The 57671-nt window shown below is 51.5% G+C and carries 57 protein-coding genes, 1 riboswitch and 1 other annotated feature (1 of these 59 running past the window's edge); of the genes, 11 read left to right on the top strand and 46 right to left on the bottom strand.

Features of this window, described 5'->3' with window-relative positions; all coding sequences use genetic code 11:
• The 12 genes from KIH86_RS04615 to KIH86_RS04560 form a co-directional block, all read right to left on the bottom strand.
• Positions 1–306, bottom strand: the 5' portion of a protein-coding gene (locus KIH86_RS04615; protein WP_223086539.1) for an NAD(P)H-dependent glycerol-3-phosphate dehydrogenase. The gene continues 735 nt to the left of window position 1, outside the view; the window shows 306 of its 1041 coding nt (coding positions 1–306); it begins with the start codon at positions 304–306; the stop codon falls past the left edge of the window.
• On the bottom strand, positions 299–916 hold the full coding sequence (plsY, locus tag KIH86_RS04610) for a glycerol-3-phosphate 1-O-acyltransferase PlsY (RefSeq protein WP_223086537.1): 618 nt from the start codon (positions 914–916) through the stop codon (positions 299–301). The genes KIH86_RS04615 and plsY overlap by 8 nt, the downstream gene beginning before the upstream one ends.
• 11 nt (positions 917–927) lie before the next feature.
• Positions 928–2250, bottom strand: a complete 1323-nt coding sequence (gene der, locus KIH86_RS04605; RefSeq protein ID WP_223086534.1) for a ribosome biogenesis GTPase Der — start codon at positions 2248–2250, stop codon at positions 928–930.
• Positions 2251–2410: 160 nt separating this feature from the next.
• The gene (gene rpsA / locus KIH86_RS04600; protein ID WP_223086532.1) at positions 2411–3691 is read right to left on the bottom strand and encodes a 30S ribosomal protein S1; all 1281 of its coding nucleotides are present in this window, start codon (positions 3689–3691) and stop codon (positions 2411–2413) included.
• Positions 3692–3868: 177 nt separating this feature from the next.
• Positions 3869–4453: a lysophospholipid acyltransferase family protein gene (locus tag KIH86_RS04595; protein ID WP_223086529.1), complete on the bottom strand. Its 585-nt coding sequence runs from the start codon at positions 4451–4453 to the stop codon at positions 3869–3871.
• Entirely contained in the window at positions 4450–5160 is a 711-nt protein-coding gene (gene cmk / locus KIH86_RS04590; protein WP_223086527.1) for a (d)CMP kinase, read from the bottom strand. Before cmk ends, KIH86_RS04595 begins: the two co-directional genes overlap by 4 nt.
• A gap of 262 nt (positions 5161–5422) precedes the next feature.
• Complete coding sequence (locus tag KIH86_RS04585; RefSeq protein WP_223087682.1) at positions 5423–6076, bottom strand: flagellar brake protein; 654 nt, start codon at positions 6074–6076, stop codon at positions 5423–5425.
• 288 nt (positions 6077–6364) lie between these two features.
• Positions 6365–7720, bottom strand: a complete 1356-nt coding sequence (ypeB, locus tag KIH86_RS04580) for a germination protein YpeB (RefSeq protein ID WP_223086524.1) — start codon at positions 7718–7720, stop codon at positions 6365–6367.
• A gap of 131 nt (positions 7721–7851) precedes the next feature.
• Positions 7852–7998 (bottom strand): hypothetical protein, encoded by a 147-nt coding sequence (locus KIH86_RS04575; protein ID WP_223086522.1) that lies wholly within the window; start codon positions 7996–7998, stop codon positions 7852–7854.
• A gap of 72 nt (positions 7999–8070) precedes the next feature.
• The gene (gene prsW, locus KIH86_RS04570; protein ID WP_223086519.1) at positions 8071–8766 is read right to left on the bottom strand and encodes a glutamic-type intramembrane protease PrsW; all 696 of its coding nucleotides are present in this window, start codon (positions 8764–8766) and stop codon (positions 8071–8073) included.
• A 121-nt stretch (positions 8767–8887) separates the two neighbouring features.
• Positions 8888–9499: a genetic competence negative regulator gene (locus tag KIH86_RS04565; RefSeq protein WP_223086517.1), complete on the bottom strand. Its 612-nt coding sequence runs from the start codon at positions 9497–9499 to the stop codon at positions 8888–8890.
• A 209-nt stretch (positions 9500–9708) separates the two neighbouring features.
• Complete coding sequence (locus KIH86_RS04560; RefSeq protein ID WP_223086515.1) at positions 9709–10059, bottom strand: hypothetical protein; 351 nt, start codon at positions 10057–10059, stop codon at positions 9709–9711.
• 94 nt (positions 10060–10153) lie between these two features.
• Between KIH86_RS04560 and KIH86_RS04555 the strand changes: the two genes are divergently transcribed.
• Entirely contained in the window at positions 10154–11101 is a 948-nt protein-coding gene (locus KIH86_RS04555) for a polysaccharide deacetylase family protein (RefSeq protein ID WP_235775255.1), read from the top strand.
• Positions 11102–11174: 73 nt separating this feature from the next.
• Here the strand turns inward: KIH86_RS04555 and KIH86_RS04550 are convergent, their stop codons facing one another.
• From KIH86_RS04550 to KIH86_RS04540, 3 genes are read right to left on the bottom strand one after another with little or no spacing between them, the layout of a single operon-like run.
• A complete protein-coding gene (locus tag KIH86_RS04550) occupies positions 11175–11969 on the bottom strand; it encodes a metallophosphoesterase (RefSeq protein ID WP_223086511.1) in 795 nt (264 codons plus the stop codon).
• 35 nt (positions 11970–12004) lie between these two features.
• Positions 12005–12415 (bottom strand): hypothetical protein, encoded by a 411-nt coding sequence (locus KIH86_RS04545; RefSeq protein ID WP_223086508.1) that lies wholly within the window; start codon positions 12413–12415, stop codon positions 12005–12007.
• Positions 12412–13005: a CPBP family intramembrane glutamic endopeptidase gene (locus KIH86_RS04540; protein WP_223086505.1), complete on the bottom strand. Its 594-nt coding sequence runs from the start codon at positions 13003–13005 to the stop codon at positions 12412–12414. Before KIH86_RS04540 ends, KIH86_RS04545 begins: the two co-directional genes overlap by 4 nt.
• Positions 13006–13087: 82 nt before the next feature.
• Between KIH86_RS04540 and KIH86_RS04535 the strand changes: the two genes are divergently transcribed.
• Both KIH86_RS04535 and serA read left to right on the top strand, forming a co-directional pair.
• The gene (locus KIH86_RS04535; protein ID WP_223086502.1) at positions 13088–13984 is read left to right on the top strand and encodes a hypothetical protein; all 897 of its coding nucleotides are present in this window, start codon (positions 13088–13090) and stop codon (positions 13982–13984) included.
• 89 nt (positions 13985–14073) lie between these two features.
• Positions 14074–14308, top strand: a binding site (T-box leader).
• 224 nt (positions 14309–14532) lie between these two features.
• Positions 14533–16125, top strand: a complete 1593-nt coding sequence (gene serA, locus KIH86_RS04530) for a phosphoglycerate dehydrogenase (RefSeq protein ID WP_223086500.1) — start codon at positions 14533–14535, stop codon at positions 16123–16125.
• Positions 16126–16256: 131 nt separating this feature from the next.
• On the opposite strand, the gene KIH86_RS04525 is transcribed toward serA, so the two are convergent.
• On the bottom strand, positions 16257–17096 hold the full coding sequence (locus tag KIH86_RS04525) for an SDR family oxidoreductase (protein ID WP_223086498.1): 840 nt from the start codon (positions 17094–17096) through the stop codon (positions 16257–16259).
• Between the two features lie 128 nt (positions 17097–17224).
• On the opposite strand from KIH86_RS04525, the gene KIH86_RS04520 reads away from it, so the two are divergent.
• Positions 17225–18190 carry a helix-turn-helix transcriptional regulator gene (locus KIH86_RS04520; protein WP_223086496.1) on the top strand — a complete coding sequence of 322 codons (966 nt, stop codon included), beginning with the start codon at positions 17225–17227 and terminating at the stop codon, positions 18188–18190.
• Between the two features lie 150 nt (positions 18191–18340).
• Positions 18341–19591, top strand: coding sequence for a methyl-accepting chemotaxis protein (locus tag KIH86_RS04515; protein WP_223086493.1), 1251 nt, complete (start codon positions 18341–18343; stop codon positions 19589–19591).
• A 256-nt stretch (positions 19592–19847) separates the two neighbouring features.
• Here KIH86_RS04515 and glpK read toward each other — a convergent pair whose 3' ends face one another.
• The 10 genes from glpK to KIH86_RS04465 all read right to left on the bottom strand — a co-directional run bounded on the left by glpK (position 19848) and on the right by KIH86_RS04465 (position 28899).
• Positions 19848–21356 carry a glycerol kinase GlpK gene (gene glpK / locus KIH86_RS04510; protein WP_223086490.1) on the bottom strand — a complete coding sequence of 503 codons (1509 nt, stop codon included), beginning with the start codon at positions 21354–21356 and terminating at the stop codon, positions 19848–19850.
• Positions 21357–21575: 219 nt separating this feature from the next.
• On the bottom strand, positions 21576–23015 hold the full coding sequence (locus tag KIH86_RS04505) for a HAMP domain-containing sensor histidine kinase (protein ID WP_223086487.1): 1440 nt from the start codon (positions 23013–23015) through the stop codon (positions 21576–21578).
• Complete coding sequence (locus KIH86_RS04500) at positions 23016–23732, bottom strand: response regulator transcription factor (RefSeq protein WP_179036272.1); 717 nt, start codon at positions 23730–23732, stop codon at positions 23016–23018. It abuts the gene before it with no gap.
• 74 nt (positions 23733–23806) lie between these two features.
• Positions 23807–24001 carry a hypothetical protein gene (locus tag KIH86_RS04495; RefSeq protein ID WP_223086485.1) on the bottom strand — a complete coding sequence of 65 codons (195 nt, stop codon included), beginning with the start codon at positions 23999–24001 and terminating at the stop codon, positions 23807–23809.
• Between the two features lie 520 nt (positions 24002–24521).
• Positions 24522–25046, bottom strand: coding sequence for a redoxin domain-containing protein (locus KIH86_RS04490; RefSeq protein ID WP_223086483.1), 525 nt, complete (start codon positions 25044–25046; stop codon positions 24522–24524).
• A gap of 125 nt (positions 25047–25171) precedes the next feature.
• Positions 25172–25930 (bottom strand): pseudouridine synthase, encoded by a 759-nt coding sequence (locus tag KIH86_RS04485; protein ID WP_223086480.1) that lies wholly within the window; start codon positions 25928–25930, stop codon positions 25172–25174.
• Positions 25931–25951: 21 nt separating this feature from the next.
• On the bottom strand, positions 25952–26287 hold the full coding sequence (locus KIH86_RS04480) for a peptidoglycan recognition protein family protein (protein ID WP_223086477.1): 336 nt from the start codon (positions 26285–26287) through the stop codon (positions 25952–25954).
• 127 nt (positions 26288–26414) lie between these two features.
• A complete protein-coding gene (locus tag KIH86_RS04475; protein ID WP_223086475.1) occupies positions 26415–26948 on the bottom strand; it encodes a spore maturation protein in 534 nt (177 codons plus the stop codon).
• A 57-nt stretch (positions 26949–27005) separates the two neighbouring features.
• Positions 27006–27710 (bottom strand): nucleoside recognition domain-containing protein, encoded by a 705-nt coding sequence (locus KIH86_RS04470; RefSeq protein WP_223086472.1) that lies wholly within the window; start codon positions 27708–27710, stop codon positions 27006–27008.
• Positions 27703–28899, bottom strand: coding sequence for a D-alanyl-D-alanine carboxypeptidase family protein (locus tag KIH86_RS04465; RefSeq protein WP_223086470.1), 1197 nt, complete (start codon positions 28897–28899; stop codon positions 27703–27705). The genes KIH86_RS04470 and KIH86_RS04465 overlap by 8 nt, the downstream gene beginning before the upstream one ends.
• A gap of 196 nt (positions 28900–29095) precedes the next feature.
• On the opposite strand from KIH86_RS04465, the gene KIH86_RS04460 reads away from it, so the two are divergent.
• From KIH86_RS04460 to KIH86_RS04440, 5 genes are all read left to right on the top strand, one after another.
• Positions 29096–30262: an acyltransferase gene (locus tag KIH86_RS04460; protein WP_223086468.1), complete on the top strand. Its 1167-nt coding sequence runs from the start codon at positions 29096–29098 to the stop codon at positions 30260–30262.
• Positions 30263–30355: 93 nt separating this feature from the next.
• Positions 30356–31066: a response regulator transcription factor gene (locus KIH86_RS04455; protein ID WP_223086466.1), complete on the top strand. Its 711-nt coding sequence runs from the start codon at positions 30356–30358 to the stop codon at positions 31064–31066.
• Positions 31063–32190 carry a sensor histidine kinase gene (locus tag KIH86_RS04450; protein WP_235775254.1) on the top strand — a complete coding sequence of 376 codons (1128 nt, stop codon included), beginning with the start codon at positions 31063–31065 and terminating at the stop codon, positions 32188–32190. Before KIH86_RS04455 ends, KIH86_RS04450 begins: the two co-directional genes overlap by 4 nt.
• Before the next feature lie 179 nt (positions 32191–32369).
• A complete protein-coding gene (locus tag KIH86_RS04445; RefSeq protein WP_223086464.1) occupies positions 32370–33752 on the top strand; it encodes an MBOAT family O-acyltransferase in 1383 nt (460 codons plus the stop codon).
• 26 nt (positions 33753–33778) lie between these two features.
• A complete protein-coding gene (locus KIH86_RS04440; protein ID WP_223086460.1) occupies positions 33779–35257 on the top strand; it encodes a copper amine oxidase N-terminal domain-containing protein in 1479 nt (492 codons plus the stop codon).
• 145 nt (positions 35258–35402) lie between these two features.
• On the opposite strand, the gene ytfJ is transcribed toward KIH86_RS04440, so the two are convergent.
• The 17 genes from ytfJ to KIH86_RS04355 all read right to left on the bottom strand — a co-directional run bounded on the left by ytfJ (position 35403) and on the right by KIH86_RS04355 (position 51238).
• Positions 35403–35906, bottom strand: coding sequence for a GerW family sporulation protein (gene ytfJ / locus KIH86_RS04435; RefSeq protein ID WP_223086457.1), 504 nt, complete (start codon positions 35904–35906; stop codon positions 35403–35405).
• A gap of 222 nt (positions 35907–36128) precedes the next feature.
• Positions 36129–36851: a DUF2953 domain-containing protein gene (locus KIH86_RS04430; RefSeq protein WP_223086454.1), complete on the bottom strand. Its 723-nt coding sequence runs from the start codon at positions 36849–36851 to the stop codon at positions 36129–36131.
• Between the two features lie 265 nt (positions 36852–37116).
• Positions 37117–37722, bottom strand: coding sequence for an SMC-Scp complex subunit ScpB (gene scpB / locus KIH86_RS04425; RefSeq protein ID WP_223086452.1), 606 nt, complete (start codon positions 37720–37722; stop codon positions 37117–37119).
• Positions 37691–38482 (bottom strand): segregation and condensation protein A, encoded by a 792-nt coding sequence (locus KIH86_RS04420; RefSeq protein WP_223086449.1) that lies wholly within the window; start codon positions 38480–38482, stop codon positions 37691–37693. Before KIH86_RS04420 ends, scpB begins: the two co-directional genes overlap by 32 nt.
• Before the next feature lie 174 nt (positions 38483–38656).
• Positions 38657–39121: a 6,7-dimethyl-8-ribityllumazine synthase gene (ribH, locus tag KIH86_RS04415; protein WP_223087674.1), complete on the bottom strand. Its 465-nt coding sequence runs from the start codon at positions 39119–39121 to the stop codon at positions 38657–38659.
• Positions 39122–39158: 37 nt separating this feature from the next.
• A complete protein-coding gene (locus KIH86_RS04410; protein ID WP_223086447.1) occupies positions 39159–40409 on the bottom strand; it encodes a bifunctional 3,4-dihydroxy-2-butanone-4-phosphate synthase/GTP cyclohydrolase II in 1251 nt (416 codons plus the stop codon).
• 27 nt (positions 40410–40436) lie between these two features.
• Positions 40437–41114 carry a riboflavin synthase gene (locus KIH86_RS04405; RefSeq protein ID WP_223086444.1) on the bottom strand — a complete coding sequence of 226 codons (678 nt, stop codon included), beginning with the start codon at positions 41112–41114 and terminating at the stop codon, positions 40437–40439.
• A 90-nt stretch (positions 41115–41204) separates the two neighbouring features.
• Positions 41205–42317: a bifunctional diaminohydroxyphosphoribosylaminopyrimidine deaminase/5-amino-6-(5-phosphoribosylamino)uracil reductase RibD gene (gene ribD / locus KIH86_RS04400; protein WP_223086440.1), complete on the bottom strand. Its 1113-nt coding sequence runs from the start codon at positions 42315–42317 to the stop codon at positions 41205–41207.
• 229 nt (positions 42318–42546) lie between these two features.
• Positions 42547–42712, bottom strand: a riboswitch (FMN riboswitch).
• A gap of 163 nt (positions 42713–42875) precedes the next feature.
• Complete coding sequence (locus tag KIH86_RS04395) at positions 42876–43430, bottom strand: aspartate/glutamate racemase family protein (protein ID WP_223086438.1); 555 nt, start codon at positions 43428–43430, stop codon at positions 42876–42878.
• Positions 43431–43553: 123 nt separating this feature from the next.
• Complete coding sequence (locus KIH86_RS04390; protein ID WP_223086436.1) at positions 43554–44210, bottom strand: TetR family transcriptional regulator; 657 nt, start codon at positions 44208–44210, stop codon at positions 43554–43556.
• Positions 44211–44283: 73 nt separating this feature from the next.
• Positions 44284–44679, bottom strand: a complete 396-nt coding sequence (locus KIH86_RS04385) for a hypothetical protein (RefSeq protein ID WP_223086434.1) — start codon at positions 44677–44679, stop codon at positions 44284–44286.
• Between the two features lie 39 nt (positions 44680–44718).
• Entirely contained in the window at positions 44719–45537 is an 819-nt protein-coding gene (locus tag KIH86_RS04380) for an oxidoreductase (RefSeq protein WP_223086432.1), read from the bottom strand.
• A 485-nt stretch (positions 45538–46022) separates the two neighbouring features.
• The gene (locus KIH86_RS04375; protein WP_223086429.1) at positions 46023–47153 is read right to left on the bottom strand and encodes a cation:proton antiporter; all 1131 of its coding nucleotides are present in this window, start codon (positions 47151–47153) and stop codon (positions 46023–46025) included.
• 275 nt (positions 47154–47428) lie between these two features.
• Entirely contained in the window at positions 47429–48658 is a 1230-nt protein-coding gene (locus KIH86_RS04370) for an MFS transporter (protein WP_223086426.1), read from the bottom strand.
• A 42-nt stretch (positions 48659–48700) separates the two neighbouring features.
• Positions 48701–49684, bottom strand: coding sequence for an aldo/keto reductase (locus tag KIH86_RS04365; RefSeq protein ID WP_223086424.1), 984 nt, complete (start codon positions 49682–49684; stop codon positions 48701–48703).
• Positions 49685–49697: 13 nt separating this feature from the next.
• Positions 49698–50465, bottom strand: a complete 768-nt coding sequence (locus KIH86_RS04360; RefSeq protein ID WP_223086421.1) for a dihydrofolate reductase family protein — start codon at positions 50463–50465, stop codon at positions 49698–49700.
• Between the two features lie 26 nt (positions 50466–50491).
• The gene (locus KIH86_RS04355; RefSeq protein WP_223086418.1) at positions 50492–51238 is read right to left on the bottom strand and encodes an SDR family oxidoreductase; all 747 of its coding nucleotides are present in this window, start codon (positions 51236–51238) and stop codon (positions 50492–50494) included.
• A 297-nt stretch (positions 51239–51535) separates the two neighbouring features.
• Between KIH86_RS04355 and KIH86_RS04350 the strand changes: the two genes are divergently transcribed.
• On the top strand, positions 51536–52087 hold the full coding sequence (locus KIH86_RS04350; RefSeq protein WP_223086415.1) for a TetR/AcrR family transcriptional regulator: 552 nt from the start codon (positions 51536–51538) through the stop codon (positions 52085–52087).
• A gap of 217 nt (positions 52088–52304) precedes the next feature.
• On the opposite strand, the gene KIH86_RS04345 is transcribed toward KIH86_RS04350, so the two are convergent.
• From KIH86_RS04345 to KIH86_RS30260, 3 genes are all read right to left on the bottom strand, one after another.
• Positions 52305–52541 (bottom strand): hypothetical protein, encoded by a 237-nt coding sequence (locus KIH86_RS04345; protein WP_223110328.1) that lies wholly within the window; start codon positions 52539–52541, stop codon positions 52305–52307.
• Between the two features lie 408 nt (positions 52542–52949).
• Positions 52950–53495, bottom strand: a complete 546-nt coding sequence (locus KIH86_RS04340; protein WP_223086412.1) for a hypothetical protein — start codon at positions 53493–53495, stop codon at positions 52950–52952.
• Between the two features lie 13 nt (positions 53496–53508).
• On the bottom strand, positions 53509–55086 hold the full coding sequence (locus tag KIH86_RS30260) for a polymorphic toxin-type HINT domain-containing protein (protein WP_456094014.1): 1578 nt from the start codon (positions 55084–55086) through the stop codon (positions 53509–53511).
• Positions 55087–57671 lie beyond the last annotated feature (2585 nt).

The raw sequence follows: 57671 nt of genomic DNA, 5'->3' as shown, positions 1-57671 counted from the left end.
GCACAGCATGCCTTCCTTCCAGTAAGCCTTCAGGCTGCGGCTCACCTCGCGCATCCCCGATGACGGAGCGACGATCACAACGGCATTGGCCCCGGTTACCGCTTCCTCCATGGATGTCGTGGCCACAATATTATCCGGCAGTAGAATGCCGGGAAGGTAATGCTCATTCGTATGCTTGAGATTGATTTCTTCAGCTTGGGCGGAATTGCGCGTCCACATATGGACCTGTGGATGATTGGCCGCCAGGACAGTGGCAAGCGCCGTTCCCCAACTGCCCGCAACCAGCAGGGCGACTTTGTTAGACAACGCGTTTCCCTCCTTTGGCTTTCGAACCGATCTTATTCTCGCGCCGCTGCGCGATTTTGACAATATTGCTCCGATGACGCCAGAAAGCGAATACGGCAATGATCAAACTGGTCCAAAGCACCGGATAGGTGAACCCGGTGAGCAGCAGAAAGAGAGGCGTCAACACCACGAAGATCAGGGAACCCAGCGATACGTAACGTGTGATGAAAATCGATAGAATCGCGATAATTCCGGCGTACAGCGCAGGGAAGAAGCACAATGTCGCCATGACGCCGATTGTGGTGGCAATTCCCTTGCCGCCTCTGAAGTGGAAGTAGATGGGCCAGTTATGCCCGACGATAGCGGCGATGCCGCAGACGGCGGCCACCCAGCTGCCCCAGCCGCCGCTCCAGACGCCGAGCCATACAGCCGCGATGCCTTTGGCGACGTCAAGCGCCAGAACGAGAATCGCAGGTCCTTTGCCAAGGACCCGCAGCGTGTTGGTCGCCCCGGCATTGCCGCTGCCGTACTGGCGGATGTCGATCCCCTTGAGCAGCTTGGCCAGCAGAACGCTGAAGCTGACGGAACCGAGCAGATAGCTTACTACAATGGTTATCCATTCAAAGGCCACAATCTTCTCCCCTATTCATCGTCGGATTTACGCCGGGTAAAGATGCGGATCGGCGTACCCTCAAAATTAAACGCTCCGCGAATTTTATTCTCCAGGTAGCGTTCATAGGAGAAGTGCATCAGCGAAGGATCATTGACGAACACCACGATCGTCGGCGGCTTGACAGCCACCTGGGTTACATAATTGATGCGCAGACGCCGTCCCTTGTCGGTCGGTGGCGGATTGATTGCCACTGCATCCGAGACGACGTCGTTAAGCAGATGGGTCGCGATGCGCAGCGAGTGCTGCTGGGCCGCATGCTGAACTACGGGAAGCAGCTTGTGCAGCCGTGACTTCGTCAGTGCCGAGAGAAAGACGATCGGCGCATAAGTCATGAACAGGAAGTGATCGCGGATCTTCGTCTCGAACTGGTGCATTGTCTTGTCATCCTTCTCGACCGCATCCCATTTGTTGACTACGAAGAGCGACGCTTTCCCGGCATCATGGGCATATCCGGCAATATGCTTATCCTGATCGATGATACCTTCCTCGCCGTTGATGACTACCAGCACGACATCGGCGCGCTCAATCGCCCGCATCGCCCGCATCACGCTGTACTTCTCGGTCGATTCATATACTTTGCCGCGCTTGCGCATGCCGGCCGTGTCAATCAAGACATACTTCTGCCCGTCCCGCTCGAACGGCGTATCAATTGCATCCCGGGTTGTACCCGCTATGTCGCTGACAATGACGCGATCTTCGCCGAGTATGGCGTTGACCAGCGAAGACTTGCCAACATTCGGCCGTCCGATCAACGCAACGCGGATAACGTCCTCATCATATTCGTCATCCTCAAGCTCGGGAAGGCGCTCTGTCACTTGATCCAGCAGGTCGCCGATTCCGGTTCCGTGGCTGCCCGAGATGCCGATTGGATCGCCGAAGCCAAGGCTGTAGAACTCGTAAATATCTTCCGCCCGCTTCATGTTATCCACCTTATTGATCGCGAGAACAACTGGCTTGCCCGAACGGAACAAGATCTGGGCGACCTCCTCGTCCGCATTCGTCAGCCCGCTCTTCGCATCGCACATGAATACGATGAGATCAGCTTCCTCAATTGCCAATTCGGCTTGAACCCGGATCGATCTCAGAATCATATCTTCTCCGTCAATCTCGATACCGCCCGTATCAATCACACTGAAAGCCTTTCCGTTCCATTCCGACACGCCGTATATCCGGTCGCGCGTAATGCCAGGCTTATCTTCTACAATAGCCAGCCGATCGCCGATCAACCGGTTAAAAATAGTCGATTTTCCCACATTTGGCCTACCTACGATGGCCACAACGGGTCTTGCCATGGTACATTCCTCCTGTCTGCCTTTCGTCTCTCATCATAGCAAAAAAGCTTATCTTTGGCGAACAACCTAACATGAAAACGGCGAACCCTTGGTTTTAAGGGTTCGCCGTTCAGTATACCCGTTATGCGGCCCATCATAAGCCGATCATCATATCAGGCTTTTATTTTTCCTTGAATTTATCCAGCTTGTCGCCAAAGCGCTCGGCCAGCGTGAAGCTGAGACCCTGATTGCTAAGCGATACGTTTGGATTGTCAAGCACTTCCTTAGGCGCACGTTCTCTGCTGCGCTCAGGCTTCGGAGCCTGAACCGGAGCTTCTTCTGTTTCCTTGATGCTCAAGCTTACGCGCTTCTCGGACGGATTGAAGTCGAGAACCTTAACCTGAACTTCCTGGCCTTCTTTAAGTACTTCATGCGGAGTGCCGATGTGCTTGTGGGAAATTTGCGAGATATGCACAAGGCCTTCCACGCCCGGCAGCAGCTCGACGAATGCGCCGAAGTTGACAAGGCGCTTCACTTCGCCGGTTACGATGTCGCCGATATGGATTTTGTCGGAAGCCGTGTCCCAAGGACCAGGTGCAGCAGCTTTGATGCTCAGGCTGATTTTGCCTTTCTCCGGATCAACCTTCAACACCTTCACGCGTACTTTGTCTCCTTCGGAGATTACGTCGGAAGGCTTATCAACATGCGTCCAGGCGATTTCGGACACGTGAACCAGTCCGTCTACTCCGCCCACATCGACGAATGCGCCGAATTGGGTCAGACGCTGTACAGTACCTTCGATGATCTGTCCTTCGGAGAGCTCGGACATAATTCTCTGCTTATTGGCTTCGAATTCCTCTTCCAGAACTTCCTTCGCGGACAGGATCACTTTACCGTTCTCACGGTCCAGCTCTTTTACTTTAACGCGAAGCGTACGTCCCTTGTAATCGCTGAAATCTTCAACGAAGTGACGTTCTACCATGGAAGCCGGGATAAATCCGCGGGCGCCCACGTCAGCTACCAGACCGCCTTTGACAACGTCGGCAACGGTAACTTCGAACGCTTCTTGGGAGTTGTAGTATTTCTCAAGATCATCCCAGGATTTCTCGCTGTCCACCGCACGTTTGGACAGAATCAGGCTTTCCTTGTTGTCGTTGATGCTGACAACCTTGCATTCTACTTCTTGACCCACTTCGACAGCCGCAGCGGCATTGTCGAGCTGGACGGAAGAAAGCTCGCGAATCGGAATAACGCCGTCATATTTATATCCAATGCTTACATAAGCTTGGTTATCTTCGATTTTGACGATCGTTCCTTTCACGGTGTCGCCTTTTTTGATGGAAATGATCTGCTCCAGTTCGTCTTGGGTGGCCAATTCCTCTTGATTTTCAGCAGCGGCATCAACCTTCTCCGTTGCTTCTGCGGATTCCGCAGCTTCCTGATTTCTTATTTCTTCAGACATGTGATTACCCTCCTCGATTCAAAACCCCATTTATTTAAACCCGCGCCTTTAGCAGGGTTCAAAACGCACTTCATGAAGACAGGCCCCGCTTTGATTGCATACCTACCTATTATGTTCCAAAAAATAACGGCTATGCCGTCTTCCGGCTTCAGCCGAAGCTTCATACCGAAATCCCTGCTATTTGCCGCTGGGCTTGCCGGTCTGTAGCATCTCGTGAATACGGGCCATAATCAGGTCGGTCACCGCTTCAGCCGAATCACTGCCTCCGCCAAACCCGCTCAGATCGATCGGAGCGCCATACACCACGGTCATCCGGCGAAAAGGCTTATAGCTGCCGATAATCGCAGCTGGAACAACCGCCGCACCGCTGCGGAGCGCAAAGGTTGCCGCGCCCTTCTTGGCAATGCCGCTGTCGTTGTTTCTCGTTCCTTCCGGGAATATACCCATTACCTGCCCTCCACGGAGCAGGTTGAGTGCCGTTTTAATGGATTCTTTGCTCACGCCGCCGCGTTTGACCGGGAAAGCGCCAAGCTGCCGGACCAGCCAGCCCAGAACGGGAACCTTGAACAGTTCCGCCTTGGCCATGTAGTTGACCTTGCGCTTTAGCATAATTCCCATCGTCATCGGGTCCAGATTGCTCGTATGGTTGCCGCATAGCAGCACCCCGCCTTCGTCAGGAACGTTCTCCCTTCCGACAATCTTAAGCGGAAACAAAATGGCGTAAATCAAGCGTAGCAAACCTCGGCAAATGACATAAATCATAAATGATTTCTCTCCCCGCTAGCATAAGATCTGCAGTGGGACACAATGGCCTCCACAACCTGAAGTATATCCATGGACGTCGTATCCAGCAAAATGCTGTCCTCGGCGCGCCGCAGAGGCGAAATTTCCCGGTTCGAATCGAGAAAATCGCGCTGGGCGATATCTTTCTCAAGCTGCTCAAGACTCACCTGTTCCTTGTCCTTCAGCTCTTTGTAGCGGCGGAGCGCCCGTTCCTCCACACTGGCCGTCATGAAAATCTTCACTTCGGCGTCTGGCAGCACGGTCGTGCCGATGTCGCGGCCGTCCATCACAACGCCTTTGGCAAGCGCCATTTCGCGTTGCAGATAGCTTAGTCTCGTGCGGATGCACTCCACTTTGGCGTACTGGGATACCATGCCGCTCACTTGGAGGCTGCGGATGTGAGGAGTTGCATCTTCCCCGTTGATCAGCACACTCTGCGTATCCTTGCCGGGTAATAATTCAATCACCATATTGCGTACGGTTTGAAGCACGTTATCGTGATCTTCCGGCTTGATGCCTTCGCGGAGCATATACCATGTTACAGCCCGATACATGGCTCCCGTGTCGACATAAATGTAGGAAAGCTGCTGTGCTACCATCCGGGCTACTGTGCTCTTGCCTGCCCCGGCAGGTCCGTCGATGGCGACATTAATTCTGTCTAAAGTATGTGTCCCCTGCCTAGCCAAAGGGGCATTCCTCCTCAAAATAAAGCCAAGAACGCGCTTGGCCGCTGTTTTTTTCGTGAATGTACCGACAGCGATAAAGCAACCGATACCTCCAAGAAAAAAGCAGGCATTGCCTGCGACTTATAAAATTATACCACAGTTTGTACGGCAGTGCAAAATCGCATAGATTTGAATAACCGTCGAGAAACGGGTAAAAAAGCGCGTATTTCGAAAAAACAGGGAAGTATTTGCCGAAAAATCGCGATAAACTCCGAGGAAATGCCTATCTGTTGCGGAAATCGAACTGCCGCTCGAAGCAGTAGCGGATAATTTTCTGCCGCTCGCCGTCGGAGATGTTGTTGAACTTCACCATGACCAGATCCCGGCCGTTCTCAAGCTCCTTCATGCGAACGATCTCGGCACCGAAACCTGCATGCTCGCCAGCACCGCTGCGGTAAGGGATAAGCAGCCAGCATTGCAGGTGGTCTCCCACGTTCAGCTTATAGTTGCCGTCCGTCCAGAACGACAGACCGCCGCCGCTCACGTCCTCGGTCCGGACCAAGAAGCGCTTGCCGTCCTGAGTCTTGCATGCAAGCTCCAGCTCTCCGCTCACGCGCAGGAAGCTTCGTCTCTGGATTTTGACGATGGAGTCTTCGTCGGGCTTCCGGATGCGAACCATGCGGATCACATCTTCCTTAAAGCCCAATACATGGGTATAAAAATAATTCTTAACGCCTTCGCCCGTCAAGAAATAGACCGACAGCTCATCACCGATATGCAGCTTCTTGAGCCTGCCGGTGTTCTCCCCCATCGGGATTTCAATCAGGAACGATTCCTCTTCCATCTCGGCGATTCGGGACCGGTATTCGATTTCTTCTTCGGAAGCGTCACTCGACGCAATCCGTATGTATAGATGATCGTTGATTTTGGGATACAAGCCTGTCACCGCCATATTGAAATATTCTATAGCAGATTATACCATGGCTCGAGGATGCATGGGTGAGAAAAAAACAGACCTTTTCATATTTACGGGCCATTCCATAACGAGCAGTGATATTCGAATTCGGAGGTGCAAAGATCGCAAGGATGGTATCCAGGCATCTATAGCTGCTTCAAGCATCAGTTTTTAGAAGTCCGTCTAATGCGGAGACACAAAGAGACGGCAGTACCCGTAATGGAGGCTGCCGTCTCTTGCATACTCAACACTGATCTTTGAACAGAGCTTCTATTTCTGACTCAATCCCGCTGTCGAACTGCGGAGCTCTTCGATCGATTCTTCCACTCCGCTGTTCGCGTTGAGGTAAATCCGGTAGCGGGAGCCATTGATTTTTCCGCCAAATTCGTAAGTGAGCACCTCTTTCCCCTCGTCATTCTCGATCAGTGCCAGCCGCTCGTACTGCTCCTTGAAATCGGAATTAAGCTTCTTCCGGGCCTGAGCGAGAGAAAGAGTAGGCTTGCTCAGCTTGCGGGTGGTCTGATGTTCATTGACATAGTCGCTGGCCTGAAAGCCTATAACTTCTCCGGTGTCCAGCCCTGAGCGCACCGTGATTTTTTCCGGATAGATCAGCACGCCGTCCTGTTTGGAGACAAAGGTGAAGCTGCCCATGTTATCGTAACGGTCGGCGCTTACGGGGGTCATGGCCGAGTAGCCCTTGCGCGCCAGAAACTCCGCGGCCTTGCCGGCAGCCTGATCCATCGAGACCCTGGCCGCTCCTACCTCACGGCTGGAATGATACGAGATCAGCTGTCCGCCGCGGACCGTAAAGTCCATGCTTACCGTTTCTTTCGAACCGGTCACTTTGGCGGTATAGGAAGCCCATTCCGTGCCTTTTCCGTTCTCGGTAACCTGGACCTTGGCCCCTGTTCCGGCATCCGCGAACTGAAGCGCCTTCTTGCGCACTTCTTCGGCGGAAACGGACGGCGCGTCCAGCTTTTTCACCGAGCGCTTGTTGTACACGCTTGCGACCGATGGTCCGAAATCGATCTCGGGATACGCGCTGACACGTTTATCCACAGTCTTGAAGCCGTCGATAATCGTGTTGTCTTCCGCTTTCTTCTCAGTGGCCAGGGCGCTCTCCACATCCATCCAGCGCAGACGATTCGTGATGACCTTGTTGCGAACACCCTGAAGATCATTCGAGATTTCACCGGAGTTCTTATACAATGCCTTCAGGTTCTTGATCTCTCCATCGGTCAGCGGCTGGGATTTGAGATCACGGAGCGAAGTTTTGTAAGAGAAGTTGGAGATCTTCGACAGAAACTCCTCGGTCTTGCTGAACGGCAGCAGCGTGAGCGGAAGCTGGTTGATCTCATTCTGGGCTTCACTGGTCATCCGCCACACATTGGTCAGGCACTTGCGGTGCATGCCGTCCGAGGTTGATCCGACGGCCAGCATATTGCCCAGCTCACCGTGCAGCTTGTCCACATGGTAGGACAGATCATGAAAGGAGCGCTGGTACTGGTTCTCGGCTTTGATCAGAACCGAATTTTTCTCCTTGTTCTCCTGGTACCCCCACACAAGAGCGCCCAGCAGGAGAATGGCAGTGACGGGGAACATAACGGCACTCAATCTTTTGTACATAGACGTAAGGACTCCCTTCCAATCGCTTGTTGCCCTTAGTGTGACTAAAGAAAGGAAGTCTTATGCACTGTAGGAATTGCGGTGAAAGGTAATATTCCAACACGGATACGCAAAAAAAGAGCAGACACTTGCTACGCCTGCTCTTCGATGAGAAAATCTTCGGTGCAGCTGCACAGACATTGCTTGAATCCGGTCTGGATGACGCCATGATTCTTGATGCCCCGCAGTACATAGCTTTCTCCGCACCGTCTGCAAATAATTCTCACTTTGACACGCAATGCAAAAGACACCCCGCTTCCGAGCGAATTTTCCTGTGGAAATTCTTCCCGGTTACAGTGTGTCCATCCGCACTACATATTAACCTCTTCCTCCCGCTTCAAGAGACGGAAAGGCGACAGGCTGTTGGCTTTGGCAACCTTGATCATACCTCCATACCAGAGGAAAGCCATCAAAGGCACGATGAACCAGATCCAATAGCTCGCCATCGTATTGAGGATGAAATCGTAAATACCATGCCAGATCCAGGGCAGAATGAGCGATACGGCCAAAATCATACCTCTGCGCTTCCCTTTCGAGAACTTCGCTCTGCCCAGATGGTATCCCATCACAACGCCAAACATGGCGTGACCGGATACCGGCAGCAGCGCCCGGAGGAACATCGAGCCGATTGATGCATGGCTGTACCAGGCATACATTACGTTCTCAATCGTTGCGAACCCGAGAGAGATTGCCACCGCGTACAAAATGCCGTCATAAGGCTCGTCAAACTCGGTATGATTGAAGATCAGATGATAGAGCACGAACCACTTCAGGAACTCTTCCACTCCCGCCGAAACGAGAAAGGATTCCATATAAGGACCCGGGTGAAGCCCAAGGGTCAGCCCTCTCTGAATAATCATAACCGGAATAACGATCAACAGACCTAGCAGAAACACCTTCAGCACTAAGTGAAGGGGCTCCGCGTCATACTTGTCCTTCAAATAAAAATAGACCAGCAGAGCAAGTCCCGGTGCCACTGCCGACGAAACCACCGATAACCAAAGCACCGAACACTCACTCCTTCGAAAATTATAAAAGCAAAAGGCCGGCTCATATCCTGAGTGACAGGCATGGCCGGCTCATTGCCAATGACCCGGAAAGAACGATGTCACACCGTCATTCCTTCCATTATTCCTGACGCTTAAAGAACGAGCAAATCTGCTGTACGGCATTCTCCGCCATAACGGTCTTGCCATATTCGTCGAGAACGGCTTCCGTCACCGGCGACGACTCACCGAATTCGGCCAGCACCGCCACCAGCGAGGCCAACGCCGGTTCCTCAAATTCCTTCGGATCGAAATAAAGGTACCATTTATCGTTATAGGAATAAAGCTTGCCCAAAGGTGTGATGCTGTTCACAAGCACGTGAGCCGCTTCAATCACAACCTCAAAATCACGGAAGGCGTATACGATGGAGTCAGCCTGTTCCAGTGTTACTTCCATCTCATATATCTCGTCAGGCAGATCCTCGTCTCCGGAAGCGCCGTAATGGTGATCGTATTTGCCTCGTGTAACGATGACGACCATGCCCTGCGCGGGCAGAGCGAAGACTTCCACGGCAAGTGGACCGGTAGCGTCAAATCCGAGTTCTGTGTAAGCCTGGTCCATCATTTCCGTAAAGAGGTCATGAACCTTGGGGACTTCCTGCCACATATCTTCCTTCTGGATCCCCCGTTCGCTCAGGTCGTCAAAAGTGAGGAAAATCCGTATCTTATCTTGACTTAATCGTTCTATTCTCATGACAGGATCCTCCTTTTGAAAGCTCAGCTTAAGAATAGTGTATGATGAGTCCCAAGTAATGAGCCAAAAATAGTTTCTTAGTCGATTATATGTATGTATGTTACCATTTTGACGAGATAAATGCACGTAAATATGTGGGGACGGGTTTAAAAAAAGAATCATTTTGGCGACGAGGAATCTCCAAAATGATTCTGCCCGCAGATTAGGGATTACAAGCCCGGCACGGCTGCATGAGTTTCCCTGAGAATCTTCTCCACATCGTGCTTCACATCCGGGTTGCTGCGGATCAGTTCCTTCAGCATTCCAAGATCGGCACCTATGGAACTCTCCTTGGCCTTATGGTCCGATTTGCCTGATGCCGCGCTATCCGTTTTGGCATGGTCATGGTTGCCGGAGCCGTTTCCGAAGCCGGTCGCGGCCATATCCATGATTTTGTGCTTGGCTCTGTCCGCGGCGCCGGACCGGCTCAACAGGGGAGTAAACATGTTCCGTTTACGGGACATCACAACGCTTGCGGCGGCTCCGAGCATCACGCCAAGGAAAAATGACGAAGTCTTCACATCTCCAACCTCCTTCTATGATAAAATCATGACTAGTGTTCGCGGAACGGTTCTGCCTCATACAGTCCAAACACAGGAAAGCGAGATGAAATAAGTGGTTAAACAGACAGCAGTTCTGCTTGCGGCAGCCTTCCTGCTGGCCTCTTGCAGCAGCGGAAACAACGCCGCCGTTACTCCCGGCAGCGGCACCGGGGCATCATCAAGCCCCCAATCTACGGCAGCTGCGGCATCCCCTGGAGTCGCATCTCCGTCGCCGGCGCCGAGCGCTGCGGCAGCAGGGCAGGATGCATTAGCGTCCCCTTCGCCATCGGCTTCCGTTCAGCCGTCTTCCGGGCCGGAAGACACAGCCTCTGCCTCTGCGTCATCCGCCCCATCCAACGATACGGGAGAAGCGGTAGCGCTTCAGTATCATATGAACAAAAACTATGATATCAAGCCGAACGATGATAGCGTAAATAAAAAAATCGTACTGCTGACATTCGATGACGGGCCAAAAGATGCCAAGATGATCAACTCCATCTTCGACACACTGGACAAACATCATGCCCAAGCGATATTCTTCGTCAACGGATACCGGGTCAAGGAGCATCCCGAGCTTCTGAAGCTCATTCAGCAGCGGGGCGGGATTATCGGCAACCACAGCTGGGACCATATCGTGCTTAAGGATAAATCCTATGCAGAGGTTAAGAAACAAATTGAAGATGTGCAAAAGATCGTCAAGGAAGTAACAGGCGAGACGCCCGTATTCTTCAGACCTCCACACGGAGCCGGCGGCGATGTCGGCAAGAAAGTTGCGGCTGAGAACGGAATGCTCTACATGACATGGTCCAACGGTTCGCTTGACTGGACGATGTCCGAGAAAGAGGCCGGCAAGACAGGCAAGATCATCAAGAACGTCACGGATCAGCTTCATTCCGGAAGCAATATTCTCATGCATGAGCTTCCCTGGACAACGGAAGCTCTAGATCAGCTATTGACTACCCTGGAGGGCAAAGGCTACGGCTTTGTCGATCCGCGAAGCATCGAGCTCAAAGCGAGATGAAATAAGAGCTAGCGACTATAAAGGCCCTGCACCGGCAACACCGGCTAGCAGGGCCTTAACTCTTTATAACAAGTTACGAACGTATTGAAGGGCGGCGCAGCGTCAGCACGTTGATTTCAGCAGGGCTTCGGAAGCGCAGCGGCAGATGGGCCGTTCCGTAGCCGCGGCTGATGAACACCGTGGCCGTTCCTCCGGTCCCGTCGCTTCTAGGCCAATCATAAAAACCAGCCGAATATGTATGATAGAAGGTTTCAACATGTCTGCGGCCGATTACAGGCAGAAGAACCTGCCCGCCGTGTGTATGCCCCGCCAGCACCAGATCCGAAGGTACACTGCTTCTCTGCATCAGCCACATCGGGTCATGGACCAGAATGATCCGGAACGCCCCTTCACTGCCAACGGGCAGATCCGGAAGCGGCGCATAGGCGATCTTGCCGCCGGATCTCGGATAATCGACGCCGGTCAGCCAGAATTTCTCCTGCCCTGAGTCCAGCGGCACATTCTCGTCCAGCAGCAGCCGGACTCCATGGCCATGGAGGATCTCATCCACTTTGGCAATCTCGGCTTTGTAATCATGGTTGCCGTGAACGGCATAGACAGGCGCGACAGGGGCCAGCAGATCCAGATTCGATTCCAGCCTGTGCAGCGGTGCATTCTTCTCCGTCATGTCACCGCCCAGCAGCACAAGGTTGACTCCTCTGCCAAGACAGGAAGGAAGGCGCTTGGGAAGCCGCCTTCTGTGGATATCCGTCACCAGCAATATGCGGAAACCGTCCAGCGCTGCGGGCAGCTTCTCCAGCATGATTTCCGTCTCGACAATCCGGCGGCCGTATGCCGATACCACCATGCCAGCCGCAAAAACTCCCATCCCCGCTCCTGCAGCCGCCACATAAGGCCAGACGGTTACCATAGCGTTCGCAGCGGGGGCGCGCCCACGATGCCCCACCACACTAGAAAAGCAAGCAGAACGAAAAACAGCACGTTCAGCGTGTTCACGAACATTTTGGCCAGCCGCACCCGTTCAGATCTGTATGTAGCTGAACGTGAGGGCGCTGACTGCTCCTCCTCTTCGCCCGTCTTGGGCCGTGCGGCCCGTCTCCCTCCGCGCGCAGCAGCGGGAGCTGTGCGCCGTCCAGCCGGCGCAGCCTTCGCCTTCGCCGGGGATTTTTGTTTGCGTGTGCGGGACAGACTTGACGCCGACGCATCTTTTTTCGTTTCTGTCTTTGCGTCAGCCGCAGTCTTCCGCCCGCCGGTAGACCGCTCCCGGGTTCTTTTTTTCTGTCGGGATTTGACCCGGCTAAGCTCCTCGCTCATGACTCCCTCCTATAACGAATCACCAGTCCTGATATCAGGTCGATGACGAAATGACACAGTATCGGCGCCCACAGGGTGCCGGACCATACATAAATCATCCCCAATCCGTAGCTGCTGGCGAACACCCAGCCGGTCGGAATCCAATGCCTCAGATAGCGGACATGGATAACGGCGAATAAGATACTGGTCCAATATGGACCCAGTGCATATTGGATCGCTCCCCGAAACAACAGTTCCTCGCACACCGCCACCAGCAAGGCGATCAATGCGATATGCCAGACAGGCCGGTTGCGAAACAGCAGCTCATTGATGCCTCCGTCGTCCATCGCCTCATCGGGGACAATATAGGTTAACACAAAGTCCACAATCAGCATAATGACCGCAAGTCCTAGGCCCCAGGCTAAAAAGTGCAAACTGTCAGGAAATTTTAACAAATAAAACGGGTTTCTTTTCTGAAATAATATCCAGACCAATCCGATAATAAGAGTAATGCCTTGCGTAAGGTAGAGATTAAGGAGCAGCAGCCGGTCGGTCAGCTGATCAGGGGTCGCTTTTTTGACCTTGATGTCGCTAAATTTGAATTTTTTCATAATTACCTGCCTGTTCTATATGATGAATAATTCCTGCGCAAGCCGTTAGCACGAAATTGCCCGTCAAAGGAGCCGACGCTTTATGAAACGCAGTACCTCACGCAAATCAATGCTGTACACTATGGGATTTCTGTTCTGCCTGATCGCGGCATTCGCCGTGTTCTTTCTGGGCGTGAAGATCGGAGCCGATAAAGCCGAAGCGCAATACGCCAAGAAATACCCGAACAGTCTTGCCCAAGATCCCAACGCTTCTTATCAGGAGTCGGATCTTGTCACATTCTATCATAGCGTATTTTCCCCTTATCGGGAATTCAAGCGGGAATGGAACGATAAGGTTGATCGGCTGGCATCCGGAACGGCCAGTCCCTCACAGACGCTGAGAAGCCTCCGAACGCTTGCGGACGAGGCCAGCTCCAAGGTGACGGAGACGGCGTTATTCAGCAATTCGCCGCTTCTGGAGCAGGGACAGCTCAACATCCTCAAGAGCCTTCGGCTCTTCTCCGAAGCCGCTGACCAAGCAGCCGCTGCGGACTCCGCCGCGACCGCCAAAGAGCTGAGAACGGGAGAGCTTGCCCAGGGAGCGGTGAAATACGGCCTTACTGGACAAAATAATTATTACTCTGCCATGCTGAGCTGGGGCTCCGGCAACAGTTCCTCGATTCCTTCCGCAATCGGGAATCCGAAGGTCATTTCTTTTTCCGAATGGAAGAAGATGCCCCTTCTGCTCAAGAACGCCAATATCGCGCAGATATTACTGAACCGCGGGATATTCGCGGATTATGACCCGCAGGATGTTACGGCCAAAATTGACAACCTGATCAATTCGGGAAGCACGGATTCGCTTAACCTGAATAATGTGCAGGGTGCGATTACGCTGCTGGTATCGACCGGCGCGCTGTCCGAGCAGGAATTCTCAAAGTGGCGGCTGCAATATTACTCCAAGGAGACGCTGCCGCAGATTCCATTCTTTTACGATTGAACCGGCAACAAGCATCATACCATAATGTGACCGCAAAATCCTATTGACACATCTAGCACGGCCATGTTACATTATGAAAAATTAATCAAGCAAAAGCGATGATGGAACAAAGATACTAGAAGCCTTCAGAGAGCCGGCGGGTGGTGCAAGTCGGTGGCGGACAGCTGTCTTTAGCGCTCCTGAGATATTGTGTTGAACTCTTACAGTAGGCACAATCGGTTCACTCCGTTACCAGTGTTCCTGTCATGATGGATAGGATATGAGGCTGCATCCATGAAGGATGCAGTGAATTAGGGTGGTACCACGACAACTCTCGTCCCTTACTGCGGAAGCAGTATGCGGTCGGGAGTTTTTTGCTGGTTAAGTCTGGTTTTTGACCAGCGGATGATTCCCTCTTCTTTCCGGCAGAGCTTTAGGCCCCCTCTTTGCCGCGACACCGCGTCAGCGCTTGTCTGGCAGGAGGAAATGCACTTTAGGTAATCCGGAGATCCCTTATGGTATCTCCCCTAAATATCAAGCTTCATCATCTAAGGAGGAAAAAGAAAACCATGTTCAAAATTTTGGTATCGGACCCGATTAGCGATCTCGGGATTCAGCAGCTGACGGATGCAAGCGATGTAACGGTTGACAAGAAGACAGGACTCAGCGAGGACGAGCTCGTCGCCATCATCGGCGAATACGATGGTCTCCTTGTCCGTTCCCAGACCACCGTCACTCCCAAAATCATCGAAGCCGGAACCAACTTGAAAGTCATCGGCCGCGCAGGCGTCGGCGTTGACAACATTAACCTCGAGGCCGCAACCAAGCGCGGCATTGTCGTCATCAATGCCCCGGACGGCAACACGATTACTACTTGTGAACATGCATTCGCCATGATGATGGCTCTTGCCCGCCATATTCCGCAAGCCTACGCGAAGACCATCACGGGCGTATGGGACAAGAAATCGTTCCTCGGCGTTGAGCTTCGCGGCAAAACCCTCGGCGTTCTCGGAATGGGCCGGATCGGAAGCGAAGTCGCCAAACGCGCCAAAGCGTTCGGCATGAACATTCTGGCCTATGATCCGTTCCTGACGGAAGACCGCGCAGAGAAGCTCGAAGTGAAAATCGCAACTGTGGATGATGTAGTAAGAAACGCCGACTTCATTACTGTGCATACGCCTCTGACTCCGCAGACGAAGCATATGATCTCCCGTCCACAGTTCGAGGTCATGAAGAAGGGCATGCGCATCGTAAACTGTGCACGCGGCGGCGTAATCGACGAAATGGCTCTGGTGGAAGCTATCGACTCCGGCATCGTGGCAGGCGCCGCATTTGACGTATTTGAGAAGGAACCGCCGCAAGCCGACCATCCGTTCCTGTCCAATCCGAAAATTATCGTGACTCCGCATCTTGGCGCTTCGACGGTTGAAGCCCAGGAGAACGTGGCAATTGACGTGTCCGAGCAGGTGCTGCACATCCTGCGGAACGAACCGTTTATCAATGCCGTCAACATTCCTCCGGTGGCTGCAAGCGTTATGAACAAGCTGCAGCCGTACTTCACACTCGGCGAGAAGCTGGGCAGCTTCGCCGCCCAAATTACGAACGGCGCCATTAAGGAAATCGTCGTGGAGTTCGCAGGCGACCTGGCTGATGTCGACACTCAGCCTCTTAACCGGTACATCGTGAAGGGTGTGCTCTCCCGTCACTTCGGGGGAGATGTGAACATCATCAACTCCATGCACCTGGCCAAGACGAGTGAAGTTAACGTTGTAGTAACCAAGGCTTCCAAGACGAAGGGCTTCACCAACCTGATCTCCGTGAAGCTGATCGCGGATGGCGGCGAAGAGCGTGTAGTCGCAGGTACGCTGCTTCAGGGCTATGGCGAGCGCATTGTTCAGCTCGGCAAGTTCCCGGTGGATATCTCGCCAGAAGGACATCAAATTCTGATCTCCCATAATGACAAGCCGGGCATCATCGGCAACGTCGGCAGCCTGCTCGGCCAGAGCGATGTGAATATCGCTTCCATGCAGGTCGGACGTATCGATGTCGGCGGCGAAGCCATCATGCTGCTGACCGTTGACAAGAAGGTGCCTTCCGAGGTGCTGGTGAAGCTTGCCGCTCTTCCGGAAATCAACACCGCCACCGAAGTGGTACTGGATTAGTAGCCTTTAACCAATCTCAGTAATATTCTGAAAAGGCTGAGAAGAAGCAATCCTTCTTCCCAGCCCTTCACGACTACAAGTCCCGCTGCTTATGGCAGCGGGACTTTATCTTTTTTCACTCTCTCTTGTCTCTATTCCTCTACTGTGAATTCAGGAACCAGCCTGCCGTCGATATCGGTAAACCCGTATTCCAGCGCCAGCCGCCCAACCTGCTGAGGCTTGCCTGAACGCTCCATGACATTGGGATCGCCCGCAAGGGCGCAGACGGCACGCCCGATATAGCGGGGAGATTCCGTGTCCCTGAGAGCCTCCACTTGTCTCCAGTGCTCCTCATCCGTTCCGAACGCCTGCAGTACAAGCTCCGTCCGCATCCAGCCCGGAGAGAGCGGAATGACTGCGATCCGGTCGGAGGCAAGCTCCTTGGCCAAGCTTTGCGCCATGCGGACCAGCGCGTTCTTGGCCAGATCGTAATAGAAATTAGTAATGTGCCGGTTCCTGTCCCAGAACGTTGTATGCACAATGAGGCTCCCCGGATTGTCCCTCATAAGCGGAACCGCGAACACATTGGTCAGAAGCTGGGCGCGAACGCCGCCATTGAACATGGTATCCCAATGCTCCATAGGCTGCTCCCAGAACGGACGCTCATCGATACTCAGTTCATTCCCGCCCCATACGTTGTTGACCAGAATATCCAGTCTCCCCTTCTCTGAAGCGATTCGGCTGATAAGCCGCTCCGTGTCCTCGGGCTGCCTGTGATCGCATGGTACAGCCTCCGCCGCTCCACCTGCATTGCGAATTTCAGAAACCGTAGTATCGATATCACCCGGTCGGCCTCCGGTAGTGTTTCCTTTCACGCTCCTGCCGGTTACGTATACAAAGGCCCCCGACTCCGCCAGCTCAAGCGCAATCCCCTTGCCTGCTCCCCGGCTGGCTCCTGTTACGAGCGCTATTTTTCCCTGTAATGATTTCATGGATATAGCCTCCCTTATTCGTAATATCTCAAGATTAGCCTAAAATCATGCCATCTATTGTCATATATTTATTATATAATGAATCCAGACTCGACAAAGACTGAATGACCAAGGAGTGTTGATCATAGATGAGCGCTTCACGATTGCTGACCATGCTGCTCCTTCTTCAGAACCGGGGTAAGCTTACCACTCGCGAGCTGTCGCATCTGCTTGAAATCTCGGAGCGTACGGTACACCGGGATTTGGAAGCCCTGTCGGCCGCGGGAATCCCGGTGTATGCCGAGAGAGGACGCTCCGGGGGCTGGAAATTGACCCAGGGCTACCGAACAAGACTTACGGGCATGAAACCGAGTGAACTGACCGCCCTGCTGCTTGGAGCCGATGCAGCACTTCTTGCCGATCTAGGTATACTGGATGACTACGATGCAGCCGCCCGCAAGCTGGAAGCCGCTGCACGTCCCGCCACCGGCGAACAAGCGGATCAACAGGGAGATCATATTCACATCGACGGTTATTCGTGGGACCCTTCCCATGAATCTGTACCCTATCTGCCTCTAATCCGGCAAGCCGTTCAGGAGAACCGCAGAATTCGTATGCAATACGGACGAAATGGAGATGTGAAGGAACGGATTATTGAGCCTCTCGGTCTTGTCGCCAAGAGAGGTGTCTGGTATGCCGCCGCTTCCTGTGAGGGTGACATTCGCACGTACCGCATATCGCGGATGATCAACGCCGAGTTGACCGAGGAAGTGTTCCAGCGTGCGGCTGATTTTGATCTGGAGGCTTATTGGGAGCAGTCCGTCCGGGACTTCAAGGCGGCGCTTCCCCGCTACGAAGCCGAGCTTCAAGTGCGGGAATCTGCTCTCCACGGTCTGCGGAACGAGCGGTACGTCAAAGTACTGAACGCCTGCCCCTCCGTCGATCCCGAGTGGATTGCCGTTGCCGCCGAATTTCAGACCCTTGGATCAGCTATCAAAATTGCGCTCTCTTACGGAACCGACTTGATCGCCACAGCTCCGTCCGAGTTGGCAAGGCAAATTGCCGCAACAGCCCGCAGTATCGCTGCTTTATACTCCGAAGACAGCTTGGAGTGATTTAGTTCATCTTCCTTTTTTCTCCTTCCTTCTTCTCGCCAGGCAATCTCGCAACCGAAAAAGATTGATCACATTTTAGTATAGACGAGGGAAGACTTTAGTCCTATACTGGAAATGATAACGCATACATACATAAGAGGGGGACTTTACATGGCATGGTTGATCAAGCTTCCGCTCCGCCAACGTATTGTTGCAAGCTGCTTCCTGATCGCTGCGCTGTTCGCAGTACCGGTATTGATTGTTTTTGCGATTGTGGGGAAATTTCTATGGGGCTTTCTCGTCATCGTTCTTCTTCTTGGATTGACGTACCCGCTTTCGCGCGCAATCGAGAGAACGCTTACATCAACCTTTGACGACATCGCGAATGTCACGCACACTGTCTCCAAGGGAGACTTCACCGTCAAGGCGGACGAATCGGGCTCCGCAGGAGACCTGAGCCGTACATTTAACAGTATGATTGACAAGCTGCGCGGCATCCTCGGGGAGGTATCCCAGATAACCCGCCATGTGACCGACGCCAGCCGCGGCATTGAAGACAAGAACCACGAGCTCAAAATCGTCATGTCCCAGGTAGCGAGCTCTGCAAATGATCTGGCGCTTGGCGCCAGCGAAATTTCTTCCGATATTGCGGGCATGATGGATTCGGTTAAAGAAATTGAATCAAAGGTCGCCAATTACACGCATGCAAGCAAAGAAATGCATCTTCGCTCCAATCAGACGCTGGATTTGGTGGATAAGGGCCGCCAGTCCATCGACATACAGGCTGAAGGCATGCGCCGTAATGTGGAAGCCACCCGGAAGGTCACCCAATCGATCGAAGCCCTGACTCAAAGCGCACGGGGCATCACGAACATAACAGCCACCATCTCCGAAATTGCGGAGCAGACGAACCTCCTCTCCCTGAACGCTTCTATTGAAGCGGCAAGAGCTGGCGAACACGGGCGGGGCTTCGCGGTGGTCGCCGAAGAGGTCCGCAAACTGGCCGAGGAATCGGCGGCGGCAGCCAAAGAGGTGTTCAAGCTGGTGCGGGCAATCGATGCAGACATCGCCCAGGCGGTAGACAATACGGCCATCAACGAAGAGATCGTACATATCCAGAATGAAAAAATCGTCGAAGCAGGCGATATCTTCTCCGAAATCGTAAATAGCGTGCGTTATATAACGGAGCAAATTTCCGTGTTCTCGGCCGAAAGCGATCAAATGCTGGATAGCTCACAGCAAATTTCAGGTGCGATTCAGAACATCTCGGCAATCACCCAGCAATCGGCTGCGGGAACGCAGCAGGTGGCGGCTTCAATGAACGAACAGATCCATGCAATAGCGAGCGTAGCCGAGCAGACTGAGGTCATGACCGGAGCCGTCATCCGGCTGCATAAAGCTATTCACGTATTCAAGTTCTGAGATGATTCCATACTTCTGACAGGTCTAAAAAGACAGCTGCCCCTTGGCCATGAAATGGCTGCTTGGGGCAGCTGTCTTTTGTCCAGCAAGGAGTTCATGCAATCGCTAAGTGGACGCTCCGCGAACGGACCTTTGTTCCAATCGCTGTCGTGTCCAGACTTACATACTGCGCGGCAGTTCCAACAAGTTGCAGAGACGGATTCTCATTCCCCGACAACAGGTCAACCGACTTATCCCGTTGTGATCGCAACAGCCGCTACGACCCGTTCGAACGCTCATGCTTCTCCCAGCCCATCGTCCGGTGGACTGCGTCCTGCCAGACGGCGTAGCGGGCTTCCCGCTCATCCTCCGCCATCTGAGGGTCAAAGGTCCGCTCCGCCGGATTGAAGCCCCTCAGTTCCTCCCGCGACCAGATGCCTGCTGCGAGCCCCGCCAGAAGAGCGGCTCCCAGCGCCGTCGTCTCGGCATGGGTTGTACGGGTCACCTCTCTGCCCAGGATATCCGCCTGAAACTGCATCAGCAGGTCATTCCGGACTGCGCCGCCATCGACCCTCAGATCCGAGAGCGGCATGCCCGCATCCTTCTCCATTGCCCCGATCACATCGCGTGACTGAAAAGCGAGCGACTCCAGCGTTGCCCGCACCAGATGCGCAGCTGTCGTACCCCGTGTCAGCCCGAAGATTGCCCCCCTTGCGTACATATCCCAGTATGGTGCTCCAAGTCCGGTAAAGGCGGGAACTACCACAACGCCCCCCGTGTCCTCAACACCTCGCGCCATACTCTCCGACTCTGCGGGACTGCCGATCAGACCCAGCCCCTCCTCCAGCCACTGCACCGCCGCGCCGGCGGCGAATACACTGCCTTCAAGCGCATAATACAGATCAGCGCCCATCCCCCAGGCGACGGTCGTCAGCAGACCATGACCGGATGCGACCGCTTCGGTTCCCGTATTCATCAGGATAAAGCAGCCGGTTCCATAGGTGTTCTTCGCGCTTCCCGCATCCAGGCAGGTATGGCCGAACAGGGCCGCCTGCTGGTCTCCGAGCACGGACATAATCGGAATAGGTGCTCCGAACCATTCCTCAAGCGCTGTGCCAAAGGACCCGCCGGACATCCGCACCTCGGGGAGTATGCAGCCGGGAATGTTCAATTCGGCCATCAGGACCTGGTCCCATTTCATCTGGTGGAGATCATACAGCATCGTCCGCGAAGCGTTTGTAACATCCGTTGCGTGAACAGCGCCGCCGGTCAGCTTCCAGATCAGCCAGGTGTCTATCGTGCCGGCAAGCAGCTCGCCCGCCTCGGCTCTCGCTCTGGCGCCTTCCACATGATCGAGTATCCAGGCGATCTTGGTCGCGGAGAAGTAGGCATCGCAGACCAGCCCGGTCTTGGCCGATATTTCCCGCTCCAGCCCCTTCCGCTTCAGCTCCTCGCACATCCCGGATGTCCTCCGGTCCTGCCAGACAATCGCCGGGTGCACCGGCCGACCGGTCTGCCGGTCCCATACCAGCGCGGTCTCCCGCTGATTGGTGATTCCGATCGCCGCGATTTGCGATGCCTGAATGCCCGCCTTTGCGACGGCGTCCCTACCCGCGCGCAGCTGCATCTCCCAGATTTGCTCCGGATCATGCTCAACCCAACCCGGGTTCGGAAAATGCTGGGGGATCGCATACTGGCCCTGACCCAGGCTCGCAGCCGCTTCATCGAACACGATCGCCCGCGAACTGGTCGTCCCTTGGTCCAGAGACAAAATAAAGCGGCTCATAAGACCGCTCCGTTTAACCAGCTACCCATTAACAAGATGGGCATAGGCTGTATTTTTACATGATGATAACTTGAATTTGGCTTCATAGCGTTCCTCCTGTTAAGCCGTTATCGGTTTCTTAATCACTAACCGCTTTGTTCCACGAAGAACAAGATTTATGTGCCTGTTTCAACAAAAAGCACCTCCGGTTCGAGAGGCGCTGACATACAAAGTTTAAAATTATGCTTTTTCGACAGGCAGGCGCATCGTGAAACAAGTGCCTTCGCCAAGACGGCTGGCAGCTGAAATATGGCCGCCATGGGATTCCACGATATTCTTGACGATTGCCAGCCCGAGCCCTGTGCCTACGGACTCGCCCCGCACCCGCGCTTTGTCCGCCTTATAGAAACGTTCGAAGATAAACGGCAGATCCTCGGAGGGAATGCCCGCACCTTCATCCCGGACTTCGATTTCAATCTCCGAACGGTTCGAATGGGCAATCCAGTCAGCGACGATATCGATCCGTCTGCCTTCTGGCGTATGGCGGAAAGCATTATCAAGCAGATTGGTGAGCACCTGCTCCAGCTTGTCTTCATCCGCGTCGTGAAGCCATAGCTCGCTGCTCTTCCGTATACAGCGGAGATCGATATTCCGTTCCTTGGCCCGGACGGAGAATTTACGGTAAATCCGCTCCAGGAGTTCACTCACGTTCACGACCGATCGGTTCATATCGGAATGGCCGGCTTCCATGCGGGCCAGATCCAGAAGATCCTTGACCAGCCGTCCCATCCGCAGGGACTCGTCGTGAATGACCTGGATCAGCTCACTGCTCTCCTCTGGAGAGGTTGCCATTCCATCCAGCAGCGCCTCGCTGTAGCCCTGCATCATCGACAGCGGAGTGCGAATTTCATGGGAGACATTCGCGAGGAAGTCCCTCCGCATCTTCTCCAGACGCACTTCTTCGGTCACATCGCGGAGCACCGCCACCGCGCCTTGAATTTCTTTGTCCGTGTACAGCGGCGCCATATGCACGGACCAGACGCCCTGCCGTACATGAACGTTATCGCTGTGATCGCCTCCGTCCTCCTGCGTCTTCAGGAAGAGCGGACGCAGCGGAAGCGGAATTCCGGAAAGTCCGCCGGAGGGCTCAGGAAAAGCTTCTTCCCCTTCATGCTCCCATTTCAAATCGCTCCAGCGTTCCAGAAGATCCTGTCCGTGAGGATTGGTCAACACGATGCTGCCTTCGTTATCGAACGTGATTACGGGATCGCTCATGCTTCGGAGAACGTTGGACAGCAGGCCTTTTTCATGATTAAGACTTCGAATATTGCTCTCCAGCTCTGCGGCCATATGGTTGAAGGAAGTAGCCAGGACTCCGATCTCATCGCTGGTCACCACGTTCACGCGGGTTCCGTACTCGCCTCTGCGAATCGCATTGGCCGCCTCGATCAGGCGCTGCATTGGCTGCGTAATCTTGGTGAACAGGAAGAGCGCGAAGAAGGTCGTCATGGAGAATCCGATCATGCCTGTGTACATATACAGCCGCTTGATCGCTCCAGAGTTGGAGAATTTGCTGTCAATATACGGCAGCAGGAACAGCCCGAGCGTCATCAGCACAATCGCGACGAGACAAATAATCGTCACCCACAGCTTACCGACAAGGCTTCTCCAGAAGTTCACTTATTTCGGGACCTCAAGCTTGTATCCGACGCCCCAGACCGTCGTGATCATGGCGGCTGACTCCGGGGAAACCTTGTTCAGCTTCTCGCGCAAGCGTTTGACATGAGTATCCACCGTTCGGAGATCGCCGAAAAATTCATAGTTCCACACATCTTTCAGCAATTCCTCGCGGGAGAATACCTTATCAGGGGAAACGGCCAGATAGTGCAGCAGTTCATATTCCTTCGGCGTCAGGCTCACTTCCTGCCCTCCCGCCGTCACGCGATGCGCGTCATGCTCAATAACCAGATGGGGAAATACGATATTGTTGCTCGAATTCGTCTCTTTGGAAAGAAAGGCGGTTGCCGAGGAGCGGCGCATAATGGCTTTTACCCGATAGATGACCTCACGGGGGCTGAACGGTTTGACGACATAGTCATCGGCGCCCATTTCAAATCCCTGAACGCGGTTGATCTCTTCACCCTTCGCGGTGAGCATCAATACCGGCGTCGATTTCACATCGCGCAGCCGGGTGAGGACCTCGATTCCGTCTATTCCCGGGAGCATCACATCTAGCAGAATCAATCCGTAGTCCGCGGCTGTCGCTTTTCTCAGCGCAATTTCTCCGTCTTCCGCTTCGTCAATCTCATAGCCTTCCTTCTCCAGATACATTTTCAGCAGACGGCGGATACGCTCTTCATCGTCCACAACCAGAATTCTATTCAGATGTTCTGCCATTTCACAACAACCCCTTCATCGGATACAGTACAAGATTGCTAGGATGGCTGCGTCTTATCGACCAATCGGCCGGGTTAATCCGTACCCGCATTGAAATGCAGACCGGCGATAACCAGATTAACGCCAACCAGAGCTAACATGACAATCAACAAGCCGGGTACGACCAGCCAGATCAACTTCCGCCCTGCCATCCGAAGACCGGACGGAGATGATGATTTAGCGCTGTAGAACAGCCAGGTTGCTGTAATTCCGGATATTCTTCGGAACACGGCCCTGGAACCGGCCCCACGCCGCCTGAACCTGTCCCACTATAGATCGGGAGGCCCAAGGTTAAGAAAGGAAGCCATGTGTCATTGGCCCGGCAGATGATAACGCCGAAATCTTTGTCGCGGACGCCATCAGCTGCTTACTTTAGACTTGTTCCCAAGGACCCAGCGGTCCATAAGAATCCCTTAACAAGATGACAACGCCATCTCAGCCCCAGTCCCCAGCACCCCGCGATGATGCCCTTCATCCGGGTTGGAGCCTGGAACAAGGGCTTGTTCGCTCCTGAAAATGACTCAAAACGCTCAATTTCGCTATGATTCGCTATGATAAGTTGCCTCGATCGGAGGCATTTTATAACTGACTTTCTCTATTGTACTATCATTGCTCCCGGGATTGTCAACGATAACATTAGTCCGGGTGTACAGCGTTTCACAGCCAGACCCCCGAGAAGCAAAGGCATAACCCGTTAATCCTAGCTTTACATGGAGAAAACGCAGGGTTAATTCTATACAGCAGACCTGCTCATGAAGTCACCAGCTTATCAATCTCGGTGTCCAGTGTGTTCATGTCCAGCTGTCCAATATGGATATTGTCGATCCGACCTTTCCCATTGATAAAAATGGTAGTCGGCAGCGGAGATATGCCATAGCTGCGCACGGCTTCCCGATCCGGGTCCAGCAATACCGGAAATTCGGCACCCACACTCTTGGCAAAATCACGCACCGTCGTCTCGCCCTCCGCTACATTGACGGCTAGGATGACAACGTCTTCATTCTTCCATTTGCTCCACTGAGCCTGAAGTGCAGGCATCTCCTTTTTACAAGGAGTGCACCAGGAGCCCCAGAAGTTAAGCACGACCGCCTTGCCCCGATACTCATTCAGCGTATGCTTCTTGCCGTCAAGCCCGAGCAGATCGAAAGACGGGGCGCGTCCACCTTCCTCCACGGCTCCATTCCCGCCGAACACGGAGGCGCCTATGACATAGCATCCAAGGAGGACTGTCAGAGTCAGGATGATGAGTTGGATTTGCTTTCTTCCTATACGCAAAGCAATAGCCCCCTATGGACAGAATGTCCGTGATGACATTTTTCCCTATTATCACAAGATTTGTGAACATCTTATGAACATTATAACGAAAGCTGCCATACTTTTCCGGGGGCTATTTGTGAACATTATGTGTCTTTACGTGTGTTATTGCCTTTGGAAAGACCGGCCTTGGCCATTTGCCGCAGCGATTCGATTTCCTCCTTGGTCAAATGCCGGTACGTCCCCCGCTTCAAATTCTGAAGCAGCAGATCGCCGAACGATATCCGCTTCAGCCGGATCACGGGATGGGAGATCGCCTCGAACATGCGCCGTACCTGACGGTTTCTCCCTTCATGAATCGTAATGCTGATTACGGATTCCTTGCCATCTTCATTGATATCCTTGTACTCAACTTCTGCCGGAGCGGTCATCCCATCCTCCAGCTTGACGCCTTCCTTGAGCTTGTCCAGCGACGTGCCATGCGGCACACCTTTGACTGTAGCCAGATATGTCTTCGGCACATGATGCTTCGGATGGGTCAGCAGATTCGCGAACTCGCCGTCGTTGGTCAGCAGCAGCAGACCCTCCGTATCGTAATCCAGGCGGCCGATCGGATAGACCCGCTCTTTGATTCCCTTCATATAATCCGTGACGATCTTGCGCCCCTTCGGGTCGGAAGCGCTCGTGATGACGCCCTTCGGCTTGTTGAACATAATGTAGATTTTATTCTCGCCAGAGATCGGTTTGCCCGATACCTTGATCACATCGCTGGCCGGGTCGGCCTTCGTGCCGAGTTCGGTCACAACCTCCCCGTTCACTTCCACTTTGCCAGCCAGAATAAGCTCTTCGCACTTGCGTCTGGACGCTACTCCGGCCTGTGCCAGTATTTTCTGCAATCTTTCCATTGTCGATTTGGTCACCTCAGCCTAATGATACCCATCGCCGGGGTAAAGCACAAGCTCATTCCATGGAAAAAAGAACCCCGGGCAGGAATCATCATGCGGCATGATGACAGGCGGTGAGATGCCATAACGGGCGGACAGCTCCAGAATGAGCCGGCAAGCCGCAAAAGTCTGTGCTTCCGTGGCTCCGGGTAAAGGGGAGCGCCCGAAATCACCCTCCATGCAGAGATGAATATTCTCGGGATCGGTCAGAAGCGGCGCTGCATATACCGAACCATTCGTTCCAATCCAGAAATCGAAGCCCTTGCCGTTAATCGCCGGACAGACGGAGTGATGAATGACGAACCCCTTGTATGGCATAGCTTCCTCCCCTTTCCTCTAGGTGCTGTGCATTAGCATATGATAGGGGCCGTGACGGTGTGAATGCGCCGCCATAAAAGCCAGCCACCTGGGAGAAGAAGGCAGCTGGCTTGGGGAGAGGCGTACCTTAGCCGTACACAAGGAGACAGATGGCAACCGCCGCCGCAAAGCCGACAAGATCGGAGAATAGCCCAACCTTCAGGGCATATCGCCCGTTGCGGATGCCGACAGCTCCGAAGTAGACGGTCAGCACGTACAGCGTGGTGTCTGTGCTCCCCTGAATCGTGGAGGCGATGCGGCCGATCATCGAATCCGGGCCATGGACCCGGATGAGCTCTGTGGTGTAAGCCAGCGAACCGGTTCCGGTGAGCGGGCGCAGAAGCCCGAGCGGCAGCACCTCCGCCGGGACACCAAGCTGGCGCATTAAAGGCGCAATGAAGCCCATTATATAATCCAGCGCTCCAGAAGCCCGGAAGACGCTGATCGCCACCATCATCCCCACCAGAGGGGGGATGATGCCGACGGCTGTTCCGAAGCCCTCCTTCGCACCGTCGACGAACGATTCATAGACGGGAACTTTGCGGGCGTAGGCATAAAGAGGAATAAAGGCGATCAACACCGGGATCGCCCAAGTAGACACAAGCGTAATCAGCGCGTACACAGGCAGGCCTCCTTTCGCTGGGTTGGGTTGGCTCGGCTTGGATTGGCAGCCGCCCGTTCACCCCGTCCTGGTCGGCCGCGAAGCGATGCCGCCGGACGACAAGGCGGCGGGACCGTCTGGCTGCGGCGCGGAGCCGCCCGCGTCATGCAGTCCCTGGGACGGCGGAGGTGCGGGCGGCCTCCGCCGCAGATCGAGCCGGCGGCACAGCCTGTCGGCCACGATCGCGGCGAGCGTGGCGACGAACGTAGCCGCGAGCGTGGTGCCGACGATGCCGGCAGGCTCGGTCGATCCGTAATTCAGGCGGATCGCGATCAGCGTCGCCGGAATGAGCGTAATGCTGGCGGTATTGAGCGCCAGCAGGGTGCACATCGCCGGTGTGGCGGTGTGCTTGTCAGGGTTCAGCGTCTGCAATTCCTGCATCGCCTTGATGCCCATCGGCGTTGCGGCGTTGCCGAGGCCGAGCAGATTGGCGCTCATGTTGGAGAGGATATACCCGATGGCCGGATGATCCTTCGGCACATCGGGGAAGAGGAAGCGGACGACCGGACCGAGCGCCTTCGCAATGATGCGCAGCAGACCGCCATCCTCGGCAATTCGCATAATGCCAAGCCAGAAGGCGAGTACGCTGATCAGTCCGAAGCTGACCGTTACCCCGGTCTTGGCGCCGTCGAAGACCGCTGCGGTGAATTCGTCCATGCGCCCGGTCGCGGCGGCGAAGATGAAGCCGATGAGAATCATGCCGAGCCAGATGGCGTTAATCACGGGCTTCTCCTCCCCCCCGGAACGGATCGAACAATGCCCGGATAGCGCTGCCCGCCGCCTGAAGCCAGCTTGCCGCCGGATGAGCGGCCGCGGCAGTCTCCCGGCCTACCGGCTGGGTCACCTTGGGCAGGCGGCCCTCTTCATAGATCGGCACCCTGCCGATCTCCTGACTGCCCAGCTTCAGCACCAGCACACCGCGAAAGCCGAAGTTCAGCTTACTGCCGCTTGCGCTCTTCGGATTCAGCACCAGCTCCTTCACCAGCCGTTCCTCTTCCCCGGGGCCGAACGGATACGAGAACTGAAGGCTCGCGGCCAGCGGGTATCCTTGAACCCGGTCGCCGCGTTCGACGATCGTTCGCAGCGGAAACCGTTTGAATCCGAAATTAAGCAGTGCGGCGTGGTCGTTCCAGTCGTCCCCGTCATTCAGCGTTACCGCCACAAGCTGCTGCCCGTTCCGCGTCGCAGAGCTGACCAGACAGCGCAGCGCTTTTTTCGTATAACCCGTCTTGACGCCATCCGCTCCCTCATACAGCCGGAGCATTTTGTTCTTGTTAAGCCATTTGTAATCCCATTTATCGTTCGGGTTGTCAGCCGTCTTCACCTGCGTCTTCACGATTTCCTTGAATACCGGATTATGCATGGCATAAGCGGTCAGTACTGCAAGATCATTCGCGGTGGAATAATGCTCCTTGGCATCAAGGCCATGCGGGTTCTGAAAATGGGTATGGGTAAGACCAAGCTCTTCCGCCTTGGCATTCATCAAGTAGACAAACCCGGCCTCCGAACCGCCCACATGCTCGGCGATCGCCGTCGCCGCGTCGTTACCCGAACGGAGCATCAGCCCGTACAGCATATTCTCCAGCGTCATCTGCTCACCCTGCTTCAGAAAGAGCGATGAGCCTTCCTTGGCGTAAGCGTTCCGGCCGACCGTCACCTTGCTGCTTAAATCCCCGTTCTCGATGGCTACAATCGCCGTCATAATCTTGGTCAGACTTGCGATCAGCATCGGCTCGTCTCCATGACTGCTGTACAGAATCCGTCCGGACTCGACATCAATCAGCGCAGCCGCCTTGGCGTGGGTTGACATCTCTTTTTCTTCCTTTTCCGCATGAGCGCTCGCGAACGGCACAAACAGCAGCAGGCCGCAAAGGATCCAAATCAGGGACGTCCTTAATTGTACGTTCTTCATGCTCAACCTCCGGCTCCTATCCGCATTTTGTACAAGTGTATGCCAGTCCGGCAGGCGGTATGTCCCAACCCGTCCGGAATTTAAGAAAATCTTAAGAGATTCTTTAGAAACGCACCACGTCCATGTTAAGAAGTTCCGGCTATCATTGGGGGAGTCGACAACGAGATTCACCAAATGACGAAAGGACTGATACACCATGCCGGACTCATCAAAACCGCAGCACCTACCCGAGCTAAACATCGTTCGCGCCTTCTGTATTCTGGGAGTTATTCTCATCCACGCTACTTCTTACGCCACTGCTCAGTTGGTGGAATCGCGTTTCTTCTTTTTTTATAACTTCCTGAACATCTTCATGAAATTTGCGGTTCCCACATTTCTCGCATTGAGTGCATTCGTTCTGTTCTACAATTACGGAGCCAGACGGGTAACTATGCAAATGACCGCTGCGTTCTATAAACGCCGCCTGCTCTTTATTATGATTCCCTATTTGAGCTTCTCCCTCATCTACTACGCTGTCTCCCTTGCAGCAGCCGGAATGCCGGTATCCCAGGCTTCTCTCTCTTCCTTCCTGATGAAGCTGGCGACGGGCAAAGCTTATGCGCATCTCTACTATATACTGGTCATCGCACAGTTTTATCTGTTGTTTCCGTTTCTGCTGGCCGCCTTTAGACGATTCCCCCGGCTCAAGTTCTGGGGCATTCCGGCGGGGCTTGCGATTCAATGGGCATTCGTGCTTGGAAATAAATATGTATTCCATCTCGGCAGCCGCGGAAGCTGGTGTCTCACCTATTTCGCCTATTACATGCTCGGCGCCGTCCTGGGCTTGTGCTATCCCGCAATACGGAGGCTTCTCTTAAGTCCGGACGACCGGACCGGAACACGACAGGCCCTGGTTCGGGTCCTCTACGCGGTCTGGGTTCTATGGGCGATTTCAGGAACTACGCTGACCATGCTTTATTTTTACAACCGGAGAGACGGAATTTCATTTGCTTCGCTGTACTACGAGCTTTGGTATTGTCTGTTCTCGCTTTTTGCCCTGCCTGTGCTGCTGCATGCAGCGGCCTGTCTTTACCGTTCTAAATTCCATTTTCTGCGTAAAATGGCGGCAAGCATCGGGTCGCTGTCCTTCGGAATATATCTGATTCATCCTTTCTTCCTGCTGCTCTACCGAAAATATCCGCCGGCCGCCGGAACGGCTTGGCTGCTTCATCTGTGGTACGCCGGCGCGTTTGCCGCAGCCCTTGGCTGCTCCTGGATTACGGTCTCCCTTGCCGCAAGGTATGTGCCCCGGGCCTGGCTGCTGTTCGGCAAGCTGCCTTCGAACGGCCGGAGATCCCGCAGCATGTCGGCCCCGCAACCGTGAAGCCGGTCCTCTTTTCAGATTAGATTCAGGCTCGAAGATGCGGTGATGAGGTATACTTCATAAGAGAAAGAAGGGCGCAGGAGGATAAAGACCATGGACAACGGAACACTGCTGCTCGTCGATGACGAGACCGAAATTATCAAACTGATGCAAATCTATTTGGAGAATGAAGGCTATCGGCTGCTGACCGCCAGCAACGGCGAGGAAGCCGTGCAGATTGTCAGACGGGAGCGGATTGACCTCATGGTGCTCGACATTATGATGCCAAATATGGACGGGCTCGAAGCCTGTATGAAAATCCGGGAGACCGAGAAATTTCCAATCATCATGCTCTCTGCCAAAGGTCAGGATCTCGATAAAATCACCGGACTCAGTCTGGGAGCAGATGATTATGTAACCAAGCCGTTCAGCCCGCTGGAACTTGTCGCACGTATCAAATCCCAGCTGCGCCGAACACGGCAGTATTTGGGAACCGGATATCCGGATCATCGGGAACTCTCGGTTGACGGACTGCGGATCAATCCCTCCACATTCGAGGTATTTGCCGACGACAAGCCTGTCCGACTGACCCCCAGGGAATTCGCTATTCTGGAACTGCTTGCCCGTCATGCCGGGCAGGTTATGAGCATGGAACAGATTTACGACAAAGTCTGGAAAGAGCCATATCTGGAAGGCCATAACACCCTCATGGTCCATATTCGAAAAATTCGCGAGAAAATCGAGCTGGACCCGCGAAATCCGGAGCACATCAAGACCGTCTGGGGCGTCGGCTACAAAATGGAGAAAAGGAGGGGGAATGATTGACGATACGGAAATTGCCGGGAACCCTTCCCTGGAAAATGATTCTGTACAGCCTGGCCGCCCTGCTGTCGACCGGGCTCATTCTGGGTGTCCTCTACTTCGCCGCAGGCCTGCTGGTGTGGATGAATCCGTCCCGCTCCTTCTGGGGAGCCACACTGATCCGCTGGACGGCAAACCATATCGGCTCGGCTCCCCTGCTGCTGATTGCCGGAATTCCGCTGTACACGCTGTTCTTTCTGAGGCTGTCGGGCGGAACATTCGCTTATCTCCGCAGGCTCGGGGACACCATGCAGGCCATCGCGGACGGCGATTTGACAGCGCGCGTTCCTGTGAAGTCGGAGGACGAACTCGGTACTCTCGCGTTGAACCTTAATGCTATGGCCGACCGGCTTCAGCATTCGATACAGGAGGAGAAGGCAGCGGCAAAGACCAAAGCCGATCTGATTACCGGTGTCTCCCACGATCTCCGGACACCGCTGACTTCAGTGATCGGATTTCTCGAATATATGGAGAACGACAAATACCGGGATGAGATTGAACTCCGGCATTATATCGGGATTGCTTACGGGAAGTCGCTTACGCTGAAGAAGCTTATTGACGACCTGTTCGAATACACGCGCGTTACCGGAGGGCTTCCGCTCAGGCGGGAACCGCTTGATCTGAGGAAGCTGCTGGAGCAGCTTGCCGAAGAATTCGTTCCGGTTCTGGAGGGCTCCGGAATGACTTATGAGATTCATACCGGTCCGGAACCGGTAATCATAGAAGGAGACCCCGCCGAACTGGTGCGTCTTTATGAGAATTTGTTCACCAACGCGACAAGATACGGCTATGAGGGAAAGAAGCTGGATATTTCGGTCTTCATGCGCGATTCCAGCGCGGTAGCGGTATGCGCCAACTACGGCAAGCCGATTCCGCCGCAGGATCTTCCCTATCTCTTTCAGCGCTTCTACCGTGTGGACAAATCCCGTTCCCGGCAGACCGGGGGCAGCGGCCTCGGCCTGGCGATTGCCAAATCGATTGCGGAGCTTCACGGCGGATACATCCAAGCAAGAAGCTCGGAGAAACGGACCGAATTCGAAACCGTATTCCCACTGGCAAATACGAATACAGAAGCGGAGACTTTATGAAATGAATAATCCGGATCTATGGACGGCTGCGGCCGTCCTTTTTTTGTCTTTTCCCAGCTACCATTCAGGCAACTTTCAGCTTCCTTTAGAAAAAAATAAGAAATTCATCGCGAAGCCGTTAAGATTTATCCTTTACCCTAGAACTCGTTCCCATCATTTCCGTAAAGCGAGGTTCGCTTATGCTCTTTAATTCCTATCTGTTCATCTTCGCCTTCCTTCCGATTGTGCTGGCGGTCTATGCCCTGCTGAATCATTACCGGCTGTTTCAGGGAGCCAAAGGCTGGCTTGCCCTTGCTTCACTGATCTTCTACGGCTGGTGGAATGTGAAATTCGTGCCGCTGCTGCTTCTGTCCATCGCTTTCAATTTCATGCTGGGACGCGCTCTGCGAGCCTTCCCCAGCGGAAATGGAAGGAAGTGCATGCTCGGTCTGGGGCTGATTGTGAATCTGCTGGCGCTTGGATTGTTTAAATACGCAGACTTCGCCATCGTGAACTGGAATCATCTGACCGGTCAATCCTTCCCTTTGCCAGGTCTCGCGCTTCCGCTCGGCATCAGCTTCTTCACCTTTACCCAGATCGCCTATCTGGTCGATGCCTACCGAAGTGAAACCAGCGAGTACAGCATCGTTAACTATGTGCTGTTTGTGACCTTCTTCCCCCATCTGATATCAGGTCCAATTCTGCACCATAAGGAGATGATTCCCCAGTTCGACAGGCTGAGAAACAAGGTTTGGAACTGGAAACATATCCATGAGGGAAGCCTTCGCTTCGCAATCGGTCTTGCCAAGAAAATGGTGCTGGCAGACTCCCTGGCCGTCTATGCCAACAGCGGATTCGCTTCAGCGTCCGGCTTTCTCGATTCCTGGGTTGCCGCTCTGGCTTACACACTTCAACTCTATTTCGATTTCAGCGGATACACCGATATGGCGATCGGAGCCGCGCTCCTGTTCAATATCAGGCTGCCGGAGAACTTTAGCGCCCCGTACCTTGCTGTGGGCGTTCAGGATTTCTGGCGGCGCTGGCATATGACACTCAGCCGATTTCTTCGGGATTACATCTACATTCCGCTCGGAGGCAGCCGCAAAGGATTCACAAGAGCACTGTTCAATGTGATGCTGACCTTCCTGATCGGGGGGATCTGGCACGGGGCTGGCTGGATGTTTATTCTGTGGGGTCTTCTTCACGGCGCAGCCCAGGCAGCGGAACGGGTCTGGAAGAGATGGGGCTTTCCTCTTCCGCGCCGGCTGGCCTGGCTTCTGACCTTCGGCTTTCTCAATATAACCTGGGTCTTCTTCCGGGCCGAAACTCAGGACACAGCGATACGGCTCCTCAAGGGAATGGCCGGGTTCTCCGGCTCCGGGATAAAGTCTCTTCCCGAGCTTCTTGGAGGCATCGTGCTGATTGCCATACTGCTGTATGTTACACTCCGTCATCCTCTGCAAGCGGAGAAGCTCAGGAATTTGAGACCGGGGCCGGGAAGCGCGGTCGTTATGGCAGTCCTGATGATCGTCTCGCTGATGTTCTTCAGCCGGATTTCCGTGTTCCTGTATTTCAACTTCTAGACAATAATTCCAATGGAGGTTCAAGTATGCGATTAGTACCTGTCCGATCCCGTTTCAGCACGCCGACGCCGCTACAGCGGTCCATTCCTCGAAGACGGTCGAAGTCAGCCATGGGTTACTTCGTCGTCTTCTTTATGCTGTTTGCAGCTGGCGCCGCCTTGATCACCGCAGTTATCGATCCGCTGCAGTTCTATCATCGCCCATCCTGGTATGTGCCGCTGCTGTCGGAGCAGGAGCGCTATCAGAATCCGGGGCTGGCGTTACACTATGATTACGATACGATTATCATCGGTACTTCCATGACTGAAAATTTTCTCCCTTCCGAAACGGGTCAAGCGCTCGGCGGAACCGTGTTAAAGCTGTCTATGGAGGGTTCGACCGTCGACGAGCATTACAAGATGGCCGCCTTGGCGCTTCGGACCGGGAAGGTCAAGCAGGTGCTGTGGGGATTGGACTATTTCTCCCTGAAGCTGTCATCGGGTGCGGACAGCGATTTCCCTGATTATCTGTATGACGGCAAGCTGTGGACCGATTACCGTTATTGGTTCAACTATTCGGTGTACAAGCAGTTCGGCAGTAGTCTCAAGGCCATGCTTGCCGGCGAATCGGGTCCCGATCTGGAGCATCTAAATAATTGGGACAGCAAAGTAACCTACGGGAGAGAGCTTGTAGCGAAATCTTTTCTCAAAGCCGGAGAGACAGAACAGTATTTCGGTCTAAATGAAGAGAACGTGGACGAACTGAAGGAGCACTTTAATACCTACATCTTGCCTTTGGTAAAAGACTATCCCGATGTGAAATTCATGTTCTATTATCCGCCCTACAGCATTATGCGGCAGACCGCATGGTATGCCGGGAACCCCGAAAGGTTCGCGAATCAGCTTATCATGCGCAAATGGATGTACGAGCAGTTCAAGACTTACTCCAACGTCAGGCTGTACGACTTCCAGACCGCTCAAGACTGGACCTTCAACCTGGATTTGTACAAGGATTTGAGCCATCACAGCGGCAAGCTCAATCAGTCGATTGCCGAGGCAATCGGACGAGATGATCCTGCCTACCGGGTGACGGACCTGAACGTCGATGCCCTTAATGAGCTGTTGGATAATCAGGCCAAATCAGCCGCCGTTGATGCTGAAGGCAATGTCAAGAGCTTCCATGTTCTCTGGAATGGCAAGCCGTTCACCTATTCCTGCCGATATATGCAGCAGAATGAGCTGTGGATTTCGGCCAAGGAGGCGGGAGCGAAGATCGGAGCGGATGTGGTTTGGGATGCGGATACACGAACGGCAGCTCTTTCCACAGGAAGCCATTCTGTTCAATTCAGGATCGGCAGCAAGACTGCCATAGTTAACGGTACTGTTCGTGAGCTAAAGTCCGCTCCGCTTCTTCTGGGTGGAAAGGCACTGGTGCCCTTGTCATTTGTTGCGGAGGCCTTCGGAAATTCAGTGTCCGTTGCGGAGAGCGGGGATGAGATCGAACTCATCATCTCCGGATCTGACTAGAAACGAAGGACGTAAGTACCCATTATTTTGAAAAAAAGGGTCTGTCGCAACAGCATCAGCCATCGGACAGACCCTTCTTATTCTGCATATGTGAGAGCCATTGTCTCATCAACCCTGCTCGATGGTTAGGCGCTTGGAAACTCGCTTACAGCGGTCTAGATGACGAGTAAACATCGCCCGGTTCAGTCACGGGTGCGGCGGGGATAGGCGGAGTGTATGGTGCCCCCGCTACGGTTCCTGTATGGATTCCGTTGCTTTGGAACATCGTCTGAATCTTGTCGATGAGACCCGGAGTCGCATCGATGATTTTCTCGAAGATATGAGTCTGGTTGTCCAGCGGCACGATATGCACACCCTCCCGGCCTACAACCAAGAAGGCGATTGGACGGATTGAGACGCCGCCGCCGCTGCCGCCGCCGAACGGAAGCATTTTCACGCCGCCATTTTGGCCCTGAACAGGCTTCTCGTCATCCTCCACATGAAAATCGCTGCCGCCGGCCGCAAAGCCGAATGCGACCTTGCTGATCGGCAGGATGATGCTGCCATCCTTGGTCTCAACCGGTTCGCCGACAATCGTATTCACGTCCACCATGCCCTTGATGTTCTCCATCGCGGTCTGCATCAGACCCTGAATGGGATGCTCAGACATATTATTCCCTCCAATTATTCAATTTGATATTGAGCTGTCTGAGCTTTAGTCTCTCCAAAGTGATGATGAGTATGTAACCGGCAATAGCAAAAAAGCCCCACATAGGGGAGCTTTAGCACCGGAGCCTATTCAGGTGTTGCGAATGCCCGAAATATACAAAGCTTTACTGTCGATAACATCAAAAAACGCCTCGCCATCCGATTGAAGAGTTCCTACAGCTGCCTAGTGCTGCCCTTTCAGTTCCTTGGACCAGTTCCCTCTGCGAGCGATCTTGAGAAGCTCCCGCCATTGCCGCACCCCTTCGTCCTCCCGGATGACGCGAAGCGCAAGCCGAAAACCGGCGTACACGGCATAGCCGGCGGATAACTCTCCGGCGCAGTCCACATCGGTCATGTAGCAGATTTGATCGACGAACCGCGGAACAACAAAGAGTCTAGGCTTGTCCTTCAGGCGAATCGACTGCGAAATCCGGCCGATGAGCCACCATTTCAAAGCCCAAAGCGCTCCAGCCGCAGTAGCCGTTCCCGCAGCGTCCCCGAGGGAGAAATCAGTGGACCAGTGGAGTCTGGTGATCTTCACATGAGCCAGAGTATCGGAGGTCCATGGTTTGAGTCCGCGCGTAGCGGCAAGAGCCCTTTGCCCGAATTCCATCCATTCGCTGACATCTTTCCTGTCGATGTTCCGCTCCTTGTCCTGTGCCGAGACGGAAGGAGAGATGCCGTTCTTCTCCAGTTTTATGTTCAGGCCGCACCGAATGCCCTCGAATATGAAATGCGGAACGGTATAATGGTATTTCACCAAACCGTAAAGGGCGGTAACCGTAAACTCAAGCCGTTCGTCCGATCCCCGCTTCTTGATCTTCAAGGCAAAGTGAATGCGCGAACAGAGCGCCAGCGCTAAAGCGGCCAGCAGCAGCGCAATGATAATCAGCAGCCAGAGTTTCACGGATTAACCCCCAAGCCATCTAAAAAATAGGATCACTTGGATTAGTATGGCAAACTTGAGCTGGGAAAATTCGAAAAACCGCAGCCACCCCTTGCGTCTTCAAGGCTGAAAGCATGGAATTCGGCTCGGCGCTTGACTGGACAGTGCCTCTTGAAGTCCACAGCATTCGTCATGTACGCCTACGGGTTGGTTCTGCGGTTCTTTGGTTCTTTATTTATTTGGTGATTTGGTGATTTGGTGATTACAGTAATCGGTTTCCCGTTTGTCAGGACTGCTCCACTTCATCCAGCGTCATCTGCTGGGCATCCAGCTTATTGAAGAGCAGCTGCGTCTCTTCCTCCAGATTGTCGCTCACATCGGATGCAGACGGCTCCGGCAATTCCTTCAGGCTGGCGAGACCAAAGGTCTCCAGAAAAGACTTCGTCGTGCCGTACAAAATGGGCCGCCCGATCGCTTCAGCCCGCCCAACCTCTTGAATCAGGTCCTTGTTAACCAGCGTCTGGAGAGCCCGCTCCGCCTTGACACCGCGAATCTCTTCGATTTCCACACGGGTAATCGGCTGGCGATAAGCGACAATTGACAGCGTTTCAAGAGCGGCCTGAGACAGAGAAGCCCGCGACGGCGAGTAAGCAAGCCGCTCGAAATAGTGCGCATGCTCCGGCAGGGTCGCAAGCCGGTAATTGCCGGCGATCTGCACGACCTGAAGACCGCGGTGCTGGTTCGCAAGATCGCTTCTGAGCTCCTCCAACGCTTCGCCTGCCAGATCAGGCCGCTGCTCGGTTATATCGGCGATCTGCCGGACTGACAGCCCTTCTTCGCCAGCCAGAAACAGCAGACCCTCAATAATTGATTTCAGACTCTTGTAGTCCATCTGTGATATCCGCCCCTCTCCACTCCATCACGATGTCGTCAAACAGCTTCTCCTGGTAGCATACAATCGCCTTCATCTTCATCAGCTCCAAAATCGCGAGAAAGGTCGCCACGATCTCATGTCTTGCCATGGTGTCGTTCAGCAGCGACGAGAAACGGAGTCTTCCGCCTTTCCCGGTACGCCGAAGCGCCTCGGATACGTCGCGTATCCGGTCCTTGACCGAGATTTCATCTCGCGTTACCCGGGCATACGAGGTACGCCTTGCCGCTTTGCCAAGCGCCTTGCGGAACGCCGCGATCAGGTCGGAGGCATGCAATCCCTTAATGGGATTATCCTCCTGCGACGGTGCGTATGGCGCCAGATCATCCGGCTCCTTCGTGAAGATAAGCGATCGTTCGCTTTCCATATCCATCAGCTGTGAGGCGATGCTCTTGATTTTGCGGTATTCGATCAGCCGCTCGACGAGCTCCGCACGAGGGTCATAGTCTTCTTCATCGTAGTACTCGAAATCTTCGAACTCGATGACCGGCGGTTTGGGGAGCAGCAGCTTGCTCTTGATGGAGAGCAGAGTCGCGGCCATCACCAGGAATTCGCTGGTTACTTCCAGCTCCAGCTCCTGCATGGTCTGAAGGTACTCCATATACTGCTCGGTGATCTCGCTGACCGGAATGTCCTGGATGTCGATTTCCGCCTTGTCGATCAAATGCAGCAATAAATCCAGCGGGCCCTCAAACGTTTCCAGCTTGTACAATACAGTCACGAGGCAACCTCCCGCTAAGTGTCTATAATGGTATCGAAAAAAAGCAAAATGCAGCGCCCGGAAACCGGACGCCACATAAGGTAGTTACGCTCGAATGAGATTCGTTTCCCTACATATAAATAAGCACGATTGGAACGCATTCGTCAATAGCGGGATTCGCTTTTCTCAGGAGACCTAGATTAATTTGCTCAAATTTGCCATTTCGATTGCGGATACCGCCGCATCCCAGCCCTTGTTGCCGGCTTTGGTGCCTGCGCGTTCAATGGCCTGTTCAATGTTCTCGGTTGTCAATACCCCGAAGATCGTCGGAACGCCTGTCTTCAGATTGATGGCGGCGACTCCCTTGGACACTTCGTTGCACACATAGTCGTAGTGGGTCGTGGAGCCCCGGATAACGGTTCCCAGGGTTACGACGGCGTCATACTTGCCGCTCTCGGCCATCTTCTGGGCGATCAGCGGAATTTCGAATACACCCGGGACCCAAGCGACGGAAACTTCATCATCCTTCACACCATGACGCTTGAATGCGTCCAGCGCGCCCGTCAGCAGCTTGCTCGTAATAAATTCATTGAAACGTCCAACGACGATTCCGTACTTCAAACCTTCCGATACTAAATGTCCTTCATAGATATGCGGCATGCTCATCCACAACCCTTTCCTTATTAAAATGGTAGTATTAAGATTTGGCGCTTTCGTTCTGCTCCAGATCGTCGAAATTCAGCAGATGTCCGAGCTTCGCCTGCTTGGTGTGCAGGTATTTGGCGTTGTCTTCGTTCTCCGGCATCTGGATCGCGACACGTTCCACAACTTCGAGACCGTAGCCTTCGAGACCCTTGATCTTTCTCGGGTTATTGGTCATCAGATTAATGCTTCGAACCCCGAGGTCCTTCAGAATCTGCGCCCCGATACCGTAATCGCGAAGGTCAGCAGGAAAGCCGAGCTTCAGATTCGCATCCACGGTATCAAGCCCTTCCTCTTGCAGCTTGTATGCGCGGAGCTTGTTGATCAGTCCGATGCCGCGTCCTTCCTGGCGCATATAGAGCAGAACTCCCCGTCCTGCCTCCTCAATCTGGCGCAGCGCCGCTTCGAACTGCGGTCCGCAGTCGCAGCGGTGGGAATGGAACACATCACCGGTCAGGCATTCGGAATGCACGCGGACGAGCACCGGCTCGTCTCCGGAGATGTCGCCCTTCACGAGCGCGACATGCTCCTTGTCGTCAACCTCGTTCGTATAGGCAATCGCCTGGAACACCCCGAAGTCGGTAGGCATGCGGACTGCCACCTCGCGCGTAACCAGATTCTCCTTCTCATTGCGGTAATGAATCATGTCCGCAATGCTGATCAGCTTCAGATCATGCTTCTTCGCGATTTCATGCAGATCGGGGAGCCGGGCCATGGTGCCGTCCTCCTTCACGACCTCGCAGATGACCGCGGCGGGATACGCGCCGCACATCCGGGCCAGATCAACGGCCGCTTCCGTATGGCCGGAGCGGCGAAGCACGCCGCCTTTCTTCGCGATCAGCGGGAACATATGCCCCGGCCGCCGGAAATCCGCAGGCTTCGCGTCCGGGTTCATGATCGCCTTCGCCGTCAGCGACCGCTCATATGCGGAGATTCCCGTGGTCGTATCCTTATAATCGACCGACACCGTGAAGGCCGTGCCATGATAATCGGTATTCTGGTTCACCATCGGCTTCAGATCGAGCTCCGCAGCCCGCTCCGCCGTAATCGGCAGGCAGACAAGCCCCCGTCCCTCAGTGATCATGAAATTGATCACGTCGGGCGTCGCTTTTTCCGCCAATGCAATAAAATCGCCTTCGTTCTCGCGGTCCTCATCATCCACTACGATGACAACCTTGCCGCGCATCAGATCATAAATAGCCTCTTCGACCGTATTCAGCCGAATCTCTTCATGCTGCTGACTCATGGTCATTCCCTCCTCAATGCCTGCCTGTTATAGAAATCCGTTCGCTGCCAGAAAATCGCTGCTGATCCGCGAGCCTCCGCTCCGTCCGTTATCCTCGTCATTCTGTGCGGAAGAACCGTAGCGCAGCAGATGATCCACATATTTGCCCAGAACGTCGCATTCGATGTTGATGCTTGCGCCCGCCCGCTTGTGGGCGAGCACGGTCTGCTCGAGTGTATGCGGTATGATGGATACCGTGAATGTCGATGCGGGCGTGGCCACAACGGTTAAGCTGATGCCGTCAATCGTGATGGAGCCTTTTGGAATAATGTATTTGAACAGCGAGGGACTGTCTGGAGCAATCTCGAAGACCACGGCGTTCTGGTCGCGCTTGATGCTGCGGATCGTTCCCGTCCCGTCGACATGGCCCTGAACGATATGGCCCCCGAATCTGCCGCCCGCCGCCATGGCGCGCTCCAGGTTCAGCGGGCTGCCCGCCTTGAGCTCCTTCAGATTGCTGTTGCGGTACGTCTGAGGCATCACATCGGCGGTGAAGCTTCGCTGACCGACCGAGGTTGCCGTCAGGCAGACGCCGTTCACCGCCACGCTGTCGCCGATCTTCAAATCGCTCATAATCAGCGATGCGTCGATATGAAGCATCATAACTTCGCCGCTGGAAGATACGCCCCGCAGAGCGCCGACTTCCTCAATTAGTCCCGTGAACATGACTTGCTTCCCTCCTTAAACCTTTCCTGCTCCGCATCTCGCGCTAACGGCGGATCGTTCCAGGGACGGACCGCGCTTCTTCCAGCGCGATCAGGCACCGCCGCCGGATGCGGGCCGGCCGGTGATGCACACATTATCGCCGAGCACCTCCACCTCGACCTGCTCCAGCGTAACTGCATCCTTCATCAGCGCCACGCCATCCCACGAGAATGCAGACGGCGCCTCAGCCCGGCCGCCGACGATCTTCGGCGCGAAGAATAATGTCACCCGGTCTACAAGTCCCTGCTCCAGCATCGCGCCGTTCAGCTCGCCGCCGCCCTCCAGCAGCACCGAGCCGATTTCCAGCTCGCCAAGGGCCGTCATCGCTGCGGCGAGATCCACACGCGGTCCCGCTCCGCACCTGAGCACCTTGACTCCCGCAGCCGTCAACGCAGCTTCCTTCGCAGGGTCGGCCGACTCCGCCGCGATCACGATCGTCGGAGCCTGCCCGTCAGCCACCACCGAAGCATCCAGCGGAGTACGCAGCTTCGAGTCGATAACGATCCGCACCGGATTAATTCCCGGAACCTCCGTCCGTGTCGTGAGTGAGGGGTTGTCTGCCAGCACTGTGCCCACGCCAACCATGATGCCCTGGTGACGGTGTCTCAATGTATGTACAATAGCCCGTGCTTCTTCATTCGAAATCCACTTGCTGTCGCCCGTACGGGTTCCGATCTTACCGTCCAGCGTGCTGGCGCTTTTTAGCGTGACAAAGGGCTTGCGGGTCAGTATATATTTAATGAATCTCTCGTTCAGCCTCAATGCACGTTCTTTGAGCAGTCCGACCTCCACCTCAATCCCCGCGCTCCGCAGCATAGCAATGCCGCGACCAGCAACTTGGGGATTGGGGTCCTCGCATGCAACCACGACCCGGGCAACCCCTTCCGTGATCAGCCGCTCGCTGCAAGGGGGCGTGATGCCGTAATGGCTGCAGGGCTCCAGCGTAACATACGCGGTGCCGCCCTTCGCCTGTTCACCCGCCATATTGAGCGCATGAACCTCGGCGTGACCAGTTCCCCGCTTGAGATGTGTGCCCAGTCCGACGACCGCTCCATCCTTGACGACGACACAGCCGACGACGGGATTGATCCCGGTCTGTCCCTGCGCCCGCTCGGCCATATCCAGCGCAAGCGACATATAGAACTCGTCGTTCATTACCTGCATGACCATTCCTCCACTCGGCGTTCATCATTCCACAGCTAAAAACCACAGATCCGCGAAAAACCCATCCGCTTCTCCTTCAGGGAGCAACGGATGGGTTGTGAGAGCATCGTGAAATTCCAAGCCGGATGCCAGGCGTTTATCGGGCTGGGGGTCTTTGTGATTTATCGCACAATTGATGAGCGGACATGACACAGCAGACCTCCTGCTCGAATGGCAGGCAATCGGCTAAACTCTCCTTCTTCCATCCAGACTATACTGTCGGTCCCGGAATTGCACCAGGTCCACCGTCCGCATTGATTGCGGTCCGGGTCGCGGACTGAGAAACCTGGCGCCACTTCCGCGCCATCCGTTTCATCACCGCCGGTAGGGAATTTCACCCTGCCCCGAAGGATTAATGCTTATTTAATTGGTTTCCTATCAAAACCTTAACAGTTAAACATCATAAATTTGGGTTCAACCTTGCGGTAATATTACCACCAATGCTCTAAAAACACAAGCAACACGACTGACCACTGGCAAATGGGAGCTTTAGACGAAATTATTGCCAACGAAGTCCTCTCATTTTTTTGTTACTCCATATACGGCTTCATCCAAAGCTGCTTGAGCTAATAAAAGAGCAGAGTCTAGCAAAGGAAGCGGACTGTTTTCAGAGTTGATAAGCATAGGGAGTTCAGTGCAGCCTAGTATTATTGCTTCAGCACCTCTCGTTTTCAGATCGTTAATCAAATTCAAGAAAGAGGTTCTGGAACCTTCGTTAATGATCCCTTTAAAAAGTTCAGCTTCTAGCACCCGGCTAATCATATCCTGCTGCCCCTCAGATGGGACTATACATTCAACATCATAGTTGGATAGACGATCCGGATAGAATTTCGCATTCATGGTTGGTTTTGTTCCAATTAGAGCTATTTTATTATATTGACTTGATCTTGCTGCCTCTGCTACCACATCAGCAATATGAATTAAAGGCAAAGATACATGCTCAGTGATAAGATCGAATGCAATATGAGGCATATTTGCTGAAATAACTGCAAAATCTGCTCCCGCTTTTTCCAGTGCATGGATCCCCGATGCAAGGTACTCTGCAGCCTTCTCCCAATTCCCCTCTTGTGCCAACTGATAAAATGTTTTGAAGCTTCATTGTCATGCCTAACGTGCAAAGAACATCAGCGTCTTTGAGACAGGTGAACTCCCGCACCAGCCTCTTTTTAACCTCACCTATGATCCGGTTGAACGAACTCATATATAATTCTTAAGATACCCATCCAAATAACAAATTATTGTCTTCAGAACATCATCCTTAAAGTCACGTTTAAGTCCATCCAACCCATTTTTTTCGATGATATCAATAACCTCTACAGGCAAGGTTGCAGATAATTTACACCCGGTAATAATCGACGCCTCCGCTTGAAGGATGTCCATGACATCCTCTTGTGTCAATGCGTTATGACTGCAAATTATGGATACCAGCTCCGACATCAACTTGTACAAATTCATCTTCTGGCTCAGCATTGTTTCTGCATCAACATTTTTCTCAAAAACTGCTGTACGCATGGATTCCAGTCTAATATACAAGGGGTTATGATCTACCAGTTCTGTAAGCTCATTGATTACGAGCATTTTGAAATCATCAAAATTCAGGATTGGCATACTCTTCACCATTTCCGTTAGACGAGCAAGCCTTTTCTCGTACTCCCGGCACAGCAGGCTGAAAAACAACGCTTCTTTTGTTTTAAAGTACACAAACAGAATACCGTTCGACATGCCCATCTGTTTAGCAATATCAGACATTTTAATTTTTTCGTACTCGGATGAAAGAAACATTTCCGCCGCTTTGTCTAAGATGGCCTGAGCTTTTAATGCCTTTGCCTCAGGAGTCATCGCGCGCTTTGCCATAAGATTATCACTCCATTTCGATCCATTTTAGATGCTAATCGATCTGGAGTCAAAATAAACCGCCTAACTCTATTTATGCTTGCAAGAAGGCCTTAACTGATTCGTCGAAATCACTGCAAAACGCTTTGGATATTTTTTCAGTTCCATTGTTCCGAGAAAGCCGGTTAATTTGCATGGCAGCGACAACATCCCTTGTTAACGTAACGACCTTTTTCGGGATTTCATTGCTGACTTCCATCGATACCTCAATCCACACCTTATTTACTTCCTGTGTCCAAGCTCCCTTTGCCTCACGGTTGTCAATTACGATGGAGCTGGTGCTTTTATCCCTATGAGCTTCTTTTAGCAATTCCCCAACGGCATAAGCTTCTTCCATCGAGATAAGAAAATTTGTGTGCTTGATAAAGAAAATATCTCCATCTTTCCAATAACTGGTTGTATTTGGCAATCGAAGATCGAAATTGGTCATATTTATTATCCTTCCTTTTTGCAATAAAGTTGCGGCAAATTAACCGAACATTTTGATGATTCGATCATAGGCACGATCTCCAAAAACATTTTTCATAAACACCATCGGTTTTGCCATAAAGCCTACAAGGTAGCGTGTTCTCGGTCTTCTCACGGTTACAGCTTTACCAATGGTACGTGCGATTAATTCCGGCTTTGATAACTGGTTGCCTGTATAATTCTTGATCATCCCCTCGGCCGTTTTGCTGGCTGCCTGGGCATACGGACCCTTCGCAGATACCTTTTTAAGATTTTCAGCGGCAATAATACCCCAGTCCGTTTTGATACCGCCTGGCTCTACTACGATGACATCAATTCCGAATGGCTCCAATTCTAAACGAAGACAATCGGAAAGACCCTCCACCGCAAACTTGGTTGCATGATACCAGCCGCCGAAATTAGTCCATATTTTCCCTCCCATTGAAGAAACATTAACAATTTTTCCGTATTTATTTTTTCGCATATTCGGTACCACAAGCTGAATCATTCTCGCTAGTCCGAACACATTTACTTCCATCTGACGCCGTGCCTCTTCCATTGGAACATCCTCAACCGCTCCATACGAACCGTATCCTGCGTTATTCACAAGAACATCAATTCTGCCTTCCTTCTTAAGGATCTCATTGACGCCCTGTATCATGGATTCATCATCGGTTACGTCTATTGAAATAGGACGAATCCCTTTTGCAGCAAGGTCCTGCATTTTATCAATACGACGTGCGGCCGCATAAACTGTAAATCCCTTGTTTTTCAGCTCGATTGCAGCTTCCTTGCCAATGCCAGAGGATGCCCCTGTAATTAATGCAACTTTTTGACTCATGAATAAACCCTCCAAAAATAATAATTGACTTCGAGTCAATATTAATTGACTTTAAGTCAATTGTCAACAACCAGGTTATTCATACACTCTCGCCCCAATCGGAATCGGAGTTTTCCTATACAAAGGAACAAGCGGCACGGGTAAATCCCCGTACCGCTTGTATCTCGTCACTCTTTACTTATGACTTGAGGTCTCCAGCATGCCAAGCAATCCCGTTCCAATTCGCCGTGCTCGACAATATCGCCTGATCTGCCAAATCTTCCAGAGCTGCGAGGCCGACCCGACCGTTTAGGTGTTGCCATCTGCTGTCCCAACGGGAACGCTCAGAGACCAGGAGGTACCGTTGATCTTCGGAGACTAGTCCAATACTGAAACAGTTTGTTCAGGCCCGGATAGGCTTGACGTGTATAATTATAGCCAGACTGCTTGGCCGACATCCGATCGCGGGTCGAAATACGGCTGCAGTCTGCGTGCTCTTCTGATATCTATTTAAAAGACAACTTAAGTAGCGGGGGTGCAACCAAAGTGGTAACTATGACCATTATCACTACCGAGGTAAAGTATTCGGGCAGAAGCAAGCCTGCCTGCAAACCAGTAGATGCCATAATAAGAGCAACTTCGCCTCTGGATATCATCCCTGAGCCGATCCCCATCGCTGATTTCAGATTAAAGCCTGTAAATCGCGCCCCTAATGTCGCTCCAATAAATTTTGTTAAGATTGCAACCACAGTAAGAATAACCAGAAACACAAGTTGGCCGCCAACCCCGTCGAAAGTCACATTGAGTCCGATGCTCACAAAAAAGACAGGTACAAATATGGAGTAGGCGATAGGCTCGACCTTGGTTTCTACAGCATGCTTGAACGATGTCTGAGATATAGCCAGCCCTGCTGCAAACGCCCCAATGATCCCGGCCATACCCATCAGGTCTACAAAATAGGCAAAGCCAAAACATATTGCAAGTGCTATTGAAACAACGGGCTCAGTGACACGCAGCTTTGATAGTATCTTCATAAGCCTTGGAACCAGGAACCATCCTGCCAACGTGATCACTATGAAGAACACCAGCTTTTTACCAATTAATATCCCCAGCGGAATTTCACTGCCTGCACCAAGAAAACTCATAATAAAAGCGAGTAAAATAACAACAAGAACATCGTCAACAACAGCGGCTCCTAAAATTGTCGTCCCTTCCCGGGAATTCAAACGATTCATTTCCTTGAGAACCTGGACCGAAATACTTACGGAAGTGGCGCTAAAGACAACCCCCATGAATAAGGAGCTGCTATTGGACAATCCGAATGATTCCGCTACAGCCCAGCCGCCCCAAAACGGGACCAGAATTCCTCCGATCGCAACTGCAACAGCGGATTTCCAATTTTTCTTAAGCTGGTCCAGGTCCGTCTCGATACCCGCCATAAACATCAATAATAGAACTCCGATTTCAGCAAAATAATGGATGAACTCATTGCCGCTGATCCACCCTAAAACCGCCGGCCCTAATACAATTCCCAGAACTAATTTTCCTAGAACAGCAGGCTGTCCAATACGTACCGATAAATCACCGGCTATCTTGGTACAGAAAATGATTAGTACAAGATATAGAACAAACTCCAATATACCCTTCTCCTTGGATTGCAATTGCAGGAATATTTCGATCGATTACACACAATATAACCGACCAAAACCCGCAAATCAATACGAATTTTAAGGCCTCTAACAGCCCTAGTAAAGCGCATTTTCACCCATTTACATCCCCATATATTCATTCGCTCTCAAAATCCGTTAATCGGCCATACAGAAGCTAAGGCTCGACCCGTTTTTTTGAAATGAACACTTGAACGCAAAGACCCCGCAGCAGCAGTGTTATCCTGAGAGCAGCGGGGGTTGATTCATGGGTTCTCCTTCATGGGATTGAGAGTCGAGAAACGCTTCGACCGCTTGCGGTGATGCATTCCATAGTACAAACCTGCCGAAAGCAGTGCAACACTACCTGCAACAAGATACATCATGCGGTAACTCGTCAAGGAAATGATCAAGCCCATAAGATAAGAGCCTAATCCGAAGCCGGAGTCAAACATCAAAAAGAATGTCCCATTAGCGCTTCCTCTACGATGTTCGGGCGACAGTGTGATTGCAAGTGTCTGTAAGCAGGAGAATAGTGCCCCATAGCCTGATCCCATAATAACCCCGGCCGCCAATACAGCTGTACCGGTAGTCGCCTGGCTTAACAGAAACATTCCGGCTGCAAACAACAAGATCCCAGGGTAATACAAGTAATGTTCGTTATACGCATCAAATATTTTACCGACAAGGGGCCGCAGCAATACAATCATGATTGCGAATGCGACAAAAAACAAGCCGGCCGTCTGAGACTGATGGATCTCGGCTGCAAAGGAGGGAATAAATCCAGATAACGAGCTATAAGAAACAGCAAGAAAAAATCCCGCCAGGGAAATAGGCAGGGCACTAGGCTCGATAAAGTCATTCCAGTGCATCCCCTTTCTTTGCTGCTCCGGCTCTGCGTTTAGCCCTCCTGTTGGATTCCCTTGCTTGGATTGGGGCAATCGGATGCCGATCATCAACAAAACAGCAAGCAGCGCAATGCCACATACGGTCATAAGCAATACAGTGGAGTTCTTGTCCTGCCATAAGTACAGTCCAAATGCGGGACCAATTACCATCGCAATACTCATAAACATGCTGTAGTAGCCCATTCCTTCACCTTGCCGGGTGCTTGGAATCAACGAGGAAGCAATTGTACTCGAAGCGGTGGATGCTATCGCATAGCTCATTCCGTGAACAAGGCGAATAACCAGGAATAATATAATCCCCTTAATCCCGAAATAGCATAAACAGGCGGTGAAAAAAATAACCAATCCGATTAATGCCATTTTCTTCTCCCCGAATCGATCCACCCATCGACCAGAGAAGGGCCTTACCAAGATTACACCAATTACATAAATCGTAATGGCCAATCCCATCTGTTGTTGACTCCCGTTCAAGTTGTCTTTCACATATAACGGAAACGCCGTCATCAGAATATAAATGTTAAAAAACATGAAGAAGCTGCTCAAGCACAATATTATAAAAGCCTTCGTCCAGATCTTTTCTTTAATCACGTTCTCCTCCCCAACACTTTCCTCTGTCGAAAAGGCTGCGCCTTATCTCCATTTGCCCGTTAATACCTCAGAACGATCAGTTGCCGGCGCAGGTGTTCGGGACAAACGGGAAATTTCTGCATACATTTCCGGTGTCATTTTATAATCCGCAGCTGCCAACGAATCTTCCAATTGTTCAAGATTTCGGGCTCCAATGATTGGAGCAGTAACCGCAGGGTTAGCCATTACCCATGCAACTGCCAAGGTTGCGGGCTTCACATGATGGTCTTGCGCATACTTGGTGAAGTCTTCAGCCGCGACAGAATCTTCGTTGGCGCCATACCGGTCGCCGTAACGCGCATCCTCGACAAGGCGCCCCCGCTCAGGTCGTTTGTCCACCCCGTACTTGCCAGTCAATAGCCCGGCGCCAAGCGGACTGTACGTAATAACACCCATTTGTTCCGATTTCGCCATTGGCAGAATCTCCACTTCTGCTTGACGCTTCACCAGGCTGTACATCGGCTGGATTAACTCAAAACGCGCCAGCTGCTCTTTTGCCGAAATCCCGGAAGCTTTGGAAATTTGCCAAGCTGCCCAATTGCTTACCGCCGGATAGAGTATCTTGCCCTGCCTCTGCAAGTCGTCCATGGCACGTAGTGTCTCTTCTATTGGCGTATTTGGATCAAAATCATGCACAAAATAAAAATCAATATAATCCGTTTTTAGACGCCGGAGGCTAGCTTCAACGGCTTGCATAATATGACGTCTTGACAAGCCTTTGGCATTGATATCGCTGCTTGTCGGCCAGAACACCTTTGTCGTTAAGACGATGTTCTCCCGTTCATGCGCAATACATTCTCCCAGAATTTCCTCAGAACGCCCAAGACCGTATACATCTGCTGTATCGAAGAAGTTAATTCCAGCTTCCCGGCAGCGGCCATACATAGCTTTGGACGTTTCTTCATCCGCAGTCGTACCAAATGACATTGTACCGAAACATAAACCTGAGACTTGAATGCCTGTTTTTCCTACAGAACGGTATTCCATCATTCTCCTCCGATCAATTCATGCTTTTGGTTCCATATCTAATCCAAAGTCCGTCATCGTCCAGTCTTTCTATACTTTTCAAAAAGAAATGTACCGGTTGAGGTTTTTGCAGGTATGAACCTGTCTCGAACAGTGTGACGGAATTAGGTGCACCATCTGCAATGGGAGCTACAACCAGACTCAACTCATCAATTAGCCCCTCGTTCAAAAGGGAGCCATTTATAGAGCCGCCGCCTTCCAGCAGCAGCTTATCGACTGAAAATAAGTCTTTCAGTTTCTTGAACACTACTGCGAAATCCAACTTGTCTTTCCCGCCAAAGATATAGGAGATCCCCAAATTTTTCAGATAATCCAGATAAGCATCAGGAACTTGCTCGGTGAGTACTTCGATGAGATGATTACCCGTTTGATCCCGATCAACCTTTGAAATACGGTTTGTTGTCCACCCTAATTTTCCTGAGGGATCTACTGCAACGGCATAGGATTTAGCGTCTTTTTGGGCTACATAATCCGTTCTGGGGATAACCGGGGTGTTCTTATGCTGCAAATCCAATGTATTTCCTAAAGTAAAATGCTCTTCCATCGTAATCCTGCCACACATCCATGCTCTGCATCCGTATTGTTCATCTATTGTTTCGTACGCTTCAATAAAACGTGCTGCCCGATCCTCATCCAAGTAATCTCCGATAATTTTCCCATCTATTGAGAGCAGCATGTGGCAGACGACATAGGGTCTATCCAGAGTGATCCCACCTTCTGATAAAATAAAGCCCCAGGTCAATCTCTGGGGCTGTCAATCAGGACCAATCAACCAACTTGAACAGTCGGACGAATAATCATTTCATTAATTCCTACATCCGATGGCTGCTCAATGGCAAATGCGATGGCATGAGCAATGCTGTCTGCATCAATCGCCACTTTGTAGAACTCATTCAAGCCTGCTTTTGTCTCCGGATCTGAGGTCGTTTCTACCAGTTCACTGCTGACGGCTCCTGGAGAAACATTGGTTACACGGATATTCGAACCACTCATGGCCTCTTCCTGCCGCAGCCCTTCAGAGATTGCTCGTACTGCATGCTTGGTGCCGCAATAGACCGTTCCTCCCGGGTAAATGTTATGGCCGGCTACCGAAGAAAGATTAATAATATGACCGGATTTACGCTCTCTCATTGAAGGGAGCACCGCAGCAATAGCGTACAGAACCCCTTTGATGTTAACGTCGATCGTCTGGTCCCATTCATCAATTTTCTTCTTGAACATAAATGCTTGGGGCATGATTCCCGCATTATTGACTAATACATCAATTTTCCCAAACTCTTCAAGCGCATAAGCAGCCAGCTCCTCCATTTGTTGATGCGAGGTCACATCCGTTACTTTGTAGATGGCATTGCCTCCGCTCTTCTCGATTTCTGACTGCAGTTTCTGCAGCCGGTCTTCACGGCGGGCCGCCAGTACAAGCTTCGCGCCCTTGGAAGCAAGCTCCTTAGCTGTCGCCTCTCCAATCCCGCTTGAAGCCCCTGTAATAACTACAACTTTATCTTGAATATTGGACATGAGTGAATACATCCTTTCGTTTCCGATTCTTATTTGCGCCAGGAGTAAGTACAGTACTGTTAAGGTTGTTCATATATTTCCCTCCTTCAGATGAATAATTCTCCTGTATGACCCTGGTGGATCACCTAGCGCGCATTGGACATTGATATAAGACATTGATACAATATCGCACATCTGTGTATAATTTTAATGGTTAACTGGATATCTTCAATAATCAAAATCCTGCGGTATGCGCCATAATGCGCAATCTGTTTGAATTTGTGCAATTACTCTCAAGAAAGCTTGGTGATTCCCCGAATGTCAGTAGTCGATAGAAGAGTACTTAAATCTCAAGAAGCAATTAAAAAAGCGTTTATTGAACTCATGTCTGAGATGGGCTTTGATCACATCACCATACAGCATATTTCCGATCGGGCAAATGTCGGACGAAGAACGATTTATCACCATTACATGGATAAATATGATCTTCTGGATAAGCTCATCGAAGAGCATATTAACGAGCTGGGAAGACTCTGCGAATCAGCGGCGGAATTAAGCTTTGTCGAAGCAAATCTTATTTGGTTCGAATATTTCGAAAATAACTATTCGTTCTTTTCAACGATGCTGGCAAGCAAGGGAGCCCCTTATTTCCGCAGCCGATTTCTCGCTTTTGTCGTCAAAGAGTTGGAGGGGGAAGTAAATCTTGTCGAAGCTAAAAGTCAGGGGTTGAGTAAAGATGTGATTGTTAGATTCTTTGGAGCGGCAATCGTAGGAATTGTTGAATCCTATTTCACTAATGAAATCCAGCACTCGCCACAAGTGGTGGCGGAACAAGTGGGGATTTTGTTGGAGAGGAATTTTGAGGGGTAAAAAAACATTTTTCAGGCAGCTGTTAGATGAATTGTTCTGCTGCTTTTAGAGATAGAAAAAGCAGCCTCTGAAGAGACTGCTTCTAACAATACAAGTTTATATATTGATTCATCAGTTTAGTATCTTAACACATGTATGCAAAGCTGGGCAAGCCATTGGATTGTCAATAGTAGATCAGACAGTTTGTTAAGGGTTTTTTGGTGATACTGAGTGGGTGTCAGGTATCCTCGCGTTCCGTGAATCCGACAATAGTTGAAACGTAATCGTATAGTTCCAATCCCAGATGATGAAGGCTACGGAAGTTCTTTGGGTTGATAAACTCCGTTTTCATGACTTTATTGATGGCTGCAGCCACGGCATTGTCATAGGGACAGCCTTTCATGCTGAGAGAATGTCCGAGTTCAAAGGTCTCTAAAAGTTCATCCATCGTTTCACTTTTTAAACTCACTGCCACGGTCCGTATGAAACCACTGGATTTGACGCAGGTCACCCATCTCGCTTGCAGAGGCGCGGAAATCGGAGCCGCATCCTTGTTGGGCCTACACTATGACCGATGATTTCTCGATTTCACAAGTCAATCAGCATACAAATGTAATGCCACATATTTTGTAAAGATCCGCTCCTTAGCCTGATAGGTTTATTCTACAAGCCCTTATTTTTTCTGTCCAAATTATGTAGACGATCCAAAACAGATCAATCTTGTTGGTATCTGGCCATAATCAACCCGTTATATGAACGCCAAAGCGTTATTTTGATAACATTCAGGCATATTAGGGGAATACCATACAAACGTAGACTCCTTCATTCAGCACTAGTTGGAGGTAAAAAGGCCTTGGAGGAATAATTCCCCCAAGGCCTTGCATTAGTCAGGACAGACTTCTAATACATCATGGAATAATGCATATTCAACTGTAACCTGCGAACCAAAAAAATCCACGTTATCACCAAATTGAAGTCCTTGCACGACTTCATTCATTTCTTTATAGGACAATTGTTCATATCCTAGTTTCGAGAATGTCTCCTTAATAATGCACTCCAGTTCAGCTTGTGTCTGAGTGTACGGCTGCTCATCAAATCCATCTAAAGTTGGGCTCATCTTTTGTTCATCTTTGTTGTCTACTTGAAACTCGTGTTGAAGATAGAATAGTGGAGCAAGTTTTGAAACCATTAACACACTTGAATAACTAACTCTAAACTCGCCCTTGCAGTAATCCTCATAGTCATAAGTCCATTTACAAGATGGCCACACATCCCCAATACTATGAGACTGTAAGTTAATATTGTGATTATTAAGAAAAATCAGCAACTCACTGGGGAGCTCGATCTTCCTTCGACATCTTAATAAATACCCTAAATTGTCTTCTTGATGATAAAAACTTTCAACAGCTTCCCTAACTAAAGAATTCATCTAAACTTCTCACCTACTTCATAATTAGGTCGTGGCCACCTTTCGTGTCCGCCGCCTTAGTGGGGTCAAGATTAAAATTCACCTCACCTTGATGCTTACCTCGCTTGTTCACTACTTCAAACCGTCCATGTTGGGTATCCAATGCGTAGTAGTTCCCACTAGAAGAGTCATAATAGACATCACGACCATTAATTCTAGTTAATTTCGAATCCTTCGTCCAGCCTCTTTTTGAAGCAATTTTTGAAGCAGTATTTCTAACAGTTGCTACCCTCTCATTTACACTCATATTAGAGATTCGCTTCTCAAATCCAGCCGCATTAAAGCAGTTTGAATTATGCACCCAAATCCCAAGATCGCTTACAAAGTAAGTATGGAATGTCTCTACCGTCATATTGTAAACTGTAACGTGTTTGTTCAACAGCTTTATGCTTTCTATCCTGAGTGTATTCCCATCACTCTGAACAAGCAAATCACCGGGCTTAAGGTCTTTGACGAATGTCCATCCTTTATCCTTAACATAGAACGGATGGTTAAAGGTCGACTCAATCGTCTGACCGCCTACATGGATTTGGTAAATCTCATCCGTCTCATGGTTGAATGTAGCTGTAACTTCTTTATAAGCTACCTCGCCAGTTGTTTCATCCTTCGAGAGAACCTTATCTCCGACTTTAATGTCTTCGATATTCTTCTCCCCTTCGTCTGTTTGAACCTTAGTGCCCCCCGTGAAACAGTTGCATGCTTTAGAAGCCACTCTTACAACAGATGGTATTTCTTCTGCAACCTCTAGTGTTGCTTTCTTTTCAAACGTTCCTACTCCAAGTGTAGCTGTATTGAATATTACTTCTGCTTGAGCATACCAGTATTCTTTGGAATTCATCGGAACTTTAGCAGATGTGAAGAATGGATCAGTAAAGCCTAATGTCCAAAAGCTCATTGCTGATTCCCATGATGAGTGAACAGATTTCATTTGAACTACGAATGAATACCACTGATCACTTATCCATGAATTCCCACTTGGGTCAACACGTATTAAGGGATTATTGCCAACATAAGTATACAAATTCAAACTCAACGGATTATCAATTTGACCTTCTACCGTATCCTCATTAATAAACCGCCCTATACTTGGATCATAATACCGGGCTCTTAAATAATAAAGTCCAGTCTCCGCATCATACATCTCACCCGCATACTTAAAAGAGTTGGATACTCCCTCTGTTTGACTTGTAATGTTCCCCCATACATCATAGCTATAGCTGTTGACGACGTTACCGCTCGTATCCACGATTTGGACTACATCGCCATGACCGTTATACAAGTAATAGTAATCCTTTCCCGCGGTTTTGTCTTTCTTGACCAATAACCGGTCCCCTCGGACATAGGTGGATTGCTGCACGACACTGCTGCCGTTCAACTTCTCTTCTGTAATCACTTGGCCATTGAAGTCATAGTTTACCTGAGTATGACTGTTTCCGGTACTTTTCAGATAACGCAGACCATCGGCATAATATTGGAAACTTGTCGTACTGCTTCCCTTGGTCACAGATGTTAAGGTATTTAACAAGTCGTACGTATAGCTCGTATCCGTCATATCCAGGCTCACGCTGCTCGTATCCGAAAGAGTCTGCCTATTCCCTCGGACATCATAGGTGTATGTTGTACTTCCACCATCTGGACGCGTGATCGAGATCAAGCGATTCAATGCATCATAGCCATAGCTTGTCGTCTGTACCGCTCCGTTGCTTCGAACTTCACTTGTCAAGACGATATTTCCATTATTGTCGTAACCGTAACTATAGCTCGACAGCACACTACTACTCTTGCTATTCTTTATCGTCTCGACCCAACCCAAAGCCTTGTTGTACGTATATTCCGTCTTCAGTGTGCTGCCATCAGTCAGCGTTGGGTAAATGATGGACTTCACCAAATCGTTGGCATAATAGCTGTACTGGACATTGGTGGATGCATCAGTCGTCAAGGTCGAGCTGCCATTAGTCTGAACCTTATCCAGGCGCTGCTTATTATACTGATAGTTCACATAGAAGTTTAGGTAGTTATCGTTAAGCTGTGTGATTCTCCCTAAAGCATCCAACTGATTCAACATATAAGTGGTATGATTCCCTGAACCATTGGACGAATTGACTGAAGAATACCTATGACGAACTTGGTTGAGACTATCCAGATTAAGCTCTGTTCTTGCTTTTAAGTCATCATTAATATAAGTTCGTGTCGTTTGATACTCTGGCCGCGTGTCTCCAAAAACATATAGGGTCTTCTGGTTCTGTGCTACATTATTTACAGTACCGCTGACGGTGCTGCTCTTCAGTTGCCCGCTCTCGTCATAACTGTAACCATACACACTTCCATTACGGTCCGAACTTCCACTCAGTTGTCCCAACTTATTATAGGACAAGTTCTCCGTTTGAGAAGCGCCGTCTTGCTTGGTTGTAAGTAGGCCAATCTCATTAAAGGTTTTCGTGTTCAGTGTTTGTTCTGTTCCACCTTTGGCTTGAATCGTCACTTTGGATACTTGGCCGTTGCCGTCGTAGGTATAGCGAGTTGTCTGGTTCAAGGCGTCAAAGACTGATGTCAGTCGATTCAAGGCATCATAGGTATAGGCTGTCGTTACCCCAGCATCGTTCTGGTGATTCATGGGGTCCGTATAGCCAATTACATTTCCACCAATATCATACTGGTAACTCTCCGTTATGGGCTGAGATTGACTAGGCCAATCTTTATATGTCTTTTTTTGATTTACCTGTCCCCAAGGGTCATATTGAGTTTCTACGTAGTTCAATTTTTCCCCAGTATCCGCTGCCACAAGATAGCCGGAAGATTTCCGCTGCTTTAGATCAAAGTCTTGCACATATACATTTCCAAAAGAGTCAGTTGAACGATCTTGTCTACCCCAACCATCGTAACCTGCTTCAACTGTATTTCCGGCCCAGTCTGACATATAAGTAGGCTGGCCAAATTCATTGTAATGATACTGGGTCAGTGTCCATTTCCCAACTGAGCTATCCCACTGCTCTTCCAGTAAGGCCAAACCTAATCCGTTATAGATCGTGTTGGCATAGGTCTTTTTAGTCATGTTATTTGAAAGCTGAGTTATGGTTTGAATGGAATCAACTTTCAAACTATACGTCCCTGTGTTCACAGCATCAAAATTACCGGAAGTCATGTTGTCATAATAATGATATTCAGTCACTTGACTGAACGCTAAGCCATCTGGATTTGTGATTTTTGGCTTCGTCTCTGTCTCCAAACGTCCTAGAGCATCGTAGCTATACGTAACAGATTGATTGTCACCATCAGTTTCCCGTGTGACCCTGCCGCTTCCCATGTCGTAAGTAAAGGTCTTGATTACCTTTTGCGGGCTTGTAGAGAGGTTATACCATTGCTGGATTTCGGCTGGGTAAGCATATTGAGTTTGTGCATTATAATTGGTTACTGTCTTTGAAAACGTTTGGCCATTCGAGGTCTTTTCTTCTGTTATACTGTACACGTTACCTGAGCCGTCTTGATCATAAGTATAACTTGTGGTTTCATTCATTGCGTTGGTAACTTCATTCAATCGGCCTTGAGAGGTATAACTGTATTTCTCTGACAAAAGTCCAGATGACTCACTAGTATACCAAGTCTTGATAGATGGAAAATGAAATCCCGTCTCATATTCATATGTTGTTGTATACTTTGCTTTGAGATTAGGGTCATTTCGCTGGGCTGGTGTTAACGGCTTTGTTTGAGATNTTTCGATAAACAACTGGTTTGGGTTTGTATCACTATCATTAACATAGTCCCTTTGTTCAATTAGTGTCGGTGTATATTTGAAGTTTTCAAGAAAATTCGAATACAGTTCTGTTTTTCTTTCACCAGTGTGAGCCCCGCTTAACACTCTTGTCTCAACCGATATGTTTTGCTTTTTATTATTAAAGATACTTGTTGTTGAAGAAACTCCCTGACCCGCTTTGTTTAGGGCTATAGCCGTACTTGAAAACGTGTAGTTATCCGGAAGCGTGTCGAAGGGCAAACTATCTGAACGGGGATATGCAGAATAATCTCCTGTGTATGTGTAGTGGGTTCGATTAACAATGTCGGCGGAACCATTGCTTTTCTTAGTGTTATCCCACCGTTCGGTAATCCGTGGTTGATCAATAAAGCCTCCGCTATTCATTA

The sequence above is a fragment of the Paenibacillus sinensis genome (genome assembly GCF_019904155.1).
GTDB classification, from domain to species: domain Bacteria; phylum Bacillota; class Bacilli; order Paenibacillales; family Paenibacillaceae; genus Paenibacillus_AQ; species Paenibacillus_AQ sinensis.
Note: the sequence above shows the minus strand (reverse complement) of the source record. Positions and strands in the feature narration are given on the sequence as shown.

What these genes read in the sequence shown, in the direction of transcription:
- der (WP_223086534.1), bottom strand. Translation starts at nt 2,250, where the DNA reads ATGGCAAGACCCGTTGTGGCCATCGTAGGTAGGCCAAATGTGGGAAAA.
- rpsA (WP_223086532.1), bottom strand. Translation starts at nt 3,691, where the DNA reads ATGTCTGAAGAAATAAGAAATCAGGAAGCTGCGGAATCCGCAGAAGCA.
- KIH86_RS04595 (WP_223086529.1), bottom strand. Translation starts at nt 4,453, where the DNA reads ATGATTTATGTCATTTGCCGAGGTTTGCTACGCTTGATTTACGCCATT.
- ypeB (WP_223086524.1), bottom strand. Translation starts at nt 7,720, where the DNA reads ATGTACAAAAGATTGAGTGCCGTTATGTTCCCCGTCACTGCCATTCTC.
- KIH86_RS04565 (WP_223086517.1), bottom strand. Translation starts at nt 9,499, where the DNA reads ATGAGAATAGAACGATTAAGTCAAGATAAGATACGGATTTTCCTCACT.
- KIH86_RS04550 (WP_223086511.1), bottom strand. Translation starts at nt 11,969, where the DNA reads ATGGGAGTTTTTGCGGCTGGCATGGTGGTATCGGCATACGGCCGCCGG.
- KIH86_RS04545 (WP_223086508.1), bottom strand. Translation starts at nt 12,415, where the DNA reads ATGAGCGAGGAGCTTAGCCGGGTCAAATCCCGACAGAAAAAAAGAACC.
- KIH86_RS04540 (WP_223086505.1), bottom strand. Translation starts at nt 13,005, where the DNA reads ATGAAAAAATTCAAATTTAGCGACATCAAGGTCAAAAAAGCGACCCCT.
- KIH86_RS04535 (WP_223086502.1), top strand. Translation starts at nt 13,088, where the DNA reads ATGAAACGCAGTACCTCACGCAAATCAATGCTGTACACTATGGGATTT.
- serA (WP_223086500.1), top strand. Translation starts at nt 14,533, where the DNA reads ATGTTCAAAATTTTGGTATCGGACCCGATTAGCGATCTCGGGATTCAG.
- KIH86_RS04525 (WP_223086498.1), bottom strand. Translation starts at nt 17,096, where the DNA reads ATGAAATCATTACAGGGAAAAATAGCGCTCGTAACAGGAGCCAGCCGG.
- KIH86_RS04520 (WP_223086496.1), top strand. Translation starts at nt 17,225, where the DNA reads ATGAGCGCTTCACGATTGCTGACCATGCTGCTCCTTCTTCAGAACCGG.
- KIH86_RS04515 (WP_223086493.1), top strand. Translation starts at nt 18,341, where the DNA reads ATGGCATGGTTGATCAAGCTTCCGCTCCGCCAACGTATTGTTGCAAGC.
- glpK (WP_223086490.1), bottom strand. Translation starts at nt 21,356, where the DNA reads ATGAGCCGCTTTATTTTGTCTCTGGACCAAGGGACGACCAGTTCGCGG.
- KIH86_RS04500 (WP_179036272.1), bottom strand. Translation starts at nt 23,732, where the DNA reads ATGGCAGAACATCTGAATAGAATTCTGGTTGTGGACGATGAAGAGCGT.
- KIH86_RS04485 (WP_223086480.1), bottom strand. Translation starts at nt 25,930, where the DNA reads ATGGAAAGATTGCAGAAAATACTGGCACAGGCCGGAGTAGCGTCCAGA.
- KIH86_RS04480 (WP_223086477.1), bottom strand. Translation starts at nt 26,287, where the DNA reads ATGCCATACAAGGGGTTCGTCATTCATCACTCCGTCTGTCCGGCGATT.
- KIH86_RS04465 (WP_223086470.1), bottom strand. Translation starts at nt 28,899, where the DNA reads ATGAAGAACGTACAATTAAGGACGTCCCTGATTTGGATCCTTTGCGGC.
- KIH86_RS04460 (WP_223086468.1), top strand. Translation starts at nt 29,096, where the DNA reads ATGCCGGACTCATCAAAACCGCAGCACCTACCCGAGCTAAACATCGTT.
- KIH86_RS04455 (WP_223086466.1), top strand. Translation starts at nt 30,356, where the DNA reads ATGGACAACGGAACACTGCTGCTCGTCGATGACGAGACCGAAATTATC.
- KIH86_RS04445 (WP_223086464.1), top strand. Translation starts at nt 32,370, where the DNA reads ATGCTCTTTAATTCCTATCTGTTCATCTTCGCCTTCCTTCCGATTGTG.
- KIH86_RS04440 (WP_223086460.1), top strand. Translation starts at nt 33,779, where the DNA reads ATGCGATTAGTACCTGTCCGATCCCGTTTCAGCACGCCGACGCCGCTA.
- ytfJ (WP_223086457.1), bottom strand. Translation starts at nt 35,906, where the DNA reads ATGTCTGAGCATCCCATTCAGGGTCTGATGCAGACCGCGATGGAGAAC.
- scpB (WP_223086452.1), bottom strand. Translation starts at nt 37,722, where the DNA reads ATGGACTACAAGAGTCTGAAATCAATTATTGAGGGTCTGCTGTTTCTG.
- ribH (WP_223087674.1), bottom strand. Translation starts at nt 39,121, where the DNA reads ATGCCGCATATCTATGAAGGACATTTAGTATCGGAAGGTTTGAAGTAC.
- KIH86_RS04410 (WP_223086447.1), bottom strand. Translation starts at nt 40,409, where the DNA reads ATGAGTCAGCAGCATGAAGAGATTCGGCTGAATACGGTCGAAGAGGCT.
- KIH86_RS04405 (WP_223086444.1), bottom strand. Translation starts at nt 41,114, where the DNA reads ATGTTCACGGGACTAATTGAGGAAGTCGGCGCTCTGCGGGGCGTATCT.
- ribD (WP_223086440.1), bottom strand. Translation starts at nt 42,317, where the DNA reads ATGCAGGTAATGAACGACGAGTTCTATATGTCGCTTGCGCTGGATATG.
- KIH86_RS04390 (WP_223086436.1), bottom strand. Translation starts at nt 44,210, where the DNA reads ATGGCAAAGCGCGCGATGACTCCTGAGGCAAAGGCATTAAAAGCTCAG.
- KIH86_RS04385 (WP_223086434.1), bottom strand. Translation starts at nt 44,679, where the DNA reads ATGACCAATTTCGATCTTCGATTGCCAAATACAACCAGTTATTGGAAA.
- KIH86_RS04380 (WP_223086432.1), bottom strand. Translation starts at nt 45,537, where the DNA reads ATGAGTCAAAAAGTTGCATTAATTACAGGGGCATCCTCTGGCATTGGC.
- KIH86_RS04365 (WP_223086424.1), bottom strand. Translation starts at nt 49,684, where the DNA reads ATGGAATACCGTTCTGTAGGAAAAACAGGCATTCAAGTCTCAGGTTTA.
- KIH86_RS04355 (WP_223086418.1), bottom strand. Translation starts at nt 51,238, where the DNA reads ATGTCCAATATTCAAGATAAAGTTGTAGTTATTACAGGGGCTTCAAGC.
- KIH86_RS04350 (WP_223086415.1), top strand. Translation starts at nt 51,536, where the DNA reads ATGTCAGTAGTCGATAGAAGAGTACTTAAATCTCAAGAAGCAATTAAA.
- KIH86_RS04340 (WP_223086412.1), bottom strand. Translation starts at nt 53,495, where the DNA reads ATGAATTCTTTAGTTAGGGAAGCTGTTGAAAGTTTTTATCATCAAGAA.
- KIH86_RS30260 (WP_456094014.1), bottom strand. Translation starts at nt 55,086, where the DNA reads ATGACGGATACGAGCTATACGTACGACTTGTTAAATACCTTAACATCT.